Annotated in this window: 47 protein-coding genes; 25 read left to right on the forward strand and 22 right to left on the reverse strand. The window is 67.9% G+C overall.

Annotated features, from left to right (window positions below; genetic code table 11):
* From Q8M88_RS16605 to Q8M88_RS16615, 3 genes are all read left to right on the forward strand, one after another.
* Positions 1–3,086, forward strand: a 3,086-nt coding sequence (locus tag Q8M88_RS16605; RefSeq protein ID WP_305598267.1) for an ATP-binding protein, incomplete at its 5' end; no start/stop codon positions are given.
* Positions 3,083–3,982, forward strand: coding sequence for a response regulator (locus Q8M88_RS16610; RefSeq protein WP_305598268.1), 900 nt, complete (start codon positions 3,083–3,085; stop codon positions 3,980–3,982). The genes Q8M88_RS16605 and Q8M88_RS16610, both read left to right, overlap by 4 nt.
* A 119-nt stretch (positions 3,983–4,101) precedes the next feature.
* Positions 4,102–5,190, forward strand: coding sequence for an AbrB family transcriptional regulator (locus tag Q8M88_RS16615; RefSeq protein ID WP_305598269.1), 1,089 nt, complete (start codon positions 4,102–4,104; stop codon positions 5,188–5,190).
* Between the two features lie 10 nt (positions 5,191–5,200).
* Here Q8M88_RS16615 and Q8M88_RS16620 read toward each other — a convergent pair whose 3' ends face one another.
* Genes Q8M88_RS16620 through Q8M88_RS16630 form a run of 3 tightly spaced genes read right to left on the reverse strand, consistent with a single transcriptional unit; the run spans position 5,201 to position 6,715 of the window.
* Positions 5,201–5,452: a GlsB/YeaQ/YmgE family stress response membrane protein gene (locus tag Q8M88_RS16620; protein ID WP_305598270.1), complete on the reverse strand. Its 252-nt coding sequence runs from the start codon at positions 5,450–5,452 to the stop codon at positions 5,201–5,203.
* A gap of 49 nt (positions 5,453–5,501) precedes the next feature.
* Positions 5,502–6,491, reverse strand: a complete 990-nt coding sequence (locus tag Q8M88_RS16625; RefSeq protein ID WP_305598271.1) for an LLM class flavin-dependent oxidoreductase — start codon at positions 6,489–6,491, stop codon at positions 5,502–5,504.
* Positions 6,492–6,550: 59 nt separating this feature from the next.
* Positions 6,551–6,715: a Flp family type IVb pilin gene (locus Q8M88_RS16630; protein WP_305598272.1), complete on the reverse strand. Its 165-nt coding sequence runs from the start codon at positions 6,713–6,715 to the stop codon at positions 6,551–6,553.
* 219 nt (positions 6,716–6,934) lie between these two features.
* Between Q8M88_RS16630 and Q8M88_RS16635 the strand changes: the two genes are divergently transcribed.
* From Q8M88_RS16635 to Q8M88_RS16645, 3 genes are all read left to right on the forward strand, one after another.
* Entirely contained in the window at positions 6,935–7,303 is a 369-nt protein-coding gene (locus Q8M88_RS16635) for a hypothetical protein (RefSeq protein WP_305598273.1), read from the forward strand.
* 99 nt (positions 7,304–7,402) lie between these two features.
* The gene (locus Q8M88_RS16640; RefSeq protein ID WP_305598274.1) at positions 7,403–8,155 is read left to right on the forward strand and encodes an SDR family NAD(P)-dependent oxidoreductase; all 753 of its coding nucleotides are present in this window, start codon (positions 7,403–7,405) and stop codon (positions 8,153–8,155) included.
* Positions 8,156–8,259: 104 nt separating this feature from the next.
* On the forward strand, positions 8,260–9,897 hold the full coding sequence (locus tag Q8M88_RS16645) for a long-chain fatty acid--CoA ligase (protein ID WP_305598275.1): 1,638 nt from the start codon (positions 8,260–8,262) through the stop codon (positions 9,895–9,897).
* Between the two features lie 16 nt (positions 9,898–9,913).
* On the opposite strand, the gene Q8M88_RS16650 is transcribed toward Q8M88_RS16645, so the two are convergent.
* Positions 9,914–11,203, reverse strand: coding sequence for an MFS transporter (locus tag Q8M88_RS16650; protein ID WP_305598276.1), 1,290 nt, complete (start codon positions 11,201–11,203; stop codon positions 9,914–9,916).
* 89 nt (positions 11,204–11,292) lie between these two features.
* On the opposite strand from Q8M88_RS16650, the gene Q8M88_RS16655 reads away from it, so the two are divergent.
* Positions 11,293–11,511, forward strand: a complete 219-nt coding sequence (locus Q8M88_RS16655) for a hypothetical protein (protein WP_305598277.1) — start codon at positions 11,293–11,295, stop codon at positions 11,509–11,511.
* A gap of 2 nt (positions 11,512–11,513) precedes the next feature.
* Here the strand turns inward: Q8M88_RS16655 and Q8M88_RS16660 are convergent, their stop codons facing one another.
* Both Q8M88_RS16660 and Q8M88_RS16665 read right to left on the reverse strand, forming a co-directional pair.
* Complete coding sequence (locus tag Q8M88_RS16660; protein ID WP_305598278.1) at positions 11,514–12,722, reverse strand: MFS transporter; 1,209 nt, start codon at positions 12,720–12,722, stop codon at positions 11,514–11,516.
* Between the two features lie 84 nt (positions 12,723–12,806).
* Positions 12,807–15,137, reverse strand: coding sequence for a heavy metal translocating P-type ATPase (locus Q8M88_RS16665; RefSeq protein ID WP_305598279.1), 2,331 nt, complete (start codon positions 15,135–15,137; stop codon positions 12,807–12,809).
* Between the two features lie 123 nt (positions 15,138–15,260).
* Between Q8M88_RS16665 and Q8M88_RS16670 the strand changes: the two genes are divergently transcribed.
* Both Q8M88_RS16670 and Q8M88_RS16675 read left to right on the forward strand, forming a co-directional pair.
* Positions 15,261–16,493, forward strand: coding sequence for a CaiB/BaiF CoA-transferase family protein (locus Q8M88_RS16670; RefSeq protein WP_305598280.1), 1,233 nt, complete (start codon positions 15,261–15,263; stop codon positions 16,491–16,493).
* The gene (locus Q8M88_RS16675) at positions 16,490–16,972 is read left to right on the forward strand and encodes a cupin domain-containing protein (protein WP_305598281.1); all 483 of its coding nucleotides are present in this window, start codon (positions 16,490–16,492) and stop codon (positions 16,970–16,972) included. The genes Q8M88_RS16670 and Q8M88_RS16675 overlap by 4 nt, the downstream gene beginning before the upstream one ends.
* Before the next feature lie 3 nt (positions 16,973–16,975).
* On the opposite strand, the gene Q8M88_RS16680 is transcribed toward Q8M88_RS16675, so the two are convergent.
* The 5 genes from Q8M88_RS16680 to Q8M88_RS16700 form a co-directional block, all read right to left on the reverse strand.
* Positions 16,976–17,428, reverse strand: coding sequence for an NUDIX hydrolase (locus Q8M88_RS16680; protein ID WP_305598282.1), 453 nt, complete (start codon positions 17,426–17,428; stop codon positions 16,976–16,978).
* Complete coding sequence (locus Q8M88_RS16685; protein ID WP_305598283.1) at positions 17,428–18,444, reverse strand: inorganic phosphate transporter; 1,017 nt, start codon at positions 18,442–18,444, stop codon at positions 17,428–17,430. Before Q8M88_RS16685 ends, Q8M88_RS16680 begins: the two co-directional genes overlap by 1 nt.
* A 10-nt stretch (positions 18,445–18,454) precedes the next feature.
* Positions 18,455–19,099, reverse strand: coding sequence for a DUF47 domain-containing protein (locus Q8M88_RS16690; protein ID WP_305598284.1), 645 nt, complete (start codon positions 19,097–19,099; stop codon positions 18,455–18,457).
* 87 nt (positions 19,100–19,186) lie between these two features.
* The gene (locus tag Q8M88_RS16695; protein WP_305598285.1) at positions 19,187–20,602 is read right to left on the reverse strand and encodes an FAD-binding oxidoreductase; all 1,416 of its coding nucleotides are present in this window, start codon (positions 20,600–20,602) and stop codon (positions 19,187–19,189) included.
* A gap of 50 nt (positions 20,603–20,652) precedes the next feature.
* On the reverse strand, positions 20,653–21,777 hold the full coding sequence (locus Q8M88_RS16700) for a CaiB/BaiF CoA-transferase family protein (protein ID WP_305598286.1): 1,125 nt from the start codon (positions 21,775–21,777) through the stop codon (positions 20,653–20,655).
* Positions 21,778–21,878: 101 nt separating this feature from the next.
* Here Q8M88_RS16700 and Q8M88_RS16705 point away from each other — a divergent pair, with 101 nt between their 5' ends.
* Both Q8M88_RS16705 and Q8M88_RS16710 read left to right on the forward strand, forming a co-directional pair.
* Positions 21,879–22,802 (forward strand): diacylglycerol kinase family protein, encoded by a 924-nt coding sequence (locus Q8M88_RS16705; RefSeq protein ID WP_305598287.1) that lies wholly within the window; start codon positions 21,879–21,881, stop codon positions 22,800–22,802.
* Positions 22,803–22,988: 186 nt separating this feature from the next.
* Positions 22,989–24,659 carry a PAS domain-containing sensor histidine kinase gene (locus Q8M88_RS16710; RefSeq protein WP_305598288.1) on the forward strand — a complete coding sequence of 557 codons (1,671 nt, stop codon included), beginning with the start codon at positions 22,989–22,991 and terminating at the stop codon, positions 24,657–24,659.
* A gap of 10 nt (positions 24,660–24,669) precedes the next feature.
* Here the strand turns inward: Q8M88_RS16710 and Q8M88_RS16715 are convergent, their stop codons facing one another.
* Positions 24,670–25,545 (reverse strand): LysR family transcriptional regulator, encoded by an 876-nt coding sequence (locus Q8M88_RS16715; protein WP_305598289.1) that lies wholly within the window; start codon positions 25,543–25,545, stop codon positions 24,670–24,672.
* 93 nt (positions 25,546–25,638) lie between these two features.
* Here Q8M88_RS16715 and Q8M88_RS16720 point away from each other — a divergent pair, with 93 nt between their 5' ends.
* The 3 genes from Q8M88_RS16720 to Q8M88_RS16730 all read left to right on the forward strand — a co-directional run bounded on the left by Q8M88_RS16720 (position 25,639) and on the right by Q8M88_RS16730 (position 29,105).
* Complete coding sequence (locus Q8M88_RS16720) at positions 25,639–27,150, forward strand: CoA-acylating methylmalonate-semialdehyde dehydrogenase (protein ID WP_305598290.1); 1,512 nt, start codon at positions 25,639–25,641, stop codon at positions 27,148–27,150.
* 70 nt (positions 27,151–27,220) lie between these two features.
* Entirely contained in the window at positions 27,221–28,207 is a 987-nt protein-coding gene (locus Q8M88_RS16725; RefSeq protein WP_305598291.1) for a zinc-dependent alcohol dehydrogenase family protein, read from the forward strand.
* A gap of 88 nt (positions 28,208–28,295) precedes the next feature.
* On the forward strand, positions 28,296–29,105 hold the full coding sequence (locus Q8M88_RS16730) for an enoyl-CoA hydratase-related protein (protein ID WP_305598292.1): 810 nt from the start codon (positions 28,296–28,298) through the stop codon (positions 29,103–29,105).
* 15 nt (positions 29,106–29,120) lie between these two features.
* Here the strand turns inward: Q8M88_RS16730 and Q8M88_RS16735 are convergent, their stop codons facing one another.
* Positions 29,121–29,888, reverse strand: a complete 768-nt coding sequence (locus tag Q8M88_RS16735; protein WP_305598293.1) for an SDR family NAD(P)-dependent oxidoreductase — start codon at positions 29,886–29,888, stop codon at positions 29,121–29,123.
* A gap of 389 nt (positions 29,889–30,277) precedes the next feature.
* Between Q8M88_RS16735 and Q8M88_RS16740 the strand changes: the two genes are divergently transcribed.
* Positions 30,278–31,861 (forward strand): GNAT family N-acetyltransferase, encoded by a 1,584-nt coding sequence (locus Q8M88_RS16740; RefSeq protein WP_305598294.1) that lies wholly within the window; start codon positions 30,278–30,280, stop codon positions 31,859–31,861.
* Positions 31,862–31,873: 12 nt separating this feature from the next.
* On the opposite strand, the gene Q8M88_RS16745 is transcribed toward Q8M88_RS16740, so the two are convergent.
* Together Q8M88_RS16745 and Q8M88_RS16750 are read right to left on the reverse strand one after the other, a co-directional pair.
* Positions 31,874–33,220 carry a CAP domain-containing protein gene (locus tag Q8M88_RS16745; protein ID WP_305598295.1) on the reverse strand — a complete coding sequence of 449 codons (1,347 nt, stop codon included), beginning with the start codon at positions 33,218–33,220 and terminating at the stop codon, positions 31,874–31,876.
* Between the two features lie 250 nt (positions 33,221–33,470).
* Complete coding sequence (locus Q8M88_RS16750) at positions 33,471–34,559, reverse strand: hypothetical protein (RefSeq protein WP_305598296.1); 1,089 nt, start codon at positions 34,557–34,559, stop codon at positions 33,471–33,473.
* A 267-nt stretch (positions 34,560–34,826) separates the two neighbouring features.
* Here Q8M88_RS16750 and Q8M88_RS16755 point away from each other — a divergent pair, with 267 nt between their 5' ends.
* Positions 34,827–35,576, forward strand: coding sequence for an IclR family transcriptional regulator (locus Q8M88_RS16755; protein WP_305598297.1), 750 nt, complete (start codon positions 34,827–34,829; stop codon positions 35,574–35,576).
* Between the two features lie 70 nt (positions 35,577–35,646).
* On the forward strand, positions 35,647–36,246 hold the full coding sequence (locus Q8M88_RS16760) for a TetR/AcrR family transcriptional regulator (protein WP_305598298.1): 600 nt from the start codon (positions 35,647–35,649) through the stop codon (positions 36,244–36,246).
* On the opposite strand, the gene Q8M88_RS16765 is transcribed toward Q8M88_RS16760, so the two are convergent.
* Entirely contained in the window at positions 36,243–36,617 is a 375-nt protein-coding gene (locus tag Q8M88_RS16765; protein ID WP_305598299.1) for a nuclear transport factor 2 family protein, read from the reverse strand. The genes Q8M88_RS16760 and Q8M88_RS16765 overlap by 4 nt on opposite strands.
* 27 nt (positions 36,618–36,644) lie before the next feature.
* Positions 36,645–37,409 carry a phytanoyl-CoA dioxygenase family protein gene (locus Q8M88_RS16770; protein ID WP_305598300.1) on the reverse strand — a complete coding sequence of 255 codons (765 nt, stop codon included), beginning with the start codon at positions 37,407–37,409 and terminating at the stop codon, positions 36,645–36,647.
* A gap of 94 nt (positions 37,410–37,503) precedes the next feature.
* On the opposite strand from Q8M88_RS16770, the gene Q8M88_RS16775 reads away from it, so the two are divergent.
* Complete coding sequence (locus tag Q8M88_RS16775; protein ID WP_305598301.1) at positions 37,504–38,334, forward strand: phytanoyl-CoA dioxygenase family protein; 831 nt, start codon at positions 37,504–37,506, stop codon at positions 38,332–38,334.
* Between the two features lie 45 nt (positions 38,335–38,379).
* Here Q8M88_RS16775 and Q8M88_RS16780 read toward each other — a convergent pair whose 3' ends face one another.
* The 3 genes from Q8M88_RS16780 to Q8M88_RS16790 all read right to left on the reverse strand — a co-directional run bounded on the left by Q8M88_RS16780 (position 38,380) and on the right by Q8M88_RS16790 (position 41,043).
* Complete coding sequence (locus Q8M88_RS16780) at positions 38,380–39,654, reverse strand: acyl-CoA dehydrogenase family protein (protein WP_305598302.1); 1,275 nt, start codon at positions 39,652–39,654, stop codon at positions 38,380–38,382.
* A 144-nt stretch (positions 39,655–39,798) separates the two neighbouring features.
* The gene (locus Q8M88_RS16785; protein WP_305598303.1) at positions 39,799–40,455 is read right to left on the reverse strand and encodes a GntR family transcriptional regulator; all 657 of its coding nucleotides are present in this window, start codon (positions 40,453–40,455) and stop codon (positions 39,799–39,801) included.
* Positions 40,456–40,728: 273 nt separating this feature from the next.
* Positions 40,729–41,043: a hypothetical protein gene (locus Q8M88_RS16790; protein ID WP_305598304.1), complete on the reverse strand. Its 315-nt coding sequence runs from the start codon at positions 41,041–41,043 to the stop codon at positions 40,729–40,731.
* Positions 41,044–41,285: 242 nt separating this feature from the next.
* On the opposite strand from Q8M88_RS16790, the gene Q8M88_RS16795 reads away from it, so the two are divergent.
* The 5 genes from Q8M88_RS16795 to Q8M88_RS16815 all read left to right on the forward strand — a co-directional run bounded on the left by Q8M88_RS16795 (position 41,286) and on the right by Q8M88_RS16815 (position 47,241).
* On the forward strand, positions 41,286–42,350 hold the full coding sequence (locus Q8M88_RS16795) for a glycosyltransferase family 4 protein (protein ID WP_305598305.1): 1,065 nt from the start codon (positions 41,286–41,288) through the stop codon (positions 42,348–42,350).
* Positions 42,351–42,359: 9 nt separating this feature from the next.
* Positions 42,360–44,507: an amylo-alpha-1,6-glucosidase gene (locus tag Q8M88_RS16800; RefSeq protein WP_305598306.1), complete on the forward strand. Its 2,148-nt coding sequence runs from the start codon at positions 42,360–42,362 to the stop codon at positions 44,505–44,507.
* An 82-nt stretch (positions 44,508–44,589) separates the two neighbouring features.
* Positions 44,590–44,970: a PRC-barrel domain-containing protein gene (locus Q8M88_RS16805; RefSeq protein ID WP_305598307.1), complete on the forward strand. Its 381-nt coding sequence runs from the start codon at positions 44,590–44,592 to the stop codon at positions 44,968–44,970.
* Positions 44,971–45,845: 875 nt separating this feature from the next.
* Entirely contained in the window at positions 45,846–47,072 is a 1,227-nt protein-coding gene (locus Q8M88_RS16810; protein WP_305598308.1) for a CoA transferase, read from the forward strand.
* Between the two features lie 31 nt (positions 47,073–47,103).
* Positions 47,104–47,241, forward strand: coding sequence for a hypothetical protein (locus tag Q8M88_RS16815; RefSeq protein ID WP_305598309.1), 138 nt, complete (start codon positions 47,104–47,106; stop codon positions 47,239–47,241).
* A 6-nt stretch (positions 47,242–47,247) separates the two neighbouring features.
* On the opposite strand, the gene Q8M88_RS16820 is transcribed toward Q8M88_RS16815, so the two are convergent.
* Both Q8M88_RS16820 and Q8M88_RS16825 read right to left on the reverse strand, forming a co-directional pair.
* Positions 47,248–48,414 carry a patatin-like phospholipase family protein gene (locus Q8M88_RS16820; RefSeq protein WP_305598310.1) on the reverse strand — a complete coding sequence of 389 codons (1,167 nt, stop codon included), beginning with the start codon at positions 48,412–48,414 and terminating at the stop codon, positions 47,248–47,250.
* Between the two features lie 154 nt (positions 48,415–48,568).
* Positions 48,569–48,793, reverse strand: a complete 225-nt coding sequence (locus Q8M88_RS16825) for a dodecin family protein (RefSeq protein ID WP_305598311.1) — start codon at positions 48,791–48,793, stop codon at positions 48,569–48,571.
* A gap of 247 nt (positions 48,794–49,040) precedes the next feature.
* Here Q8M88_RS16825 and Q8M88_RS16830 point away from each other — a divergent pair, with 247 nt between their 5' ends.
* Positions 49,041–49,958: a hypothetical protein gene (locus Q8M88_RS16830; protein WP_305598312.1), complete on the forward strand. Its 918-nt coding sequence runs from the start codon at positions 49,041–49,043 to the stop codon at positions 49,956–49,958.
* A gap of 140 nt (positions 49,959–50,098) precedes the next feature.
* A partial coding sequence (locus tag Q8M88_RS16835) for a glycosyltransferase family 2 protein (RefSeq protein ID WP_305598313.1) occupies positions 50,099–50,336 on the forward strand: 238 nt, incomplete at its 3' end.

A 50,336-nucleotide genomic window follows, 5' to 3' on the forward strand; every position in this document is an offset into this window, starting at 1 on the left:
GGCAGTACAACCAGTGGGTCGCCGACCAGACCCTCGAGGACTATGCGCTGCGCTTCACCGCCGAGACCGGCCGGCGTTGGCCGGTGTCGCGCGTCGCCAACACCGCCCTGGGCTCCATCGCCTTCCTGGCTTGCGAGGCGATCGGCGCCGCGGTGGCGCTGAACTACGGCATGACCAACACCGTCTGGGCGTTGGCCGCCGTGGCCGTGGTGGTGGTGTTGACTGGACTGCCGATCTGCTACTACGCCGCCCGCTATGGGGTCGACATGGACCTGCTGACTCGAGGGTCGGGGTTCGGTTACCTGGGCTCGACGATCACCTCGGCGATCTATGCCTCCTTCACCTTCATCCTGTTCGCCATCGAGGCGGCGATCCTGTCGACCGCACTGCAGCTCTGCTTCGGGATTCCGCTGGGGTTGGGCCATGTGATCAGCGCCTTGGTGGTGATCCCGATCGCCGCCTACGGGGTGCGCCGGATCAGCTGGTTGCAGGGCTGGACCCAGCCGATCTGGCTGGTGCTGCAGGCGGCCCCCCTGGTGTTCATCGTGCTGAAGGCCGGCGACGGAACGCCAATCCTGCCGGCGCCGTCGGCGGGGCAGGCCTTCGACCCGGTGCTGATCGGGGCGGCGGCGGCGATAATCCTGTCGCTGCTGCCGCAGATCGGCGAGCAGGTGGACTACCTGCGGTTCATGCCGCCGCGCACCGACGAGAACCGTGGCCGCTGGTGGGCGGCGCTGCTGTTCACCGGGCCTGGCTGGATACTGGTCGGCGGGGTGAAGATCCTGCTGGGCGCGGTGCTGGCGTACATGGCCCTGGACGCAGGACGCAGCCCTGACGAAGCCGCGGCCCCGGCCCAGATGTACGCCATGGTGTTCGGCGACCTGCTGGGTTCGCCGGCGGCGGCGCTGGTGGTGACCGGCCTGTTCGTCGCCGTCTGCCAGGTGAAGATCAACGTCACCAACGGCTACGCAGGCTCGATCGCCGCCTCGAACTTCTTCTCGCGCCTGACCCACCGCCACCCGGGCCGGGTGGTGTGGCTGGTGTTCAACGTCCTGATCGCCTCAATGCTGATGCAGTTCGGCATCCTTGAGGTCGTCGAGCGCATCCTGACGCTCTACTCGAACTTCGCCGTCGCCTGGATCGGCGCGGTCACCGCCGACCTGGTGATCAACAAGCCCCTGGGCCTCAGCCCCAAGGGCATCGAGTTCAAGCGCGCCTACCTCTACGACATCAACCCGGTGGGCGTGGGCGCGATGTTGGTCTCGCTGATCGCCTCCAGCGCCTCGTTCTTCGGCCTGTTCGGCGAGGCGGCGCGGACCTTCTCGCCGATGGTCGGCCTGCTGGCGGCGTTCGTCGCCGCACCGGCGATCGCTTGGGCGACCCGCGGCCGGTACTACCTGGCCAGACCTAAGGAGGTGCTGGAGGAAGCGGTCCTCACCTGCGTGGTCTGCGAGAACCGCTTCGAGCGCCCCGACATGGCGCTGTGCCCGGTCTACCAGGGGCCGATCTGCTCGCTGTGCTGCACCCTTGACGCCCGCTGCCACGACGCCTGCAAGACCGATGGGCGCATCGTCGACCAGACGGCCAGCGTACTGCGCCGCATCCTGCCCGCCGCCCTGCCGCACGACGCCTACCGGCTGGTGGCGCGGTTCCTCGGCGTGATCACCCTGGTCGCCCTGATCCTGGGGACCTTGCTGGGGTCCATATATCTGCGCCAGGCCGACCGGCCGGAATCGCCGGGCGCGCTGGGCGAGACCCTGGGGCTGGTGTTCGCCGGCCTGCTGGCGCTGGGCGCGTTCGCGGCGTGGTTCTTCGTGCTGGCCGGCGCCAGCCAGCGCGCGGCGGAGGAGGAGAGCGACCGCCAGACCGCGATGCTGATGGACGAGATCGAGGCCCACCAGCGCACCGACGCGGAACTGGAACGCGCCAAGGAGGCGGCCGAAAGCGCCAACCTCGCCAAGAGCCGCTACATCGTCGGCGTCAGCCACGAGATCCGCGCGCCGCTGAACGCCATCTCCGGCTACGCCCAGTTGCTGGAACGCAATCCAGGCCTCAACGCCCGCGACGCGGTGCGGGTGATCCGCCGCAGCGCCACCCACCTGGCCGACCTGGTGGATGGGTTGCTGGACATCTCGCGGATCGAGAACGGCACGCTGCGCATCGAGCGCGAGCGGATCAACCTGCACGACCTGCTGAACCAGATCGTCGACATGTTCCGCCTGCAGGCCGCCGCCAAGGGCATCGTGTTCCGCAACGACTGGCCCGACCATCTGCCGGTTTGGGTCTACACCGACCAGAAGCGGTTGCGGCAGATCCTCATCAACCTGCTGTCCAACGCGATCAAATACACCCAGGTGGGCGAGGCGGTGTTCAAGGTGCGCTGGCGCGGGGAGGTGGCCGAGTTCGAAATCTCCGACACCGGCGTAGGCTTCGCCGAGTCCGACTTTGAGCGGATCTTCGAGCCATTCCAGCGGCTGCAGACCGAACAGACGGCCGCCGCGCCGGGCGTGGGCCTGGGCCTGACCATCACCAAGCTGCTGACCACCATCCTGGGCGGCGAGATCTCCGTCGACAGCCGGCCGGGCGTCGGCAGCACGTTCAAAGTGCGGCTGATGCTGTACGAGGCCGCGCGACCCAGCGCCGACAGCGGTCGCGGGCGCAGGATCGCAGGCTTCGCCGGTGAGCGGCGGCGCATCCTGGTCACCGACGACGACCCAACGCACCTGGATCTGATCCGCGAGCTTCTGCAGCCGCTGGGCTTCGACTTGGCGTTCGCCTCCAGCGGTCTCAGCGCGCTGGCCTCAGCGGTGGCGTTCGCCCCCGACCTGGTGATCATGGACGTCTCCATGCCCGGCATCGATGGCTGGGTGACCGCCCAGCGCCTGCGCACCGAGTTGGGCGAGGCCGTCGCGATCCTGATGGTCTCGGCCAACGCCCACGACTTCTCGCGCACCCGGCGCGAGGACGATCCGCACGACGACTTCCTGATCAAGCCCTACGAAGTGGACGACCTGCTGGAGCGTATCCAGGTGCTGCTCAGCCTCCAGTGGCGCTACGCCGGCGCGGACGCGGGGCTTAGCGCATGAGCGATCTGATCCTGCTGGTCGACGACGACCCGGACACCCGCGACTGGCTCGGGCTGGCGCTCGAACAGGCGGGCTATGAGGTCGCGCTGGCCGCCGACGGCGCCGAGGGCGTAGCGGTGGCCGACGCCAGGCGGCCGGGTCTGGTGCTGATGGACGCCGCCATGCCGGGCTTGTCCGGGTTCCAGGCCTGCAGCCAGATCAAGGCCGCGCCGCAGACCGCCCACATCCCGGTGGTGTTCATGACCGGCCTCAGCGCCACCGAACATGTGGTCGAGGGATTCCGGGCCGGCGGCGTCGACTATGTCACCAAACCGGTGGTGCTGGACGAGCTGCTGGCGCGCATCCGCGTCCATCTCGCCAATGCCCAGATGTCGATCAGCGCCCGCGCGGCGCTGGACGTCTCCGGCCGCGCGCTGCTGGCCAGCGACGACGAAGGCAAGGTGCTTTGGCGCACGCCCCAGGCGGTCAAATTGCTCGACGAGCTGACGCCAGGGGCCACGGAGGCCGCTCCGCCTGAGGTGCTGAGCGTGCTGCGCGCCCTGCTGGCCGAGCCGCGTGACGCCAACGCGCCGCCGTTGGTGGTGCAGGTGGGCGCGCGGCGGTTGCAGGTGGCGTTCGCCGGCCGCGCCGCGGGCGAGGCCTATTTCCGCCTGAGCCTACCGCTGGAGGGACGCGAGGAGGCGCTGCTGCGCGACTACCTGAAGCTCACCGCGCGAGAGGCGGACGTGCTGCTGTGGATCTCGCGCGGCAAGTCGAACCGCGACATCAGCGAGATCCTCAACATCAGCGCGCGCACAGTGAACAAGCACCTGGAGCAGGTGTTCACCAAGCTGGGCGTGGAGAACCGCGCCGCGGCCGCAGCCATCGCCACGCGCATCGTGATCGCGCACGGTTGACGTAGCGTCTTCGCAAACCGCGGGCGCGCGCGCTATGAACGCCGCGCCGGCGTGACAGGCCGGCGTTGCGTAGGGCCCAAGCGCCGATCCCGGCCTGAGGCGACGCCTGGAACGCGCGGATGACGAGAGCAGAGCGCCGCTCGCTGGGGGACCGCGCGCCGGCCGTCCAATGGGTGGCTCTGCTCATACTGTCGGTCGTCTTCGTCGTGGTGCTGGAGACGTTGCGTCTGCCCGCGGCTTTGCTGCTTGGGCCGATGCTGGCTGGCCTGGTCCTGGCGCTCGCGGGGGGCACGGTGCGGGCGCCGGCAGCGCCATTCGCGTTCGCCCAGGCGGTGCTCGGTTGCATGATCGCCCGCAGCATTCCGCTCTCCACCCTGCACGAGATCCTGCACGACTGGCCGCTGTTGCTGATCAGCGTATTCGCGGTGATCGGCGCCAGCTATGGCCTGGGGTGGCTGCTGGCGCGATGGGGCGTGCTGCCGGGCGCGACCGCCGTTTGGGGCTCATCGCCGGGCGGGGCCTCGGCGATGATCGTGATGGCCGACGCCTATGGCGCGGACGCCCGCCTCGTGGCGGTGATGCAGTACATGCGTGTGGTCATCGTCGCCAGCGGCGCCTCGCTGGTCGCCCGCATGGTCGCGGGAGACCACGTCGCGGGCGCGAAAGCCGTCGCCTGGATGGCGGAGCCGGCCTGGACGCCGCTGGTCCAGACCCTGGCGCTGGCGATCGGCAGCGCGTTGCTCGGCGCGAAGCTGCGTTTCCCTTCGGCGTCGATGATCGCTCCGCTGGTGCTCGGCGTCGTGCTGCAGGACACCGGACTGATCGTCATCGAGCTGCCGCCGATCTTGCTGGCGGTGAGCTATGCGCTGATCGGCTGGAGCATCGGGCTACGATTCACCCGGCCGATTCTGATCCACGCCGCGCGCGCGCTGCCGAGGATCATCGCCTCGATCGTGGTGTTGATCGCCGCGTGCGGCGGCTTGGCGGCGATGCTGGTCGTGATGGCCGGCGTCGATCCGCTGACCGCCTATCTGGCGACCAGTCCGGGCGGCGCGGATTCCGTGGCCATCATCGCCGCCTCGAGCGACGTCGACCTGCCGTTTGTCATGGCCATGCAGACCGCGCGCCTCATCGCGGTGCTGCTGACCGGCCCGATCATCGCGAAATTCATCGCGGATCGGGTCCAGGCCAACGAACGAATCTTGTGACCGCGGCGCCTTAAGCGCGCCGCTTCACCAGACCCAGTAGGAACAGCAGGACCACGGCGCCGATTGTGGACACGATGATGCTGCCGATCCAGCCGCCGAAATTGATTCCCAGAAGACCGGCGACGAAGGCGCCGAGCAATGCTCCGACCAGGCCGACGACCAGATTGGTCAGCAGCCCGTGGTTCCGTTTCATGATCTTCTCAGCGAGCCACCCGGCCAAAATGCCGATGATGATCGCACCTAAGATTCCAACGCCGCTCATGTTCACCCTCCAGCTTGAGCGCTGTTAACGTCGGCGGAGGCACGTTTGTTCAAAGTCGCGCGCGCATTTCCCCGACCAGTTCATAGGACCGCAGTCGCGCTGTGTGGTCGAACACCTGGCTGGTGATCATCAGCTCCTCGGCGCCCGTGCGTTCGATGAACGCTTTCAGGCCCGCCTCCACCACCGCCGGCGACCCGACGATCGAGCGCGACAGCACCTCGGCGAGCAGACCTTTCTCGGCCGGCCCAATCTTGTCGATATAGCCCTCGACCGGAGGCGGCAGCGGACCCGGCTGGCCGGTGCGCATGCGCACGAAGGCCTGCTGTTGGGAGCTGGCGATCAGCTTCGCCTGATCGTCGGCGTCCGCGGCGACCACGCTGACGCCCAGCATCAGATAGGGTTTGTCCAGCCGATCAGACGGGGTGAACCGCGAGCGATAGATCTGGATCGCCTCCATCATCTGCGCCGGCGCGAAGTGCGAGGCGAAGGCGAAGGGCAGGCCCAGCATGGCGGCCAACTGCGCGCCGAACAGGCTGGACCCGAGGATCCAGATCTCAATATCCGCGCCCTCGCCGGGAAAGGCGCGCACCCGGCGGCCAGGCTCGGCCGGCTGCAGGTAGTGCATCAGCTCGACGACATCGCGCGGGAAGTCGTTGGGGTCGCTGGCGAGCGTGCGACGCAGGGCGTGCGCGGTGACCTGATCGGTGCCCGGCGCGCGGCCCAGCCCCAGGTCGACGCGGCCCGGGAACAGGGCCTCGAGCGTTCCGAACTGCTCGGCGATCTGCAGCGGCGCGTGATTGGGCAGCATGATTCCGCCGGCGCCGACGCGGATCGTCTTGGTGCCGGCGCCCACGTGGCCGATCACCACAGAGGTGGCGGCGCTGGCGATGCCGGGCATGTTGTGATGCTCGGCGACCCAATAGCGATGGAAGCCCCATCGCTCGGCATGCTGGGCGAGATCGAGGGTGTTGCGCAGCGACTGGGCTACGCCGCCGCCTTCTACGATCGGAGAGAGGTCGAGGACCGAAAACGTCGTCATGCCCGCCATATGGGGGCGAACGGCGGCGCTGCGAAGCCCTAAAGTAGCGGGGGGCGCCCCTACGGCATCCTGGAGGCGACTTTGTTGTAGGTGCTGCTCAGTCGTCCGCCGATTGCGTCGACGCCGGCGACCAGGGCCGCTGCGATCAGCACGGCGATCAGTCCGTACTCGATCGAGGTGGCGCCTGACTGGTCCGTCAGGAAGCGGCGTAGGAAGGCGGACATGGGCGACTTAGCTCCGACCCGGCGACAGGTTTGCTCACCGCCGATCTAGCAGCGTATTGCGCACTAAACTTTAAAGAGCTGAGCCTTGGGATGCTCTTCCGCCGCGTTTTGCGTCACTTCGGCGCGAATTATCCCGAATCCGGACGTTTACGCCCGCAGCCTGGAACGGCGGGGTTCGGCGAACATTGGATTGGGCGAACACATCCCCCCGAGGGTCCCATGAACTACCGTTCCACGTGTCTGGCCGTCGCGGTTGTCGCGATGTCCGCCGCAACCGCCGTCCGCGCCCAACACAGCGCACCCACCCCCGCCGCGGAAGCGCCCACTGCGCAGGCGGCGCAAGTCGACACCGCAGCGCTCATCGACAACGCCGCCGCGCCCGACGCCGCCAAGGCCGACATGGTCGACAAGATGGGCGCCGAGACCGCCACCGTCCTGACGAGTTCCGCGCGCGCTGGCCGCTCCGACTGGCTGAGTGACGAGAGCCGGGCCGTGGCGCACCCGAGCACGGCTGCCGACGTGGCGCCGCTACCGCGCGCCATGAGCAAGGCGCAGGTCCGCGACCAGGTGGCGTTCCTCTACCGCTGAGGCGGACGACGCCCGTGATGCTCGCGCCCGGTAGTGGCGCGCGGCGCGGCGATTGGCTAACCCTACGCGCTTGTCACAGCACAGCCGACCGGGACCACCATGACCAAGACCGCTTTCATCACGGGCGCCACCTCCGGAATCGGTGAGGCCGCCGCCCGCCGCTTCGTCCAGGCCGGCTGGCGCGTCGTCGCCACGGGCCGCCGCGCCGAACGGCTTGAGGCGCTGGCCAAGGAACTCGGCCCCAACCTGCACCCCGCCGCCTTCGACGTGCGCGACTCGGCGGCCTTCGAAGCGGCGATCGCCGGCTTGCCTTCAGGCTTCAGCGACATCGATCTGCTGATCAACAACGCCGGCCTCGCGCTGGGCCGCGAGCCTGCGCAGAAGGCGGACCTGGAAGAGTGGCGCACGATGATCGACACCAACATCAACGCCCTGGTGACGATCACCCACCGCCTGCTGCCGTCGCTGATCGAACGCCGTGGCGGCGTCATCAACGTAAGCTCCGTGGCGGCGAACCATCCCTACATGGGCGGCAACGTCTACGGCGGCACCAAGGCGTTCGTGCGCCAGTTCTCGCTGGGGCTGCGCTCAGATCTGCACGGCACCGGCGTGCGCGTCACCTCCATTGAACCGGGGATGGCCGAGACCGAATTCACCCTGGTGCGCACCGGCGGAAACCAGAAGGCGTCGGACGCGGTCTATAGCGGCGCAGACCCGATGACCGGCGCCGACCTCGCCGACACCCTGCTGTGGCTGGCCGAACTGCCTGCGCATCTGAACGTCAATACGATCGAGATCATGCCGGTGACCCAGTCGTTCGCCGGCTTCCAGGTGCATCGCAAGGAAGGTTGAGGCCGGCCACGAGACCGCCACTGGACGGATGACGCCCCGGCGATCACTTTCAGACGGCGACAAGCGACGCCGGTGATCAAACCGGCGCGTACAGGAGGTGACGTATGATCCCGGGTCTCATGCAGCCGGTCCCGCTGCAGATCATCGATATCCTGCGTTACGCCGCCCGTGCGCATGGCTCGCGCGAGGTGGTCTCCCGGCTGATCGACGAGCCGATCTGGCGCTACGACTACGCAGGCCTCGCCGCCCGCGCGGCCCAGGCGGCGCACATGTTGCGCGCCCTGGGCGTCGGCTCGGGCGACCGGGTGACGTCTCTGGGCTGGAACACCCATCGCCACCTGGAACTGTTCTATGCGGCGCCGGGGCTGGGCGCGGTGCTGCACACCGCCAACCCGCGGCTGTTCGACGAGCAGGTGGCCTACACGATCAATCACGCGGAAAGCAGCGTGCTGCTGTTCGACCGCAACCTGCTGGCCCTGGTCGAACGGATCGCGCCGACGCTGGAGACCGTGAAGACCTTCGTGATGATGTCGGACGCCGAGCGGCACGAGGCCGGGAGCGTAAGCGCGCTGTGCTACGAGACGCTGCTGGCCGGCCAGCCCGACGCCATCGACTGGCCGACCTTGAACGAGAACGCCGGCGCGTTCCTCTGCTACACCTCCGGCACCACGGGCGATCCCAAGGGCGTGCTCTACAGTCACCGCGCGGTGGTGCTGCACGCCATGGCCGGGGGGCTGGCCAGCGCCTTCGGCTTCACCGCGTTCGATGTGGTGATGCCTTGCTCCTCGCTATATCACGCCACCGCCTGGGGCCTGCCGTTTGCGGCTCCCTTGTGCGGCGCGAAGATGGTGCTGCCGGGCGACAAGATGGACGGCGCCAGCCTGCACGAACTGATCGAGGCCGAGGGCGTCACCTTCACCGGCGGCGTGCCGACCATCTGGACCATGTACCTGACCTGGCTGGATGCGCAGGGCCGTACGCCCGGCGTTCTGAAGCGGGTGGTGATCGGCGGCTCGGCGGTTCCGCGCGCCATGGCCGAGACCTTCAAGCGCCGCTACGACGTCGACGTCCTGCAACTCTGGGGCATGACCGAGACCTGTCCGATCGGGGTGGTGGCGACGCCGACGCCGGCGCTGGCCGCCCAGGGCGAGGAAGCCCTGCGCGAGGCGATCTGGACCCGCCAGGGCCGCCTGCAGTTCGGAATCGAACTGCGCACCGTCGACGACGACGGCGAGGACGCGCCGCGCGACGGCGAGACTCCCGGCGCGCTGATGGTCCGCGGACCCTGGACGCTGGAGCGCTACTACCGCCATCCGCAGAGCGCGGTGGACGATGACGGCTGGTTCGACACCGGCGATGTGGCGACCCTCGACGAACTCGGCTTCATGCGGATCACCGACCGCAAGAAGGACGTCATCAAGTCCGGCGGCGAATGGATCAGCTCCATCGACCTGGAGAACGCCGCCGCGGCCTGTCCGGGCGTGAAGATCGCCGCGGTGGTCGGCATCGTCCATCCCAAGTGGGAGGAACGCCCGCTGCTGGTGATCGAGGCGCATGACGGCGCCAACGTCACCCGCGAACAGCTGCTGGCGCATCTGACGCCGCTGGTCGCGAAATGGTGGCTGCCTGACGACGTGGTGTTCGCCGCCGTGCCGCTCACCGCCACGGGCAAGATCGACAAGAAGGTGCTGCGCGCATCCTTCGGCGACCACTACACGAAGACGCCGGCCCCGGCTGTCTGATCAGAAAGTCGTCTGATCAGGCTTCGGCGTGGCGTGAAGCGTTCTTCAGCGGAGCCAGCGCCGTCAGGCTGATCAGCGCCGCCACCGCCAGATAGACGCCCACGGGAACCAGACCGCCCCGGTCGGCCAGCGCCTGGGCGATGATCGGCGCAAGGCCGCCGCCCAGGATGCCGCCGACGTTGAACGCCATCGAGGCTCCGGTGTAGCGCACCCGGGCCGGGAACAGCCCCGGCAGGAAGGCGCCCAACGGTCCGTAGACGAAGCCCATCAGGAACAGGGCCAGCGACAGGAAGGCCCAGATCAGCGCCAGCGAGCCTGCGCCCATCATCACCGGCAGCAGGGCGCCGGCGACCACGGTCGCGCCGCAACCGGCCATCAGCACCAGGCGCGGGCTGGACTTGTCGGCCCACCAGCCGGCGGCGACGATGCCCACCGCCATGAACAGGATCGCGCCAAGCTGCACGCCCAGGAAGGTCTCGCGGCTGTAGCCCAGGGTCGTCGTGCCGTAGCCCAGCGCGAAGGCGGTCGCGAGGTAGAAGATCGCGAAGCAGGCCACCACCGCGAAGGTGCCGGCGATGGTCTCGCGCGGATAATGCCGCAGCACTTCGGCCAGCGGCACGTTGGGCGGCGGCGCCTCGGCGAGCGAGGCCTGGAACGCCGGCGTCTCGGTGAGCTTCAGCCGCACCCACAGGCCGACGCCCACCAGGATGGCGCTGGCCAGGAACGGCAGCCGCCAGCCCCAGGCCTGGAATTGCTCGGGCGTCAGGAACAGGCCCAGCAGCAGGAACAGGCCGTTGGCGGCGATGAAACCCACCGGCGCGCCAAGCTGCGGGAACATGCCGAAACGCGCGCGCCATCCGGGCGGCGCGTTCTCCACCGCCAGCAGCGCCGCACCGCCCCACTCGCCGCCCAGCCCGAAGCCCTGGCCGAAGCGCAGGGTGCAGAGCAGGGCGGGCGCGACCCAGCCGACCATGGCGTAGGTGGGCAGGAAGGCGATCAGCAGGGTCGACACCCCCATCACCATCAGCGACGCGACCAGGGTCGACTTGCGCCCGATGCGGTCGCCGTAGTGGCCGAACACGAACGAGCCCAGCGGTCGCGCGAAGAAGGCGATGGCGAAGCTGGCGTAGGCGCCGAGCAGCTGCGCCGAGGGCGACGCCGACGGGAAGAACAGCGGCCCGAACACCAGCGAGGCGGCGGTCGCATAGATGTAGAAGTCATAGAATTCGACCGCGGTGCCGACCAGGCTGGCCAGCAGAATGCGGCGGGTCGAGGCGCCGCCGGCCCCGGCTTTGGTGTTCGACACGCGCGTCCCCCTTGTCGTTGCGTCCGCCTTGGCCTTAGCGCGCGGCGACGTCAAGCCGCGGGACCCGTCGCCGGCCATTGATGGGGCGCGTGGTCGAGATGCACGAACTGTGCAATCTGGCCGTCCTGCTGATGGGTCCGGGGGCCGAGTACATCAACGGCCAGACCATCGCCATCGACGGCGCGGCGTTCCTGGGCGGTGGCCAGATGCGGCCGGAGCTGTTCTCCTGGGACGACGCGGAGTGGGCGCAGGCGCGCCAGTCGATCCGCGCCGTCAACGACAGGGACCGCGCCCAGCGCACCACCTGAGGTCAGGCGGACGGGGGCCGCGGCGCGACAAGGGCGAGCTTCACCGCCCGGCCGGCGTAGAGACCGATCACCGCTTGCACGACCGCCGCGGCGGCGCAGATCCACAACGCGGCGTCCCAGCTTCCCATGGCGTCGTGCAGCGCGCCCATCGACGCCGGGCCGATGGCGGCCAGGGTGTAGCCCACCGACTGCGCCATCCCCGACAGCGCCGCGCCCTGTTCGACGCTGGAGGCGCGCAGGCTGGCGAACGACAGGGCCAACACCAGGCCCGCGCCGCTGGCCGCGCCATAGGCGGAGACCCACAGGATGGCCCATTGCGGCGCGACGGCCAGGCCCAGGAAGCCGATCGCCGCCAGCAGGGAGACGAGGAAGGCCACCATCCGCTGGTCCTTCAACCGGCTCATCAGCCGAAGGGCCAGCAGCGGCGGAATGATGCCGACGGCCTGCATCAGGCCGTGCAGCACGCCGCTGTCGGCCATCGTGTGGCCCTTGGCCTGCAGCATGGCCGGCAGCCAGGTGATCATCACGTAGAAGGCGAAGGAGTTGAGCGCCATGAACCCTGTGACCTGCCAGGCCAGCGGCGTGCGCCAGAGCGAAGGGCCCTTGGCGCGCTCACCGGGCGGAGCGAGCGCGGCGCCGCGGCGGGTGCGGGGCGACCACACGACAATCGCCAGCAGGACGGGCGCAAGGCCCAGTCCCAGCGCTATGCGCCAGCTCCCCAGGGCCTCGAACAGCGGCGCCACCAGAACCGAGAACGCCGCGCCAGACAGCGCCATGGTGATCACATAGAAGGTGGTGGTGGCGGTCACCCGATCCGGGAAGTCGCGCATCACCATGGTCGGCAGCAACACGTTGCCGAGCGCGATGGCGGCGCCCATCATCCCGGTTCCGGCGAACAGCGCCCACAGCGGGCCTGCGGAGCGCAGCGCGATCCCCGCACCCAGCAGGATCATCGCCGCCATCAGCGTGCGCTCCAGACCGAAGCGTCGGACCAGGCCCACGCAGAACGGAGACACCGTTGCGAAAGCTATGATCGGCAGGGCGGTCAGCAGCCCTGCCTGGGCGGCAGACAGGCCGAACGATCCGCGGATGATCTCCAGCAGCGGCCCGACGCCGGTGATCGGCGCACGGAAGTTGGTGGCGCAGAGCAGCATGGAGGCCAGCAGCAGTCCGCGGCCCAGGCCTGGTCGATCGATCGCGTTCTGGGTCACGAAGTTTCCTGGCGAATCCCCCGACGCCGGTGTTCCGGTCGCCTCTCTCAGCATCGCGCGGCGACGTAACCGGTTCAACCGTCGTTACAGCCTGAAGCTTCGCAGGCGTAGCGCATTGGCGACCACGCTGACCGAAGAAGCGGCCATGGCGGCGGCGGCGATCTGCGGCGACAGCAGCAGGCCGAACGTCGGATAGAGCAGGCCCGCGGCGATCGGCACCCCGGCGGCGTTGTAGGCGAAGGCGAAGGCCAGGTTCTGGCGGATGTTGCGCATCACCGCTCGCGACAGAGCGCGAGCACGCACGACGCCCATCAGGTCACCCTGCAGTAGGGTGACGCCGGCCGTCTCTATCGCCACGTCGGAGCCCGCGCCCATGGCCAGACCCACGTCGGCCGCGGCCAGCGCCGGCGCGTCGTTCACCCCGTCGCCGGCCATCGCCACCACGCGGCCCTGGCTGCGCAGGCGCTGGACAACCGCCGCCTTGTCCTGCGGCGACACCTCGGCCTCAATCTCGTCGACGCCGGCTGCGCGGGCCACGGCGTCGGCGGTGACGCGGTTGTCGCCGGTCAGCATGAGGACGCGCACGCCCTCAGCCCTGAGCGCGCGGATCGCGTCTGCGGTGTTCGGCTTGATCGGATCGGAGAGCGCCAGCAGGCCCGCCGCCTGACCATCGACCGCCGCAAAGATCACCGTCGCACCGCCTGCTCGCAGAGCGTCCGTATCGGTCTGGAAGATCTGCGCATCGACGCCCTGCTCGGCGAGAAAGGCGACCGATCCCAACAGAACTCTGCGACCGTCCACCTGGCCCAGCACGCCCTTTCCGACCGGCGAGTCGAAGCCCAGCGGTTCGCTGAGCGTGAGGCCGCGTTCGGTCGCCGCCGCCAGAATGGCGTGGGCCAGCGGGTGCTCGCTGGCGCGCTCGAGACTGGCCGCCAGCCGCAGCAGTTCGTTCTCGCCGAAGCCGCCCACGGCGCGCACCGCGCTCAGCGTCGGGCGCCCCAGGGTCAGGGTGCCAGTCTTGTCGACCACCAGGGTGTCGACTTTCTGCAGGCGCTCCAGAGCTTCCGCGTCGCGGATCAGCACGCCCGCCTGCGCGCCGCGTCCGACCCCCACCATGATCGACAGCGGCGTCGCCAGTCCCAGGGCGCAGGGACAGGCGATGATCAGCACCGAGACCGCGGCCAGCAACGCGAACGACAGGCGCGGTTCAGGGCCCGCAGCCATCCAGGCGGCGAACGCCGCGACGGCGACCGCGATCACCGCCGGCACGAACCAGGCCGCGACCCTGTCCGCGACACGCTGGATCGGCGCGCGACTGCGCTGGGCCTGGGCGACCATCTGGATGATCCGCGCCAGCAAGGTGTCGGCGCCGACCTTTTCCGCCCGCATGATGAAGGAGCCGGTGCGGTTCATCGCGCCGGATACGACGGTGTCGCCGGGCGCCTTGTCCACAGGCATGGGCTCGCCGGTGACCAGCGACTCGTCGACCGCCGCCTGGCCCTCGGTCAACACGCCGTCGACGGGGATGCGCTCGCCGGGACGCAGGCGCAGGCGGTCCCCGACCTTGATGGCGTCCAGCCCGACCTCTTCGTCGGAGCCGTCCGCGGTCAACCGTCGGGCGGTCTTCGGCGCCAGGCCCAGCAGCGCGCGGATCGCGCCGGACGTCCGCTCACGCGCCCTAAGCTCCAGGATCTGGCCGACCAGCACCAGCACGACGATGACCGCGGCGGCCTCGAAATAGACCGACGGCTCACCCGCGTGCCCGCGCACGGCGGCGGGGAACGCGTCCGGGGCCAAAACCGCCACGGCGCTATAGGTCCAGGCGACGCCGACGCCCAGCGCGATCAGGGTGAACATGTTGAGGCTGCGCGCAGCGACCGAGCGCACGCCGCGCTGCAGGAACGGCCAGCCTACCCAGAACACCACCGGCGTCGCGAGCACGAACTGGATCCAGGCCGAAAGCCGCGCGCCCACCGGCCACGCCCCGCCAACCAGGTGGCCGCCCATCTCCAGCAGAACCACGGGCGCCGTCAGCAACAGTCCGATCCACAGTCGCCGGGCGAAATCGACGAGTTCCGGGTTGGGCCCGTCGTCGGCGCTCGCCACCTCCGGCTCCAGCGCCATGCCGCACAGCGGGCACGAACCAGGGCCGACCTGGCGCACTTCGGGGTGCATCGGGCAGGTGTAGACCGCGCCCGGAACGGCCGCCGGTTCGGGCTGCTTCTCGCCAAGGTACTTATCAGGATCGGCGACGAATTTGGTGCGGCAACCCCCGCCGCAGAAGAAGTAGGCGACCCCGCCGTGTTCGGCCGAATGGGGCGTGGTCGTCGGATTGACCTTCATGCCGCAGACGGGATCGGTCGCGGTCTTGCCGTCCGCCGTGGCGTGGTGATGGTGCTCGTGGGCCTCAGTCATGGGGCCTAAGTATAATGCCTGCGGGAAAGCGCCCAACAGGCGGCGTGAAAGCCGTTGCCTATCGGTTCGCCGCCGATAGGCTCGGAAGCAACGCGTAGCTGGCGCAGGGAGGCGCTCAGGACCATGGCTGACGGCAAACAGGCGGGCGCCAGACCCCTGGACGGCGTGCGGATCATCGACCTGACGGCGGTGATCCTGGGGCCGTTCGCCGCGCGCATCCTGGCCGACTTCGGCGCGGAGGTGATCAAGGTCGAGACGCTGGAAGGCGACTCCACGCGCAACTACAAGCCGCTGCGCCATGAGGGCATGTCCGGCATGTTCATGACCCTGAACCGCAACAAGCGCAGCTTGGCGATCGACCTGCGGTCCGAGGACGGCCGCGCGGCGTTGCGCGCGCTGATCGCCACCGGCGACGTGTTCATGCACAACATGCGTCCGGCCGCCATCGCGCGCCTGGGCTTCGACTATGAGGCGGTTCGCGCGCTGAAGCCGGAGATCGTCTACTGCGGCGCCTACGGGTTCGGGGCGGAGGGGCCCTACAGCGACAAGGCGGCCTACGACGACTTGATCCAGGCGGGCTCCGGCATCTCCTCGCTGGTCGCCAAGGTGAAGGGCGCGCCGGACTACCTGCCGACGGTGATCTGCGACAAGCTGGCGGGACAGGCGATGGCCTATTCGATCCTGGCGGCGCTGTTCCAGCGGGCCAACGGCGGCGGCGGCCAGTCCATCGAAGTCCCGATGTTCGAAACCTCGATCGACTTCTTCACCATCGAGCACCTGAGCGGGACGGTGTTCGTACCGCCGATGGGCCAGATGGGCTTCAAGCGGATCATGAGCCCTGACCGCCGCCCATTTCGCACGGCGGACGGATACGCCTGCATCCTGCCGTACTCGGATCGCAACTGGCGCGACTTCTTCATCTTCGCAGGCCGGCCGGAGCTGGCCGACGAGCCGCGCTACCGCAAGCTGTCGCAGCGCGTCGATCATATCGCCGAGCTCTACGGCCTGATCGCCCAGACCGCGGTGCGCCACACCACCGCCGAATGGGTCGCGTTCTGCGACTCGGTCAGCATCCCCTGCATGCCGGTGCTCGACATCGACGCGCTGGACGAGGACGAGCATGTCCGCGCGGTGGAACTGTTCCAGGAGGCGGATCATCCGAGCGAAGGGCGCTATCGCTACGTGCGCAGCCCGATCACGCTCAGCGGCTCTGATTTCGAGATGCGCCGCCACACGCCGCGGCAGGGCGAGCAGTCCCGCGAGATCCTCGCCGAGGCCGGGCTCAGCGCTCCGGAGATCGAACGGTTGATCGAGGCGGGCGTGGTGCTGACGCCGGATGTCGAGGTGAAGGCATGAGCGCGATTCCAGCGGACGGATGGCGTGAGACCGGGATCAAGGTGGTCCCGGCGGGTCAGCTCGACACCAACACGCCGCAGACGCCGGGCATGAAGCGCGCCGCGGCGATCAACTTCGCTCGTGTCGGCGCCCGCAAGCTGTGGGTCGGCACGGTGCACATCCATGCCGACGCCAAGACCGGCGCTCATCACCACGGGGCGCTGGAGAGCGTCATCTATGTGATCAAGGGCCGCGCGCGCATGCGCTGGGGCGAGAAGCTGGAGTTCGTCTGCGAGGCCGGCCCTGGCGATTTCATCTACGTGCCGCCGTATGTCCCGCACCAGGAGATCAACGCCTCGACCGACGAGACGCTGGAGTGCGTGCTGGTGCGCAGCGACAACGATGCGGTGGTGGTGAACCTGGAGATCGAGCCCGTGGAGGCGCCTCAGACCGTGGTCTGGGTCGATCCGATCCACCGCCACCCGACCGACGACGCCTGAGCCTCAGGCCGGCGCGAAACCGTCGATCAGCCAGCGCAGCTCATCCTCACCCACTAGGCTTGCGGCCTCGGCGGGCGGCGACCAGCGCTTCTCGCGCTGCCCCATCTCCGGCCAGGCCTCGGCCTCCTGCTCGACGCGCAGGGCGTAGACCGCGACGCGGACGTGCTGGATGCGGCCTGTGCGCAGGCGTTTGTCGTAGTGGAACACGCCCAGCGACTTGCCGCTGATCTTGCCGATCACGCCGGCCTCCTCGAAGGCTTCGCGCTCGGCCGTCCCCGACGGCTTCATGCCCTTGATCGGCCAGCCTTTGGGGATCACCCAGCGGCGGGTTTCCCGCGAGGTGATCAGCAGCACCTCCAACGCCCCGTCCGCCGCGCGCCGCCAGGGCAGGGCGGCGTACTGGGAGCGCGGCTCACGGTCGGGCTCGGGGCGAGTGCGCGCATCCTTCTTGCCCATCAGCCGAACACCCGGTCGGCGAGACGGGCGAGGAAATAGAACCCCGCGCCCATCAGGGCGGCGATCGGCATGGTGATCACCCAGGCCCAGACGATTCCGGTGGCCAGGCTCCAGCGCACGGCGGAGACCCGGCGCGCCGCGCCGACACCGACGATCGCCCCGGTGATGGTGTGGGTGGTGGACACAGGCACGCCCAGGTGGGTGGCGAGAAAAAGGGTGATCGCGCCGCCGGTCTCGGCGCAGAAGCCCTGCTGCGGCGACAGGCGGGTGATGCGCGATCCCATGGTGTGGACGATGCGCCAACCGCCCATCAATGTCCCAAGTCCCATCGCCGCCTGGCAGCTGATCACCACCCAGAACGGCACGTGGAACTCGCCGTGCAAATGGCCGTGCGCGTAGAGCAACACGGCGATGATCCCCATAGTCTTCTGGGCGTCATTGCCGCCGTGCCCCAGCGAGTAGAGCGAGGCGGAGACAAATTGCAGCTTGCGGAAGGTGTTGTCGGCGATGGTCGGCGTTGCGCGCACGAACAGCCAGGAGACCACCAGCACCAGGATGATCGCGAGCGTGAACCCCATGGCGGGTGAAACGACGATGCCGGCGGCTGTCTTGATCACGCCCGACCAGATCACCGGGTCGAACCCGGCCTTGGCGACGCCGGCGCCGATCAGTCCGCCGATCAGGGCGTGCGAGCTGGACGAGGGTATGCCGGCCAGCCAGGTGATCACGTTCCAGGTGATCGCCCCGCCCAGCGCGCCGAAGATCACCGCATCGCTGACGATGCCCGGCTGGATGATGCCCTTGCCCACCGTCTGGGCCACATGCAGGCCGAAGAACAGGAAGGCGATGAAGTTGAAGAACGCCGCCCACATCACCGCGTAGCGGGCGGGCAGCACGCGGGTCGAGACGATGGTGGCGATCGAGTTCGCCGCGTCATGCAGCCCGTTGAGGAAGTCGAAGGCGAGCGCCACGACGATCAGGAAGACGAGCATCACGCCCGGGCCGCCGAGGTCCATGGGGTGCGCCCTAGAGGTGTTCGATCAGCACGCCGCTGATCCGGTTCGCCACGTCCTCGAAGCGGTCGACGACCTTTTCCAGGTGATCGTAGACCTCGCTGCCGACGATGAACGCCATGGCGTCCTCGCGCGCCGGTCCCTTGAACAGCGCGCTCATGCCGGCGTCGTAGAGCTGATCGGATTGCTCCTCGAGCCGGCGGACCTCTTCGGTGATGGCGGTCAGGCGGGTGGCGTTGGCGCGCAGCGAACGCAGCAGCGGCACGGCCTCGGCGGTGAGCTCGGCGGTGCGCACGATCACCTCGCCCATGGCCACCATGGACGGCTGAAAGGCGCGCTGCTCGAACAGGGTGATGGCCTTGGCGGTCTTGTGCATCTGGTCGATGGCGTCATCCATCGAGGAGATCAGGTCGCGGATGTCGCTGCGGTCGAACGGGGTGATGAAGGTGCGGCGCACGGCCAGCAGCACTTCGCGCGCCACCTCGTCGGCCGCGTCCTCCTGGCGAGCGATCTCGGCGCAAAGTTCCGGCACGCTCGGCCCGCCGTCCAGCAGGCTGCGCAACGCGGTCGCCCCGGCGCAGAGGGTCGCGGCGTGGGCTTCGAACATGTCGAAGAACCGCTCCTCCTTGGGCATCATGGCCTGGAAAAATCTCAGCATAGCGACTCGGTTTCTCAGACCACGGACGGATGTTGGGTAGGCGCACGCCAAGGGCCTGTAAATACGCCTGCGGAGCGACGCAGCGCCTCAGTCCAGGAACACCTTGCCGGGGTTCATGATGCCGGCGGGATCGATGGTCCGCTTCAGGCTGCGCATGAGAGCGACGGCAGCCGCCCCATGCTCGTCGACCAGGTGGTCGCGCTTGCCGGCGCCGATGCCGTGTTCGCCGGTGCAGGTGCCGCCGGCGGCGAGCGCCCGGGCGATCATCGCCTCGTGCACCGCGTCGACCCGGGCCATCTCGTCGGGATCGTCGCGGCGCAGGTGGAACAGGACGTGGAAGTTGCCGTCGCCGACATGGCCGACGATCGGGGCGATCAGCCGGTTGGCGTCGATGTCGCGCCGGGTCTGAGCGACAACCTCGACCAGGGCGGAGACCGGCACGCAAACGTCCGTGGACAGAACTTCGCTCGCCGGACGCAGCGCCAGCGCCGCGAAATAGGCCTGATGGCGGGCCTTCCACAACCTGGCGCGGTCCTCTGGCAAAGTCGCCCAGGCGAACGCCCCGCCGCCATTGGCCTGCGCCAGTTCCGAGGCGGTCGCCGCCTGCTCGGCGACGGACGCGGTGGAGCCGTGGAATTCGAAGAAGATGTGGGGCTTCTCCGGCAGTCCGAGGTTCGAGTGGCGGTTGGATGCGGCGACCTGGACCTCGTCCATGAACTCCGCGCGCGCCACGGGCACGCCGGACTGCACCAGTTGCACGACGGTGGCGACCGCGGCTTCCAGCGTCTCGAACGCGCAGGTCGCCGCCGACATCGCCTCGGGGATCCCGTAGAGGCGCAGCGTCACCTCGGTGATCACGCCCAGGGTGCCTTCGGAGCCGACGAACAGACGGGTCAGGTCATAGCCGGCCGCCGACTTGCGCGCCCGACCGCCGGTGTGGATCACCGAACCGTCGGGCAGCACCACGGTGAGCGCCAGCACGTTGCTCATCATGGTGCCGTAGCGCACCGCGTTGGTGCCCGAGGCGCGCGTCGAGGACATGCCGCCCAGCGTGGCGTTGGCGCCCGGGTCGATGGGGAAGAACAGGCCCTGGTCGCGCAGATGGGCGTTGAGCTGCTCGCGGGTGACGCCGGCCTGGACGGTGCAGTCGAGGTCATCGGGCGACACCCGCAAAACCGTGTCCATGCCTGACAGGTCAATGCTGAGGCCCCCGAACGGCGCGGTGATGTGGCCTTCGAGAGAGGTGCCGGCGCCGTAGGGGATGACCGGGATCTTCCAGCGCGCGCAGATCGACACTGCGCGGGCCACCTGTTCGGTGGAGACCGCCAGCAGCACCGCGTCAGGCGGCAAAACCTGGGCGTAGCCTTCGCCGCGGCCATGCTGTTCGCGGGTGGAGACGTCGGTGCGCAGCGACGGGCCGAAAGCCTCGGCGAGTTCGGCGAGGGCGCCGGCCCAGGCGGCCAGCGGTTGATGGGGCGCCTGCGGCGGCGACAGCAGGGACATGCGCGGTTCTCCTCAGTCGCCGAACACTACGCCGATTGAGCGGCCGTGGCTCAAGTCCCGAACTCGGCGCGCAGGCTCGCATCGTGCGCGCCCAGGGTCGGCACGGATCCTGGGACCAGCTCAGGCTCGCCCTTCCAGCGCACGGCGGGGGCCGGCAGGCTGACCGCGCCGCCCGCCGTCTCGACCTCGATGCGGCGCAGTTGCGGGTGGCGCGACAGGTCGGCGACGCTGTTCAGTTCGCCATAGGCCACCTTGGCGGCGCGCAGCCGCTCCACGAACTGGTCGCGATCCAGGGGCTGCAGCGCCTCGAGGATGATCGCGTCCAGGGCGGGGCGGTTGGCGCAGCGGGCGCTGTTGCCGACGAAGCGCGGGTCGACGGCGACCTCGGGCCGCTGCAGCACGCCCTCGCAGAAGCTGCGCCACTCCCGTTCATTCTGTACGGAGATCACGACCTGGCGCCCATCGCCGGCGGCGTAGGCGCCGTAGGGCGCGATGGCCGGATGGTTGAGGCCGGCTCGGCCCGGCGCACGACCGCCGTAGTCCTGATGCAGTAGCGGCGCGGCCATCCACTCGGCGATGCTGTCGAACAGCGATACCGCCACGCCCTTGCCCAGACCCGTGCGATCGCGCTCGTACAACGCCTGCAGGATCGCGGCGTGGGCGTTCATTCCGCAGCAAATGTCGACCACAGAGACGCCGACCCGCGCCGGCTCCGACGGGCCGCCGGTGATCTCCGCCAGGCCCGCCTCGCACTGGACGAGGAAGTCGTAGGCCTTCATCTGCGCCCAGGGACCGTCCTCTCCGTAGCCGCTGACGTCGCAGGTGATCAGGCGCGGATGGGCGGCGCGCAGCGCGTCCGAGCCGAAGCCGGCGCGGGCCGCCGCGCCCGGCGAGAGGTTCTGGATGAACACGTCGGCGGAGGCGATCATCCGATGCAGCACGGCCGCGTCGGCCGGGTCCTTCACATCCAGACGGATGGATTCCTTGCCGCGGTTGAGCCAGACGAAATAGGTGCTCTGGCCGTGCACCACGTGATCGTACTCGCGCGCGAAGTCGCCTTCGGGGCGCTCGACCTTGATCACCCTTGCGCCCGCGTCCGCCAGCCGCGTGGTGCAGAAGGGAACCGCAACGGCCTGCTCCAGCGCGACGACCAACAGACCATCCAGAGCGCGCATCGCCGACCCTCAATCCTCGCCCGCGGAACAAAGCCGCCCTACGCGTGCTACACCAGCAATGGGCGTCTGGCCCATCCTTCTACAGGCGATCTGGCCAAACAGTGACTTCCACAACGATCACCAAACCTGCCGCTGACGAGCGCTTTGACCTCACGACGGCGCGTATTGGCGTGCTGATCAACACCTCCAGCGGAAGTTGCGACGTCGGGGCTCAGTCCGATCTGCAGGCGCTGCTGGACGACGCCGGGCTGAAGGCCGTGCAGACCTGGTGCGGCGGCGGAGACGAGGTGGATGCGGCGCTCGCCGAGGCGGGCAAGCACAGCCTCGAGGTCCTGATCGTGCTGGGCGGCGACGGGACGATCCGCGCCGCGGCCGAGACCTGCCACAGCGGCGGCACGCGGCTGATCCCGTTGCCCGGCGGGACAATGAACGTGCTGCCCAAGGCGCTGTACGGCGCACGGTCCTGGCGCGAAGCGTTGAAGGACACCCTGGCCGATTGCGTCGTGCAGGCGGTTCACGGCGGCGCAGTGGGCGCACATCGCTTCTACATCGCCGGGATCTTCGGCGGCCCGACCAAGATCGCCGATGCCCGCGAGGCGGTGCGCGAGGGCGACCTTGCCGGGGCGATGGAGAAGGGCGTGGCCGCGATCCGTGAGTCCTTCACCTCCGCCGGCGTTGAATACGCGTTCGCCAACCACTCCGGCACAGCCGAGGCTGTGGCGGTGATCTGCCCGCTGATCTCCCGTGGGCTGGACGACGACGAGGAGACGCTGGAGGCCGCCGCCATCAAGGTCGAGAGCGCCCCCGACGCGCTTCGCCTGGCGATCAACGCCGCGTTCCGCGACTGGCGCGAGGATCCGACCGTGGTGCTGGCCAAGACCCGCGCCATCGAGATGTCTTGCGACCGGTCCATCCCCGCTTTGCTGGACGGCGAGCGCTTTACGCTGGGCCACACCGCGAGCGTTTCGTTCGTGCGCGACGCCTTCGAGGCGCTCAGGCCCCGCGAGACCGAGGGCGACGCTTAGCGGGCGCCGATCGTGCATCCGGCGCCCAGCAGATGGGCGCCTGAGCGGTCTTGCCGCACAGGGGAGCCGCCGTTCACCCTCCAGCAACCGGTAATCCGCGAACGCTTGTTTCGCGTGCAAGCGGCTTGGTGATTTCCGGCCGCAGGCAAGGGATCCTGGCCTGCATGGCCGCACGGGGAGCGCTGCATGAACTGGTTCGGCTGGGCCAAACCATCGACGGATGCGGGTAAGCCGCAGGCGCCTTCGGTCGGGTCGCTCCGCTCGGGCTCCCTGTTTGGGGCCAACGCCGAAGCCGCCTCGCGCGACGCCGAGGTCGCCGAGATCTGCCGTGCGCTCGTGCAGAACAGTCCGGACTGCATCGAGATCCTGACGCCGGAAGGCCGCTGGGAGTTCATGAACGAGCGCGGTCTGGAGTTGCTGGAGTTCGGTTCCTACGCGGAGATCGCGGGCAAGGAATGGGCGACCTCGTTCCCGCCCAGCGCGCAATCGATCGTCAGCGAGGCGCTGGTCTTGGCGCAATGCGGCGGCGTCGCCCGCTTCCAGGCGCCATGCCCCACTGCGCGCGGCCTGTGGAAGTGGTGGGACGTGATGATGACCCCGGTGCGCAGCGCCGACGGTCACGTGGAACGCATCGTCTGCACGTCGCGCGACATCTCAGGCATCAAGCAGGTCGAGGAAAGTCTGAGCGAAGCGCTGAAGGAGGCCGAACAGGCGGCGCGCGCCAAGGACGACTTCCTGGCGAACCTCAGCCACGAACTGCGCACGCCGCTGACCAGCATCCTTGGGTTCGCCGAATTGCTGGGCATGCGGGCCGAGCTCAGCGTCGAGGCCAAGGGGCACGCCGGCCGCATCGAGTTGGCGGGCAAGAGTCTGCTGGCCCTGCTCAATGACATGCTGGATCTGGCGCGGGCGGGCGCCGGAACGCTCAGGGTCGAGCCGGCGCCCTGCGATCTGGCGGATCTGATGACCCACGTGGCCGAGCTCGTCGCTCCGCTCGCGGCGCGCAAGCCGATCGAGGTGTCCGTCGAGATGGACGCCGGCCTGGAAGGCTGGTTCGAGCTCGATCGCGAGCGGGTGCAGCAGGTGGTGCTGAACCTGGTCAACAACGCCATCAAGTTCACCGACTCGGGCCAGGTGGCGGTCGGCGTCTCGCGGACCGGCGATGGCCAGGGCCGGCTGAAATTCACCATCAGCGACACCGGCTCCGGCATCGAGGCCCACGTCCTGCCGACCCTGTTCGACCGCTTCACCCAGGTGGACAACTCGATGGCGCGCAAGCATGGCGGCGCGGGCCTGGGCCTCGCCATCTGCAAGGAGCTGGTCGCGCGCATGGGCGGCGAGATCGGCGCCGAAAGCCGGATCGGCGAAGGCTCCACCTTCTGGTTCAGCCTGCCGCTAGTGGAGCTGGCGGCGGCGAACGTCGACACGCACCTGGAAGTCGATGCGGGCGCGGGCCTGAAGGTCTTGATCGCCGACGACAGCGAGGCCAACCAGCACCTGCTGTCGGCGATCCTGCGCGCCGGCGGCCACGAGCCGCACATCGCCAGCGACGGGATCGAGGCGCTGGAGGCGCTGGCCGCCGAGCCGTTCGACGTGGTGTTGATGGATATCCAGATGCCGCGGATGGACGGGTTGACGGCGATCGGCAAGCTGCGACGCGCAACCCACCTGAACGCCCGTACGCCGGTGATCGCGATCACCGCCAACGTCTTTCCCGAGCAGGTGGCGACCTATCTGGAAGCCGGCGCCAACGACTGCGTGGCCAAGCCGTTCAAGGCGCCGGAGGTGCTGGGCAAGCTCGGCTACTGGGGTTCGCGACCGGTGGACGTCGTCGAGGACGCGCGCATCGCGGTCTGAACCTTTGCGCCTACGCCGCCATCAGCCGCGCCTCCGCGCCCTGCGCCAGGTCGCGCAGCCAGCGGCGCACCGCGCGCATCCGGGCGGTGTCGTGGACGTCGCGGTGGGTGGAGAGCCACAGCCTGCGCTCCAGCATCACCGAGTCCAGCACACGCACCAGATCCTCCGACATGAAGGCCGGCAACACGCCGATACCGCCCCCGGCCAGCACCATGGCGCGCTGGGCCTGGATTGATGAGCTCGCCATGGTCGGCTTCAGGCCGGGCAGGATCTCGTCGAGGTAACGCAGTTCGGGCGCGAAGATCAGGTCCTCGACATAGCCGACGATCTGGAAGTCGGGCAGGGCGGCGATGCTGCGCGGCGCGCCGGCGCGGGCCAGATATTCGCGGCTCGCATACAGGGCTAGCTGATAGGGCGCCAAGGCCTCGACGATCAGGCGCGTGGTGTCGGGCGCGCTGAGGGTGACCGTCATGTCGACTTCTCGGCGGCTGGCGGACAGGAAGCTGGCGTTGGCCGCAAGCTCGACCTTCAACCCAGGATAAAGCTCGACCAGCCTGGGCAGGGCGGGCGCTAGCACGGCCGTGCCGAAACCCTCGGCGGTGCTGATCCTCACGGTGCCGGCGACCACGTCGGGGCGCGCCACATGGGCGGCGGCCAGCATCGCCGTCTCGGCGTCGAGCGCAATCTCCAGCAACTGGGCGCCTGCCGCCGTCAGCTGCAGACCAGCAGGCGAGCGGATCACCAAGGTGGACTTCAGGGCTGATTCCAGCCGCGCTACGCGCCGCCCGACGGTGGCCGCGTCGACCCGCAACCGTTCTCCCGCCCCGGCCAGCGAGCCGGTACGCGCCGCGGCGAGGAACACCCGGAGATCATCCCAATCGAACATGTCATGCAGAAATGCACATAGGAGGCTGCAACAATGCAATACCCCTTGGCCCCGCCGAGTGTTAGCTGGAGGCGCAAACTCCAGGACAAATCCATGCGCGACATCACCCACTTCATCGACGGCGCATCCGTCGCCGGCGTCAGCGGCCGTTACAGCGACGTCTACGATCCCAACACCGGCGAGGTGCAGGCGCGCGTCGCACTGGCGAACCAAGCCGAGATCGACACCGCCGTCGCGGCCGCCGTCAGGGCGCAAGCTCTTTGGGCGACGGTCAATCCGCAGCGCCGCGCGCGGGTGATGTTCGAGTTCAAGCGGCTGGTCGAATCGCGCTTGGACGAGCTGGCGCGGCTGCTGTCGTCGGAGCACGGCAAGGTGCTCGCCGACTCACGCGGCGACCTGCAGCGCGGCCTTGAGGTGATCGAGTTCGCCTGCGGCATCCCGCATGCCCTGAAGGGCGAATACACCGAGGGCGCGGGCCCCGGCATCGACGTCTATTCGATGCGCCAGCCGATCGGCGTCGGCGCCGGCATCACCCCATTCAATTTCCCGGGCATGATCCCGATGTGGATGTTCGGCGTGGCGATCGCCACCGGCAACAGCTTCATCCTGAAGCCGTCGGAGAAGGACCCGAGCGTCCCGGTGCGCCTGGCCGAGCTGTTCATGGAGGCCGGCGGGGCAGCGGGCGTGGAGGTGAAGGGCGTGCTCAACGTCGTTCACGGCGACAAGAGCGCGGTCGACGCGATCCTCACCCATCCGGACATCAAGGGCGTCAGCTTCGTCGGGTCGTCCGACATCGCCCAGTACGTCTACATGACCGGCGCCGAGCACGGTAAGCGGGTGCAGGCTATGGGCGGGGCCAAGAACCACGGCATCGTGCTGCCGGACGCCGATCTCGACCAGGTCGTGAAGGACCTGTCGGGGGCGGCCTTCGGCTCGGCCGGCGAGCGCTGCATGGCCTTGCCGGTGGTGGTGCCGGTGGGCGCCAAGACCGCCGACGAACTGCGTGAGCGCATGGTCGCCGAGATCGCCTCGCTGAAGGTCGGCGTCAGCACCGACGCTGACGCCCACTACGGTCCGGTGGTCAGCGCCGCACACCGCCAGAAGATCGCCGACTACATCAAGCTGGGCGCCGACGAAGGCGCAGAGCTGGTGGTCGACGGCCGCGACTTCGCCCTGCAGGGCTACGAGAAGGGCTTCTTCATCGGCCCGACCCTGTTCGATAACGTCAAGCCGGCCATGCGCACCTACCAGGAGGAGATCTTCGGCCCGGTGCTGCAGATCGTCCGCGCCGAGACCCTCGACGAGGCGATCGCCCTGCCCAGTCAGCACCAGTACGGCAACGGGGTGGCGATCTTCACCCGCAACGGCCGTGCGGCGCGCGAGTTCGCGGCCAAGGTCAACGTCGGCATGGTCGGCATCAATGTGCCGATCCCGGTGCCGGTCGCCTACCACACCTTCGGCGGCTGGAAGCGCTCGGCGTTCGGCGACACCAACCAGCACGGTCTGGAAGGCGTGAAGTTCTGGACGAAGATCAAGACGGTGACCGCCCGCTGGCCAGAAGGCGCGGTCGAGGATTCGGCGTTCGTCATTCCGACGATGCGCTGATCCCGCGGACGAAATAACGCCGGCCGCGCATGACGCGGCCGGCGCAATGATTGAAAACGGGAGAAGACCGATGGCCAGGATCGTCAGGTTTCACGAGCTGGGCGGACCCGACGTGCTGCGGGTCGAAGAGGTCGATCCCGGCGCCCCGGGCGCGGACGAGGTGCTGCTGAACATCGAGGCGATCGGTCTCAATCGCGGCGAGGCGGCGTTCCGCGGCGGTCACTACATCTTCAAGCCCACCCTGCCGTCGTACATCGGCGGCGAAGCGACGGGGCGGGTGGCGCAGTTGGGCTCCAACGTACAAGGCCTCAAGGTCGGCGACGCGGTGGTGTTCATGCCGATCTCGCCTCCTGGCGAACGCAGCATCTATGGCGAGCAGGCGGTGGTGCCGGCGCTGTCGCTGGTCAAGGCGCCCGAGGGCCTGGACGCGATCCAGAATGGTTCGGTCTGGGTGGCCTTCCTGACCGCCTGGGGCGGCCTGGCCAAGGCCGGCCTGGCCAAGGGCCAGACGGTGATCATCCCCGCCGCTTCCAGCGCCGTAGGCTTGGCCGCCGTGCAGATCGCCCACGACATCGGCGCGACGGTGATCGCCACCACGCGCCGCAGCGGCAAGTCCGACGCCATTCTCGCCGCCGGCGCCGACCACGTGGTCGCCACCGAAGAACAGGACATCAAGGCCGAGGTCGCCCGGATCACCGGCGGCAAGGGCGTGGAGCTGATCTTCGATCCGGTCGCCGGACCGTTCGCCGAGACCCTGTTCGAATGCCTGGCCGACGACGGAACGCTGATGATCTACGGCGGCATGGCCAATCAGCCACACATCTTCCCGAGGCAGCTTTCCATCCGCAAGAACCTGACCATGCGCGGCTACAACTTCTTCGAACTGCTGCGCGACCGCCCGAGGTTGGACGCGGCGATGGGCGAGATCGCCGCGCGGATCCGCGACGGGCGCTTCAAGATGCCGGTGGCGAAGATCTTCCCGCTGGACCAGGTGGCCGAGGCGCATCGCTTCCTCGAATCCAACACCCACATCGGTAAGATCGTCATGCAACCCTAGCCCTTGCCGTCGCCTGCGGACCCGTGCCTTGATCGCGCGTCGAGCCGGCTCAACCGGCTGGCGTGCGCCAAGCGACCGGAGGTGACGGATGGACTACGAGGACCTGCTTTATGAGATGTCGGGCCACGTCCTGACGATCACCTTCAACCGGCCCGAGCGGTTGAACGCATTCAGCAACCAGACTGAACTCGAACTGCGCCACGCCCTGGAGCGGGCGGATGGGGATCCGTTGGTGCGCGCCATCATCCTCACCGGCGCAGGCCGCGCATTTTGCGTCGGCGCCCACATGGCGGCGCTGCAGGGGGTGGGTGCAGAACCCACGCGTGCGGCGCGGGTCGTGGAGCCGGTGGGCGAGGGGATGGAGTCCAACTACCAGCGCCGGCTGAGCTACATGTTGCGGATCTCCAAGCCGATGATCGCAGCGATCAACGGCCCGATCGCTGGCGTCGGCGTTAGCCTGGCGGTCTATTGCGATCTGCGGTTCATGCTCGACACCGCCAACCTCTCGACCTCGTTCGCGCGCCGCGGGCTGGTGGCCGAGCATGGCATGTCGTGGATGCTGCCCAGGCTGGTGGGCGTCATGAACGCCCTCGACCTGCTGATGACCGGGCGCAAGCTCTCCGGCCTGGAGGCGGAACGTCTGGGCCTGGTCCGCGCCCTGCCGGCCGACGAGCTCATGCCGGCCGTGCGGGCGTTCGCCGCCGACCTTGCCGACAACACCTCGCCGCGCTCGACCGCGATCATCAAGCGGCAGGTCTATGACGCGTTGATGCAGCACCTGGGTGAATCCCTGGTGGTCACCGAGACCGAGGAGATCGCCTCGTTCGCCTGCGAGGACTTCCGCGAAGGCGTGGCGCATTTCGTCGAGCGCCGACCGCCAGCGTTCACCGGCCGCTGAGGCCTGCACCACGGCTCAGGCCATGGTCTTGCCGCCGTCGACGATCAGCGTCTCGCCGGTCATGAAGGCGCCCGCGCGGGTGGCCAGGAACACGATGGCGCCGGCCACGTCCTCCGGCTCGGCGACGCGCTTGATCGGCGTGCGCGACAGCATCTGCGCCTGGCGGGCGGGGTCCTCCCACGCGCCGCGCGCGAGCTCGGTGCGGGTGAGGCCGGGGGCGACGCAGTTGACGCGGATGTTCTTCGGTCCCAGCTCCACCGCGAGCGTTCGGGCGAGCTGGGTCTCCGCGGCCTTGGCCATCGCATAGGCCCCGGAGAGCGGGCTGCCGCCGCTATGACCGCCGATCGAAGACACGATGATGATCGCGCCGTCCTCCCGCGCCGTCATGTCGCCTACCGCCTTTTGGATCAGGCCGACGTTCGCGAAGAGATTGACCTCCATGCTCTCACGCAGTTGCTCCGGCGTGATCTCGGTCAGCAGCGCGCCCATGAAGCTGGTCGCGGCGTTGCAGACCAGGATGTCGATCGGTCCGAACGCCTCGCGCGCCCGGTCCATCAGGTGCTGCTGGTCCGCAGCCCGGGTGATGTCGCAGGCCACCGCGATCGCGTGGCCGGGGTGAGCGGCGTTGATCGTCTCGGCGGCCGCGTCGCAATCAGTCTGATTGCGTGACGAGACCACGACGCGCGCGCCCTGCTCGGCCATCGACACCGCCGCTGCGCGGCCGATGCCGCGCGATGACCCTGTGATGACGGCGACCTTCCCCGTCAGATCAAACATGCTCATGAATTTCCTCGCCCGAATGTGTCGCTTTTTCTTATTGCCCCAACCCTGCGAGCGGCGGGAGGTGATGGCAAGTCGGCGGAGAACGCTCGTCAAATATTCGCGTGTGGCGGGCATTCGACAGTTTGGAATCTTCGTCAGGTAGAATCCCAGAAAAACGAAATCGACGGATTCTGCGACAGCGCCAAACGAGGCCGAAAGGCGGCGTGTGTGAATCACGCTCAAATGATCGCCGTGAGAGACGACTCGAGAGTTCTTCACGTAGCAAGTTGATGGCCCAAAAGTTGCAGGCTGGAAATCTAAGTCCCTTCATGTATCATCATGGAGCGACGGGGGTCTTTGGCGTGACTTCGCGAATACCTTGGGGGTGCGAAGTCTGAGGGGCGGGCGGGATGCATATCGATGTGGTCGACACGTTCGACGGTCTGAAGGGCCTGCGCGAGAACTGGGATCGGCTGTATGAGGCCGACCCGGAAGCGCACTTCTATTCGTCCTGGATATGGATGTCCGAATGGCTGGAGGCGCTTCCCGGGCCTTGGCTGATCCTTTGCGCCAAGCGCGAGGCCGGCGACCAGGAGTATGTGGGCTTCCTGGGCCTGCGGCTACGTGCGCACTTCCATACGGTCCATGGGTTCAAGAACGAGGTGTACCTGGCCTCCGACGCCTTCTCGGACTACGCGGGCATCCTTTGTCTGCCGCAAGACGAGGCGCGGACCATGGCGGCCTTCGCCGCCCATATCCGCGAGGAGCTTCACTGGGCGCGGCTGACACTCGACAATCTGTTGATGTCGGAGCGACGGCGGGCGCTGTTCCTGCGGGGGTTCGACGCCCATCGGTTCGTGCACCACGAGATCAGCTACGCGGACAAGAACGGACCGGACAACACCGTCGCCCCGGCGATCGATCTGCCGGACGACTGGGAAGCCTATCTGGCCACGTTGAGCGCCAACAACCGCCAGAAGATCCGCCGCTTGCTGCGCCGCCTGGAAGAGGCCGACGAATACCGCATCACCGTCTCGGGCCCGGACGGCGTCAAGGCCGACATCGAGACGCTGCTGCGCCTTTGGACCGTCAAGTGGGCGAAGCAGAAAGGCGAGCGGCTGGAGGGCATCGTCGCGCGCAACCGCGCGATGCTGAACCGCTGCGCGGACGCAGGGCTGCTCTACATGCCGGTGTTCTGGCATGGCGAGCGGCCGGTTGCGGTGCTGGGCACCTACGTCGACCCCGTCAAGAAGCACATGTTGTTCTCGATCACCGGTCGCGACGAGACCTACACCGAAAACCCCGCAGGCTATCTGCTGCACGCCCACAGCATCCGCCACGCCATCGCCGAGGGGTTCAAGACCTACGATTTCCTGCGCGGCGACGAGCCGTACAAATACCTGTTCGCCCCTACGGACAGGTGGTTGCGCGGTTGCTACGTGGAGACCAAGAACGGCCGCAACCTCCACGATCTCCTGGACGGTCGCGCCATGCCGTCGATGCTCTCCCGGGCGCTGAAGCTCGAGGAAGAGAGCAAGCTGGACGACGCAGAGTTCGCCTACCGCCAGATCATCGAGCTCGCGCCCGACGGCTCGCTGGGCCTGTATCGCTTCGGACGTCTTCTGGCGCGCAAGGGAAACCACCTCGAGGCCAAGGTCATGTTGACCCGTTGCGTCGAGGTGCAGCCTGAGGCCGACAATCCCTGGTTCTGGCTGGCTCAGACCCTGCTCGCCCTGGGCGAACGTGACGCCGCCCTGGCCGCCTGCCGCAAGGTGTTGGCGATCGCACCGGACAATCGACGCGCCAAGGACCTGCTGATGAAGCTGAGCCTGGCGGCGCCGGCGAAAGTGCTTCCCGGCCTGCCGAAGATCCCGCCTCGGCCGCAGACGCCGAACAGCGCCGTCCAGCCGGGCCAGATCCTGCAGCAGCTCGCGGTGCAGGCGCGCAGATGGGACCCTGCCGGCGCGACGCTGACCGCCGTCCGCAAGTCCTGATGCTGCCGGCGTCTAGGCCCCGAAGATCCAGTCGCCCGTGAGCGAGGACATCGACACGCCCACCAGGATCATCTGGTCGGCGCCGGCGACGGTGATCACCACGTCTGCGCCGGACTGGGCGACGGCGTAGGTCGTTCCGGCGTCGAGCATCACCCGATCACCTTCGGCCCGGCTGAAGTCCAGCACACGGTCGAGGCCGGCGCCGGGCGAGATGTGGAATGTGTCGGCGCCGCCGCCGCCGCTGATGGTGTCGGAGTCACGGTCGCCGGACAGCCAGTCGTCGCCCGCTCCGCCCCGCAAGATGTCATCGCCCTGGCCGCCGCGCACGATGTCGCCGCCCGCGCCGCCGTCGCAGGTGTCCGCGCCCATGTTGCCGTACACGACGTCCGAGCCGTTCTCACCGTAGAGGGCGTCGTTGTCCTTGCCGCCGGCCACCCAATCGTCGCCGTCGCCGCCGAACGCGGTGTCGTTGCCCATGTTGCCGTTGATGTCGTCGAAGTCGCGGCCGCCCGTCATGCGGTCCGCGCCCTCGCCGCCGCGCAGGTAGCTGACGCCGTCTCCGCCCTCGATGGTGTCGTCGCCCGCGCCGCCGGTGATCGTGTCCGGCCCGGAGCCGCCGCGCATGACGCCCGCGACAGCCGCCTGGCCGGCTTGCGGATCGACGAGGTCGAGCTTCACGTTTCGGCCAGAAACCGTCGCCTGCTGTGAGCTGGCGGCGAAGCCGCCTCCAGAGAAGGTGACCGTGTAGGTCCCGTTGGCCAGCGCCAGCGCGTAGCCGCCGGAGCCGTAGGTCGTCGTCGAATAGGTCGCGCCGCCGGCGCCCACCGCGGTCACCGTCAGCCCGCCAAGGCCCTCGCCGGTGTCATAGAAGCGATCGCCATCCAGGTCGTCGATCGCGACGCCGGTAAGGTAGGTGGCGGTTCCGGTCTTGCCGAAATCCTGAGTGACGAAGGCGCCCTGCCAGCTCTGGTATTCGCCGACCTCGAAGCCGATCCCGACTTCGCGGTAATTGGCGTTGAGGATGTTCTCCCGGTGGCCGGTGGAGGCCATCAGGTTGGCGTGCAGCAGCAACACCTCGTCCTGGTAGCCGGCCGGCGCGCGCAGGCTCGCCCAGGCGATGTTCTCCCCCGTCGCCCATGAGCCCGACAGCGCATAGCCGGAGGCGGTCATCCGCTGGGTGGCGCTCGAGCCGCCCGCACCGGTGTGGGAGAAGGTGTCGGTGGCGATCATCCACTGGCTGTGCAGTTCGGCCGCGTCGTCGAGCTGGAAGTTGAAGACCAGCGGCTGGACGCCCGCCAGCGCCCGCTCGGCGTTGATCAGTTCGAGGTCGTACTGCTCGAAGACATTCGGTTCGGACATGGTGGGGATGCTCCGCCCTCGCGGTTAAAAGTTCGCGTGCGGGGCGAAAAGGGCGGGCAAATGAGTCTGCCATGCGACGCGCGGCTGCGACCCGTTGGCGCACTGGGGTGTCCGTAGCGGATTGAATTATGTCAGTTTTCGCCGAACGCCGGCGGCGTTGGACCCTGAAAAACGCCAAGGGCGCCGCCGGTTGCCCGACGACGCCCCAGTAGTCTTCAAACAGGCCTCGCAATGCGAAGCTGACGTTCGATCAGGCCGTGGCCAGATCCTTCTGGGCGGCGCTGGCGCCGTCGCCGGTCTTCGGCGGAGCGATCGCGAACACCTTGGACGAGTTGAAGATCCAGGTGCCGACGAAGCCGTGCTCGACCGGAGGCTGGTTCAGCTCGCTCATCGCGCCGACCAGGCAGCTCCAGTTGAGGATCTCCTGTTGACCAGCGTCTTCGACCTCTTTGCCGGTCAGGTTGCGCCAGGTGTCCCAGTCACCTTTGACAAGAGCCTCGTACATCTTCCGGTCCGCAGGCACGTCCGGATAGAGGTAGTGGTTCTTCATCGTCAGGAAGGCGTGCGACCAGCCGGACGAGGCGATCAGAGCCACGCGGTAGGGCGACTTCTTGAGGATGCGCGCCGTGGCCGCGCCAAGGTCGAACAGGCGCTTGGGCGTGGGCGCCGGCGGATCCAGTTCGTCGTCGCTGAGCTCGTGGTCGAAGTTCGGGCTGCCGCCGCGCTGCGCAATGACCCGACGACCGTAGCAATTGATCGCGAACGGGATCAGCGGATAGGGGAAGCCCTTTTCCCGACCGTAGTCGAGGTAGTTGACCGCGTTGTAGAACGCATGCCCCAGCGGGTGGTGCAGGGGCTTGTACGAGTAGGCGACGTCGAAGCCTTCCTCGATCAGCGACGTGGTGAGCTCCTTGGCGATTTTGGGCGCGCCGGCGATCCGGATCTTCTTCGTCGGATCCTCGCCCCAGACGTTGTCAGCCGGCGGCGAGAAGTTGAACTCCTCGTGGGCGCTGATCGCGAACGGCGGGATGATGTCTTCGCGGAAGTTCTCGTACTGGTCGTCGCCCCACATCAGCACAAAGTCGGGCTTGAACGCGTCGAGCGCTTCGCGGCTTCTGTCCATCCAGCCCACCAGGTCGGCGCGGTGACGCGCGGCGGCGGCAAGGCCTTCATCATTGGCCCATTGCTGGCGCATCTCTTCCGGCCAGCTCTTGGGATCCTTCAGATGTTCCGGAAGGCGCGGCATGGTGAGCATGCGTCGAAGCAACCCCGCCATCTGCTCGTCTCGGCCGCTGAGCGGCGGGTAGTGAGTCAGTCCGAGGGCCAGGATGTCGCCCATGTGAAGTTCCTCCACGTGTTGGCTCGCCTCGAACCTTGGGGCCACTTGAGACGCGGCGACTGGGCCGGCTTGCGAGCGCGGTTTGCGCCTGAGGGGGTCTCCGCTTTGCAGCGCGGCCAGGATTTCCTGGGCGGCTTCGGCGGGCGCCTCATCAGCGCGATTGAGCTTTTTGTATCAGGTCTCACGTGTTTCGATCATAGAATCAGCCTCCGAGCGCCCACATTCACATGCTTGAATGCGGCAAGTGGGGCCGGGGAGGGAGAAAGCGTGACCGCTGCGACAGTCAAATCGACGGAACGCGGCTTCGCCATCCTGGAGATGTTCGATCGTGAACGTCGCCCGCTTTCGCTGAGGGATATCTGCGCTGAACTGGGTTATGCGCCGTCCAGTGGATTGAGTATCCTGAAGAGCCTCGTCACTCTTGGATATTTAGATTTCGACTCCAAGACCCATACTTATCTGCCCACTATGAGAATTTCTTATCTTGGTCGTTGGGTTGAAGATGTTCTTTTTGGCGATGGGCAGCTTATCCGGATGATGGAGCGGCTTCATTCCTCGACTGGCCGGATCATCATACTCGGCACTCAGAGCGGCCTGTATGCACAATGGGTGCATGTGGTGGCGGGTCAGTCATCGCTGAACTTCATCGCGCCGCCCGGGACCTTGCGGCCGCTGACGTCCTCGGGCGTGGGCCTGATGTTGCTGAGCGGCTACACGGACGTCGAGATCGAAAAGATCTGCAGGCAGATCAACTATTTCAACAGCGAGGAACGGGTCGAATACGAGACCGTGCTGAGGACCATCGAGGATGTTCGCCGCAACGGCTACGCGCTGACCATCGATACCCCGCTGCCAGGGGGAAGTCTGTTGTCGGTGGCGGTGCCGGGGGTCTGGAATCATCGCCGACTCGCGATCGGCATGCCGTTGGCGACCAGCAGCGTGCACGAGCAGCTTGAGCCTGCGCTGGGCATGTTGCGCATGGAAATCGCCAGCCTGGGCGCCCAGGCTGCGCCCTGAAGACCATGATCTTGCGCCGGCTGCGCACGGAGTTTTGCATTTGCCGTCTGACCGGGGCAGTTCTGTCGAGATGGACGACGCCGATATCAGAGCCGGAGGATCCAAACCGGGCGCGCGCGGTCGCGACCGGCGACTGGGCCGCGCCGACTGGATGGCGGCCGGCCAGGCGCTGCTGATCGAAGGCGGCGTCAGGGCGCTTCGGCTGGCGGCGCTGACCGCGCGGCTGAAGGTTTCGTCGGGCAGCTTCTACCATCATTTCCGCGACATGGACGAGTTCCTGGGCGCGCTCGCCGACGACTACAGCGCCGAGCAGATCGAGCGGCTGATCGATGAGATCAGTCGTGAGACGCAGGACCCCCTGGATCGCCTGCGCCTGCTCGCCCGCCGAACCTGGCGCAGCGAGCTCATGCGACTGGACGGGGCCATGCGTGTCTGGGCCGCCTCCGACCCGCGAGCGGCTCAGGCGCTCAAGCGCTCGGAGGGCGTGGTGCTGGCGTTCATGAGTGAAGCGTTCCGGGTCGCTGGCTTCGATGACGCCGCGGCGACGATGCGCGCGCGGCTGTTCACCTCGCTCCAGGTCGCCCACCTGCTGTCCCTGTCGGACGCCGAGTCTTGGCAGATGCGCCGCGAGGTGTTCGTCCTGCTGACGGCGCTGCCCGCCAAGCGTTAGGCGGGCTTGGGAGGTCGCGGGAACATCGCCTTGGGGTCGATGTATTCCTCGATGCGCACGATGTGCTCGCCGCGGGTGGTGACGATCAGGCAGACCGGGAGACGCTCGAAGCCGCCGCCGGCGGCGAAGCTGCCTGACAGCAGGTGCTGCTGCACGAATCCGTCGGCGGTCTGCAGGCGTCGGACGTCGCCGCACTTGAGCGCGCTCAGCGACCCGAAGAACTGGCGCACGCCCTTCATCGCCCCGGCGCGGTCGGTCTCAAGCTGGTCGAAGCTGTGCCAGACCGTAGCGTCCTGGGCGTAAAGCGTGTCGAACGCGTCCGCGTCGAGGGTGTCGAAGGCGCGCGTCAGGCGCTCGGCGATTTCGGTCATCGGCGGTTTCCCAGAAAGCAGAGCGCCTCAGCGCGAGCGCAGGTCGGTGGTTGCGCGAGGGCGTTCGAAGCCGAGCAGTTCGGCGACCCTCGGCGTCAGTTCGTCCCGCTTCGCGCGCGGGATCAAGGCCGGCCAGGGCCGCTGGGTGACGATGAACGGGCGGACGTAGTAGGCGAACAAGCCGGTGCGGGTCTCGGCGTCGGTGACGTTGGCCCCGGTCTGGTGCCAGACGCGGCCATCCATGGCGAACAGCGAGCCGGCACGGCAGACGATGGGCTGTGCCTCGTCGTAGTCGCCGTTCCACTTCGGACCGTGATCACGCTTGTGGCTGCCTGGGATGTAGCGCGTGCCGCCGTTCTGCGGCGTGAAGTCGTCCAGCGCCCAGCCGATGTTGAACGCCATGGCGTAGGGCGGCCAGGGGCTGGGCAGGAAGCCCTGATCGGCGTGCATCCCCATCCGTCCCGACCCCGGAGCGGTGCGGTTGCCGCTGAAGTTGGACAGGCGGAAGTCCGCGCCAAGCGCGTGCTCCACCAACGCCAGGGCCAGTGGATGCTCCACCAAGCTGCGCATCACCTCGCTGCGCGGCGCCAGGTCGACGATGCGGATATTGCGGTCGTCCGGATCGTAGTGGAACCCGGTGAGCTGGGCGCCCGTGGCGCGATCGGCGGCGATCAGCTGATCCACAGCGTCGCGCGCCGCTGCCAGCTCTGCGGCCGACAGAACGTCAGGCGCGACGACCACGCCATGCTCGTCCAATTCGGCCAGCATCGCCGCGAGTGTTCCCGTCGGCATCGGGCGATCCTCCCTGTTGGTTCGCTTGAGCATAGGATAAGTTATGTTATCGTTCCGGGTAAAGCCGTCGCGAGCGGCACGCGGGAGGAATGTAATGACACTGGTCGAAGCCGCGCCGGCGCGCCTGCCTGCCGCGACGCGCGATCCCCAACAAGCCGAACGCGACCTGAAGCAGCACGGCGTGTGCATTGTCGAAGGCCTGCTGCAGGGCGCGGATCTGCAGCGTGCGCGCGACGCGCTGTACCATGCGGCCGAGACCGATCCCGGCCGCGGCAAGGGGCCCCGCATCCGGCTCGACTATGGGCCCGAGAGCAACCAGCGCGTCTGGAACCTGCTGAACCGGGACCGAGTGTTCGGCGATCTCGCCCAACACCCGCTGGCTATGCGCCTGCTGCGCTCGGTGATCGGGTGGCCGGCGCTGCTATCGAACATCTCGGCCAACATCACCGAGCCTGGCGGTGGCGACAGTTACGTGCACTGCGACCAGCAATACATGCCGGAACCCTGGAGTGGGCCGCAGGGGATTAACTTCGTCTGGTGCCTGGACGATTTCACGCCGGACAACGGCGCGACGATGATGGCGCCCGGCAGCCATCTGGAAAACCGGGCTCCACGCCCTGACGACGCCGCCACGGCGCATGCGCCGCTGGTCGCGCCTGCCGGTTCTCTCTGCGCGTTCGAGGGGCGGGTCTGGCACAAGACCGGCGTCAACATCACCGCCGACGAGCGCCGCGCCGGGATCTTCGCCTGGTACACCCTGCCGATCTATCGCCAGCAGGAGAACTGGTACCTGTCGCTGAACCCGACGGTGCTGCAGTTCGCCTCGCCGACCCTGCTGGAACTGCTGGGCTATCAGACCAAGGGGTTTGGCCTGGTCAACGGCCTGCCGCCGCTCTGGCGCGAAGAGCACGCCACGCCGAACTAGGACGAGACGGGCGGCTGCTCGCACCGCCCGCATCCGCTGAGAGGCTCAGGCGTCCTGCAGCTCGTCGTAGAGCTCGTGGGCCTCGGCTTCCAGTTCGTGACGGATGTAGCTCGGGAACATGTCGTTGATCGGCGCGTAGTCCTTCAGCACTTCACGCGCGACGGTGACCTTGTGGACTTCGGTCGGGCCGTCGGCGAGGCCGACGTGGAACGAGTTGATCACCAGCTCGGCGAACGGCATCTCGTGGCTGATGCCCAGCGAGCCGTGGATTTGCAGGGCGCGCGCGGCGATATCGTGCAGCAGCTTGGGCATGGCGGCCTTGACCGCTGCGACGTTCTTGCGGATCGCCTTCCAGTCGTTCCCCTGGTCAGCCAGCCATGCGGTCTCCAGGATCAACAGGCGGAACTGACGAAGCTCTGTCCAGGAGTCGGCGATCTTCTCCTGCACCATCTGCTTCTTGGAGAGCTGCTCGCCCTTGGTGAAGCGGGAGACGGCGCGTTCGCACATCATCTCGAAAGCGCGTGTGGCCTGCGCCAGGGTCCGCATGGCGTGGTGCATGCGCCCGCCGCCCAAACGCACCTGGGCGACGACGAAGGCGTCGCCTCGGCCGCCCAGCATATTCTCGGCCGGCACGCGCACATTGGTCCAGCGGACGTGGCCGTGCGTGTCTTCCGGTTCGCCGTAGAAGCCGTAGTTGCGGACGATCTCGATGCCGGGGGTGTCGGCCGGGACGATGAACATCGACATCCGCCGGTAGGGGGCCGCGTCAGGGTCGGTGACAACCATGACGATGTAGAAGCTGGCGAAGCGGGCGTTGGAGGCGAACCACTTGTCGCCGTTGATCACCCATTCGTCGCCGTCGCGCACGGCGCTTGCGGCGAGCACCAGCGGATCGGCGCCGCCCTGTGGCTCGGTCATCGAGAAGCACGAAACGATATCGTTGTTGAGCAGGGGCTCGAGGAACGTCTTCTTCTGCTCGGGCGTGCCGTAATGGGCGAGGATCTCGGAGTTGCCGGTGTCGGGCGCCTGCGAACCGAACACGATCGGCCCGAAGCGCGAGCGGCCGAACTTTTCGTTCATCAAGGCGAGCTTGAGCTGGCCGTAGCCCTTGCCGCCCAGCTCGGGGCCGAGGTGGCAGGCCCACAGGCCGCGGTCCTTGACCTTCTGCTGCAGCGGCCTGACCAGGCGCTTGAACTCAGGCGCGTGGATGTCCCACTGGCTGCCCAGAAGCACGTCGAGCGGTTCGACCTCCTCGCGCACGAAGGTGTCGATCCAGTCGAGCTCGGGCTGGAACTCGGGATCGTTCGAGAAACTCCACATGGTCTGGCTCCGGGCGGCTGAGGAATGATGCGGCGTTGAAGACCCGCGTCGCGAGTAAGTCAAGATTGTGAATGATATTGTCCGACAATCTGGCACGCCCATGACGCCGCGGTCTGCGCCGGTGGTCAGGCCTGCGCGACCGGGTCAGTCCTCCGGCGCGAACGCATCGTCGGGCAGCCCATCCAGGTCGCCCAACAGACGCCGCGTCCGGGCCCGTCCGATCGCCTCGGCGGCCTGGGCGTCGCCGCGCAGCACGGCGTCGTGCAGGTCGCGATAGAGGTCGAAGCGCTCGCGCTCGTATTCAAAGTCGTACTGCCGAAACTGGGTGCGCGTCAGGTGCAGGTCGGTGTTGGGCAGCACGCGGGCGAGTTCGCGATTTCCGCCGATGTCGATCAGCACCCGGTAATAGGCGTTGCGCGCCTGCACCCGGTCGCGCAGGCCGGCCAGATCGCGGGAGGCCTGCAGAAGCTCATAGGCGTTGCGCAGCGCCGCCCGGGCGCCCGGCTGATCGATGTTCTCCGCCGCCAGCCGCGCCATCAGCCCGTTCAGCACCTCCGACACGACGATGATGTTGCGCGCGGCCCTGCGCGACAGCATCCGGATCGAGGCGCCCTTGTTGCGGGTGATCTGCACGACGCCGGCGGCTTCCAGCCGGCTCAGCGCCTCGCGCACCGCGCCGCGGCTGGCCTGGTAGCGCTCCATCAAGTCGGCCTCGATCAGGCGTTGGCCGGGGGAGAAGCGACCTTCGTACAGCCCGTCCATGATGTGACGGGCGAGGATGTCGTGGGGACTGACGCTCATGCGGTAATCTGCGGTTCCAGGCACATCGCGGGCAATAGCGCCGATCGACGTCCGCGTCATGCGCGTGCAGGTTGGCGCGCGGCGCCAGAGTTCGGGGGCGCGGTGTTCAGGGGCGGCGCCGATGTGGATGGTGTTTGGCCGCGACGCGCCGCGGCCCAGGTTGGCGGCGGCCGTCGCCATCGGCATCCTGCACAACTTGCTGGCCTTCACCTTCAACACCGTGGTGTCGCCCTGACGATCAACATGGTGGCCGGGCTGTTCTGAACGACCGACCTAGTCGAGCCGGGCGATCAGCGCCTTGAGTTCCGCAGAGACAGGACAGGTGCGCAGCATTTCGCGCAGACGCTCCTCAACGGCAGCCTGGCGCTGTCCGGCCAGGCCGTCGTGCTGATCGATCTTCGGGGACGAGATCTGCGACTCACGTAAATGCGGCGAGTAGAAGCGATCATAGGTCTTGGGTTCGACCTCCGTCATCAAGATGTCGAGCATATGACTTATGTCCACGCCGGGCTCTGGCGGTGGATCGGAGCAGACGCGCCGCCATAATTCAGCAAGCTCTGCATAGATGATCTCATCGCGGCCCGTCATGCGCCTGTCCTTCGCAACCTCAGGGCCAGACCAACCGCAGGGCGCAACCAAGAGTTCCATCGTCGTGGACTTTCTGCGCTTCTAATTGATCTTGGGCCGTCGAATCAGACTGCGGCGGCGCAGCACAAATGAATGCTGCAGTGCAGGGAACCTGCTCGCGCGTTCGGAATTCGGATTAGTGGGGAGGCGCGGGCGCGACTCCACCCGCCTTCCGGATCACCCTGCATTGAAGGAGCGCCGCCATGAGAATCGCCCAGGTGTCACCGCTGTACGAGGCGGTCCCTCCGAAGCTCTACGGCGGCACCGAGCGCGTCGTCGCCTATCTCACCGACGCGCTGGTCGATCTCGGTCACGATGTGACCCTGTTCGCCAGCGCCGACGCGCAGACCTCAGCGAAGCTTGCCGCCGTGCGTGATCAGGCGATCCGACTGGACCCCGCGCCGCTGAAATCCGATCTCGCCGCGCACATGTCGATGCTGGACGCGGTGCGCCGCCGGGCGGATGAGTTCGACATCATCCACTTCCACACCGACATCCTCCATTTCCCGTTCTTCGAGGCGCTGGCGGGCAAGACCCTGACCACCCTGCACGGCCGCCTTGACCTCAAGGACCTGCCGCCCGTTTACGCGCGATGGAGCCGGTATCCGCTGGTCTCGATCAGCGACGACCAGCGCCGACCGCTGCCGGACGCAAGCTGGATGGGCACGGTGCATCACGGCGTGCCGGGGCAGGGGTATGACCTGCAGCCCGATAGCGACGGCTACCTGGCGTTTCTCGGCCGCATCTCGCCCGAGAAGCGCCCCGACCGCGCCATCGCCATCGCCACCCAGCTCGGCCGACGGCTGAAGATGGCCGCCAAGATCGACGCCGCCGACGCCGCCTACTATCGCGAGGAGATCGAGCCGCTGATCCGCGACAACCCGCTTGTCGAGTTCGTGGGTGAGATCTCAGACCAGCAGAAGTCCGCCTTCCTGGGCGGCGCAGACGCGCTGTTGTTCCCCATCGACTGGCCCGAACCGTTCGGCCTGGTGATGATCGAGTCCATGGCCTGCGGCACGCCGGTGATCGCCTTTAAATGCGGCTCGGTGCCGGAGATCGTCGAGGACGGCGTGACCGGCTTCGTCGTGGACTCGCTGGAGGCGGCGCTTGACGCCGTGCGTCGGCTGCCGACGCTGAACCGGCGCGAAATCCGCCGGCGTTTCGAACTGCGGTTCTCGTCCATGGCGATGGCGCGCCGCTATACGGCTCTGTATGAGGAACTTGCCGCCTCCCCTCGACTGGAAGCCCCCAGGGCGCTCGTGATGTGAGTTGAACGCGTGGACGATCTCGCACCCGCCCCAAACACGGCGGTAGAGCATGGCGAGACCGGCGAACCGCGGGTCCCGCACCGGCTTTTTGCGCTGAAGGACAAGGACACCTTCGTGGTGTCGGACGCGTTCGGGGACATCCTGGGCGCGGGCGACGGCCTCTTCCGGGACGACACCCGCATCCTGTCGCGGTTCCGGCTGCTGCTTGGCGGCCATTCGCCGTCGCTGCTCAGTTCGGCCTTGGCGCAGGACAATGTGTTCTTCACGTCCAACTGCACTAACAGCGCCCTGCCGTTCCCTGGCGCCTCGATGGGTCCCCCTGGCGTGCTGCACGTGGAGCGCAAGCGCTTCCTGTGGGAGGAGCGGCTCTACGAGCGCATCGCCATCGTCAATTACAGCCGTGATCCCGTCATCATGCCGTTGACCATCGAGTTCGACGCGGATTTCCACGACATGTTCGAGGTGCGCGGGATGAAGCGCACGCGGCGTGGGACGCTGGCGCCGCCGGAGATCGACGGCCGCCAGGTGCGGCTGGCCTACGAGGGGTTGGACGGCGTGCGCCGCACCAGCGTCATCGCCTTCTCCGATGCGCCAGGACGCCTGAGCGCACGGCGGGCGGAGTTCATGGTTTCGATCCATCCGGAGGGCCGCCACCAGCTTTACCTTGAGATCGGCGCCGAGGGCGAGCTGACGCCCACCCGCGAACGGTTCCGAGGCGCCGCTGCGCGCGCGCGCTGGGAAATGCGGGCCCGCAACCGCCTCGGCGCGCGGGTGCACAGCTCGGGACGACTGTTCAACGAGTGGCTGAACAAGTCCCGCGCCGACATCGCCCTGCTGACCACGCCGATGGAGACTGGCCCGTACCCTTACGCGGGCATCCCCTGGTTCTCGACGGCGTTCGGGCGCGACGCGATCATCACCGCCTGGCAGATCCTGTGGATCGACCCGTCGCTGGCCAGAGGCGTGCTGGCGTATCTCGCCGCTCACCAGGCCCACGAGATCTCGGCCTTTCGGGATTCCGCGCCGGGCAAGATCATGCACGAGACCCGCAAGGGCGAGATGCCGGCGCTGGGGGAGGTGCCGTTCGGCCGCTACTACGGCGGCGTCGACACCACGCCGCTGTTCGTGGCCCTGGCTGGGGCCTACGCGGAGCGCACCGGCGACATGGCCCTGATCGACCAGATCTGGCCCGCGCTGAAGCGCGCCGCCGACTGGATGGAGGTGTTCGGGGACACCGACGGCGACGGCCTGATCGACTACAAGCGCGGATCGGATTCCGGTCTCGCCAACCAGGGCTGGAAGGACAGCGAGGACTCCGTCTTCCACGTCAACGGCCGCTTTCCCGACGGTCCCATCGCGCTCGTCGAGGTGCAGGGCTACGCGTTCGCCGCCTATCGCGCCCTGGCCAGGTTCGCGCGCCTTCGCGGCGCCGAGGGCGCGGAGGACTGGGAGGCTCGCGCCGAGCGCCTTCGCCGGACCGTAGAGGACCGCTTCTGGATGGAGGCGCAGGGCTTCTACGGCATGGCCATCGATGGAGACGGCGTGCTTTGCGAGGTGCTGGGCTCGAACCCCGGCCACCTGCTGTTCTCCGGTCTGCCCGCCCCCGACCGTGCACGGCGGGTGGTCAAGCGACTGAGCTCGAACGCCTTCGCTTCGGGTTGGGGCGTGCGCACGCTGGCGGTCGGCGAGGCGCGCTTCAATCCGATGTCCTATCATAACGGCTCGGTGTGGCCGCACGACACCGCGGTCTGCGCTATGGGCATGTCGCGCTACGGCGAGCGCGAGGACGTGGTCCGCCTCACCGCGGCGATGTTTGAAACCGCGGCGCATTTCGAGATGCGGCTGCCGGAACTGTTCTGCGGCTTTCCACGGTTTCCCGGCGAGCCGCCGGTCGCCTACCCGGTCGCCTGCCTGCCGCAGGCCTGGGCGGCGGGCTCGGTGTTCATGATGCTGCAGGCCTGCCTTGGCCTGCAGGTCGACGCCTTGGAGCGCCGCATCGAGATCGTCGACCCGCACCTTCCGGTCGGCATCAGTCGTCTGAACATCGAAGGCCTGGCCGTAGGCGATGTGAGGGTCGACCTGCTGTTCGAACTGGTCGGTGAGGCCGTGCTGGTGCGCGTGACCGGCGCCAATGGGGTCGAGGTGGCGATCAAATAAATCGGAACCGCCGATCCCCGCACCCGTTTGCGTCAAGCGGAGCCGTAAGGATGTTTGCGGCGCTTCAACGGGAGACGCCCCCATGCCGGAAATCAAACCGGACCACAGCCTCATCACGTCCAGCCGGGTGACAGACACCCCGGTGTTCAACCGAGAAGGCGACCGGATCGGCCGGATCGAGGATCTGTCGATCGACAAGCTCTCAGGGCAGGTGCGCTACGCGCTGCTGTCGTTTGGCGGATTCCTAGGCATTGGTGAACGCTACCATCCGCTGCCCTGGGCGGTGCTCGACTATGACACGACCCAGGACGGCTACGTCCTGCCGTTGACCAAGGACGAGCTCGAGAAAGCGCCCTCCTACGGCAAGGACGAACTCGAAGGCTTCGGCGGCGGCGATCAGAGCTACCGCGACTTGCTTTACGCCTACTACCAACCGTATGGCGCGGTGCCCTACTGGCCTTAGGCGGAACGTTACGCGCCGCACTATGTGTTGTCGTGACGTAGGCTTGCTTAGCGCTGCGTCGAACTAGGGCGCCGTCTTCCGGCGATGGTGGGGAGACTCTGCACGCCGATCGGCTAGCGGCGCTGGCTGGGTATCGCGTGCTCGACACCGGGCCTGAAGAACCCTTCGATCCCGACGCCCCGTCGCTCAACCGGCGGAGCAATGGCGAATACACGCAGCTGGCGAACATCTACGCCTAGTAGCATTCCTGCAACATTGAAATTTTTATCACGACCGTCACATTCACGCCCTTGACCGGCGGCGCAAAGGCTTCATGTTTTTGTTCGCACGAGCGTGTCGTTTTCGGCCCAATGCAAGGGCGCCCGTTGCGGCGTCGCTCTGCGAATTTGCTGCGGGTTCTCCCCGAACGTTCAGCACGCCTGGACCCGGCCGGCGCATGCCGGCCGGGTTCTTTTCGTGGGCGTCTGCGCCTTTCCCTCCGAACCCGCGGAAGGCTGCGGCGCCAAATTGATGCGATGAATGAAGCGTGCGCTTTATTCGCCATGTGAGTCAGTTCTCTTGGTGAGCTGGCGCGGGTGCGAGCGATCGCTGCGGGTTCATCCCCGAACTCTGCAGCAAACTTGACCCGTTGGACCCACGGCCGCTCGGGTTTCTTTTCATTTCCGGGCGCCGAAGGCGGCAGGCGGGCGATCCGCGCCGGTGCGGCTAGATCGCGGCGCGCGGGAATGCCAAACCGAGCGGCCGGCGCGGCGCCGGCGCCCGGGGACAGGCTGGCCCAGGTGGCGCGGCGCGAGGCGGCGATCAGGGCCTTGCCGGCCAGAGGGGCGCGGGGCCACAAGGACGGGCGATCGGCGAACCCGCGAAAGGCCACCCCCATGTACGACCTGCTCAAGGGATTGAGGATCGTCGAGGCTTCATCGTTCGTCGCGGCGCCGTCCAGCTGCCTGTACCTGTCACAGATGGGGGCCGAGGTGATCCGCCTGGACAACGTCGGCGGCGGCCTGGACTTCAAGCGCTGGCCGCTCTCGCCGGGCGGCGACAGCTTCTATTGGGAGGGGCTGAACAAGGGCAAGAAGTCGGTGGCCATCGATCTCTCCGGCCCCGCCGGTCGTGAACTGGCGGTCGCCATCGCCGCGGCGCCGGGAAAGAACGCGGGCCTGTTGGTGACCAACTATCCAGCCGAGGGATTCCTCGCCTACGACCGGCTGAAAGCGGCGCGCGGCGACCTGATCTGCGTGCGCGTGATGGGCTGGCCGGATGGCGGTACGGCGGTGGACTACACGGTGAACAGCGCGGTGGGCTATCCGCTGATGACCGGCCCGCTCGGCTCCGACGTTCCGGTCAACCACGTCCTGCCGGCCTGGGATCTGCTGACCGGGGCCTACGCCGCCTTCGCCATAACCGCCGCTGAACGCGCCCGATCCGCGGACGGCCAGGGGCGCGAAGTGCGGGTGTCGCTGTCGGACATGGCCGCTGCGACGCTCGCCAACCTCGGTCAGGTGGGCGAGGTGCTGTCGGCCGGCGCGGATCGACCGCGGATGGGCAACGACCTCTACGGCGCGTTCGGCCGCGACTTCGCCACCCGCGACGGCCGCAGGGTGATGGTGGTGGCGCTCACCGCACGGCAGTGGAGCGGCCTGCTCGAGGTGCTGGGGATCGGCGAGGCGGTTGCGGCGCTCCAGCAAAGCCTGGGCGTGTCCTTGAAAGACGAGGAGGCGCGCTTCACACACCGCGAGGCGCTGTTTCCGCTGTTCGAGGCGGCGATCGGCGGCCGCGACTACGCGGACCTGGCGGCGGGCTTCGACGCCAACGGCGTATGCTGGGGGCCGTACCAGAGCGTGCACGAGGCGGTCACCCGGGACGCGCGCCTGTTCGGCGCCAACCCGATGTTCTCCACGATCGCCCATCCCAGCGGCCTGAGCTATCCGGCGCCGGGCGCGCCGGCGATCATTCCTGACGCGGTGCGCGCGCCGCCGCGGGCTGCACCCAGGCTCGGCGAGCACACTGACGAGGTGCTGTCTCAGGTGCTGGGACTGCCTGCGGTGGAGATCGCCCGACTGCACGATGCGGGCGTGGTGGCCGGTCCTGCGCGCACGCCTTAGGCCGCAATGACGCCTGTTCGTCGAAGTGCCGGTGGTGATCTACGGCCGCCGCCTCGACGGTGCGCCGCTGCATCTGAGCGGTAAGGCGACCCTGCGCCGGGTCAACGATGTGCCGGGGTCCAGTGAGGCGCAGCGCCGGTGGCGGATCGTCGAGGCGCCAACCGAGTAGGTCGGCCTATTCGGCCGCGCGCCTGGGCGCGGGCGCCACGTGCGGCGTCGCCAGCTTCTCGCGGCGAGCCGGATCGAGGTTGGTCGGGTCGAAGATGTTGATCACGCCCGCCTGCAGCTCCTCCCATTGGGGATGGCCCAGCGCGCGAGCCGCATCGTGCGCGCCGGCCTGCCAGTGCTGGTTCACCGAGGCGCGGGAGAACTCGTAGTCGCCGCCGAACGCCTCATGGCCCGCCTGCCGGTAGATCAGGTGCACGATGTTCAGGGCGCGCAGCGAAGCGTGGGCGGACAGCAGCCGCAGGTCGGGCTCGTCGCAGAATCCGTCCGGTAACCGCGCCAGCAGCCGTCCCAACGCCAGCTTGACCTCCTGTTCGCGCTTGGCCACGTCGGTGTTCAACCGGGTGCGGCTGGAGAAGCGGATGGCCTTGGCGCGCGCGTCGGCCTGCAGCAGGTCGCGCGGCATCTCGCCGGTGGCGCTGAACAGGTCGAGTTGGAAGACCAGCAGGTCACGCGCCTCCTCGGTCTCGATCACATAGTTGAGCGGGGTGTTGGAGACTAGGCCGCCGTCCCAATAGTCCTCGCCCTCGATGTCGATCGGCGGCAGGCCCGGCGGCAGCGCGCCGCTGGCCAGGATGTGTTCAGGGCCGATCCGCGTGGTCGCGGTGTCGAAATAGGCGAAGTTGCCGGTGCGGATGTTGACGGCGCCGACGCTGAGGCGTGTCCGGCCCTGGTTCAGGCGGTCGAAGTCCACCAGCCGATTCAGCGTCTCGACCAGCGGCCCGGTGTCGTACAGGCTGAGCGCGTCCCGCGCGCCGACGCCGTTCGGCCAGGGCCAGGGCAGGCGGGGGGTGAAGAAGCCCGGCGCGCCGAACATCATCGCCGCCGCGGCGCGGGCCAGTTGTGGTTCTTCTGCGCCCAGATACACCGGCGCGAGGGACGCGGCCCCACTGGACACCGTCGACCAGAAATCCTCCAGGTGCTTCACCCGATCCGCGGCCGGCGCGCCGGCGATGATCGCCGCGTTGATCGAGCCGATCGAGATACCGGCCAGCCAGTCGAAGTCGGCGATCTTGCGCGACAGCACCGAATAGGCGCCGGCCTGGTAGGCGCCCAGCGCACCCCCGCCCTGCAGGACAAGCACGGTGGCCGGTGTGCGCAGCGCGTCGGCAGGCATGCGTGAACTCCGTTAGGCGGGCGCCCGCGAATGCGCCAAGGTGCGTCGCACATAGTGATTGCTGCACTGCAGCGCAGCGCTTGTAACGACCCAACCGTCACCAAGGCGACTACTGGCGTTCAAAAAATCGCCCGAGTTGGACGGATGCCGTGCTCTAGGCAGGCGCTGACCAGGGGATCTCGTACTTGAAGCTGAGGCGCAGCTTGATCCTGAAGGCGGTGATCTGGCCGTCGGTCCCGATGGCGAGGTCCTGCTCGACGACCTCGGCGATCCTCAGGTCGCGCAAGGTGCGCGAGGCGGTGGCCAGCGCCTCCTTGGCGGCGTCTTCCCAGCTTGCTTCGCTGGTGCCGATGATTTCCGTCACGCGATAGACGCTCATGGCTGCTCCCGATCCTGAAAGCCCCCGAGCGGCAGTAGCCGCCGCATTTTCGTTGCGTGCAAGCGTCGTGGCCGCGTCGGTTGTGCATACGCGTACACGCCGATATGACATCGCTGCACGGCGGGCGATCGCGGCGCGCGGGTTGGCTGGAAGGTTCGGCGTAGCCCTTGCAGTTGAGGATGCGCCAGCACATTTCCACTGCGGGATGGAGCGCCTAGCGTTCGAGTCATAAGAAGAATGCGTTGATATGAATAAAGAAAGTGGCGTTCGAGCGGTTGCTGCCTCGGGCCTTTCCGAGGACGAACCGATCGAGCGCGACGGCGTCTATGTGACCCAGACGCTGACCAGGGGGGAATTGACCGATCGGGTTGCGGAGATCCTGCGCAAGGATATCCGCGTCCATGGGACCCGCGAGCCGAGGGTGATCATCGCGAGCGGCCGCTGCCGCGTCGGATCAACGGCTCTGGCCAATGTCTTTGGCCTGGCGGGGGCGGCGTCGTTCTACCAGCCCGTAAAGACCATCATGCGCCACGTCATCCAGGCCAAACCGTTCGAGCAGCCGCTGCAGTTCGATGCGGCCTGCGACATCGTGTTCTTCAAGGAGACATTCGGCCCCTATGTGGAGATTGAGACCACCTTCGATCCGCTGGAGGCGATGCTGCGCTCAGGCTACCCCGCCGACCGCATCTCGGTGATCGGATTGGAGCGCCATCCGGTGCAGTCCTACGACTCCTGGCTGAAGAACTGGGGCGGCGTGGTCGAGCGCGGCAAGCTCCTGCGGAACTTCATTTCCGCCTCGCGCCAGAACGCCCAGGTTGAACGGACCGCGCGCGCCAACGGCATTCGCTACGCGCCCTTCCACTACGAGTGGATCGCCGATCGCCTAGGCGCGTTCGCCCACCTTGAGCGCGAACTCCAGCTTGGCGCCGGCTTCTTTGAACCGGCCAACGCGTCATGGGGAGCAAGAGGAGAGCTTGGGTCCGCACACTCGGCGATCCGCCATTTCGACGAGGCCGAAGTGTTCCTGACCAAGGACGCCCACCTGAATCTGGATGGCTACATCTACCAGAGGCGCCTGGTGCGTCACGTCCTGCCGCATGAGATCGCGATCATCGAGGCCGCGGGCCTGCCGGCCGTCCAGCCGGCCCCGCCGAACCTGCCCTAGCGTCTGACCGGGACCTCGCGGATCAAGCTGCGCATCCCGGCCACCATCGGCCCTCCGCGATCAGACACGACTGGCGCAATCCATTTCCTGCACCAGTCTTGCATAGTACAGCCGGGCCTCGCGGATCGGAAGGGGCGACCATGACTGCAGACGCGCCGACGGTCTCGATCCTGATGGCCTCGTACAATGGCGCGCGCTTCCTGCGGGCGGCTATCGACTCGGTTCTGGCCCAGACCCACGCGGCTTGGGAGCTGCTGATCGTCGACGACGCCTCCAGCGACGACAGCGCCACGCTCGCCGACCACGCCGCGCTGTTGGATCCTCGCATCCAGGTGTTCCGGCAGCCGACCCGCGGCGGACCGGGCGCCGCGCGCAACC

It is taken from the genome of Phenylobacterium sp. (assembly GCF_030693805.1).
Classification (GTDB): domain Bacteria; phylum Pseudomonadota; class Alphaproteobacteria; order Caulobacterales; family Caulobacteraceae; genus Phenylobacterium.

Coding starts and splice junctions, on each gene's coding strand:
- Q8M88_RS16610 (WP_305598268.1), top strand. CDS start 3,083: ATGAGCGATCTGATCCTGCTGGTCGACGACGACCCGGACACCCGCGAC.
- Q8M88_RS16615 (WP_305598269.1), top strand. CDS start 4,102: ATGACGAGAGCAGAGCGCCGCTCGCTGGGGGACCGCGCGCCGGCCGTC.
- Q8M88_RS16620 (WP_305598270.1), bottom strand. CDS start 5,452: ATGAGCGGCGTTGGAATCTTAGGTGCGATCATCATCGGCATTTTGGCC.
- Q8M88_RS16625 (WP_305598271.1), bottom strand. CDS start 6,491: ATGACGACGTTTTCGGTCCTCGACCTCTCTCCGATCGTAGAAGGCGGC.
- Q8M88_RS16630 (WP_305598272.1), bottom strand. CDS start 6,715: ATGTCCGCCTTCCTACGCCGCTTCCTGACGGACCAGTCAGGCGCCACC.
- Q8M88_RS16635 (WP_305598273.1), top strand. CDS start 6,935: ATGAACTACCGTTCCACGTGTCTGGCCGTCGCGGTTGTCGCGATGTCC.
- Q8M88_RS16640 (WP_305598274.1), top strand. CDS start 7,403: ATGACCAAGACCGCTTTCATCACGGGCGCCACCTCCGGAATCGGTGAG.
- Q8M88_RS16645 (WP_305598275.1), top strand. CDS start 8,260: ATGATCCCGGGTCTCATGCAGCCGGTCCCGCTGCAGATCATCGATATC.
- Q8M88_RS16665 (WP_305598279.1), bottom strand. CDS start 15,137: ATGACTGAGGCCCACGAGCACCATCACCACGCCACGGCGGACGGCAAG.
- Q8M88_RS16670 (WP_305598280.1), top strand. CDS start 15,261: ATGGCTGACGGCAAACAGGCGGGCGCCAGACCCCTGGACGGCGTGCGG.
- Q8M88_RS16675 (WP_305598281.1), top strand. CDS start 16,490: ATGAGCGCGATTCCAGCGGACGGATGGCGTGAGACCGGGATCAAGGTG.
- Q8M88_RS16680 (WP_305598282.1), bottom strand. CDS start 17,428: ATGGGCAAGAAGGATGCGCGCACTCGCCCCGAGCCCGACCGTGAGCCG.
- Q8M88_RS16685 (WP_305598283.1), bottom strand. CDS start 18,444: ATGGACCTCGGCGGCCCGGGCGTGATGCTCGTCTTCCTGATCGTCGTG.
- Q8M88_RS16690 (WP_305598284.1), bottom strand. CDS start 19,099: ATGCTGAGATTTTTCCAGGCCATGATGCCCAAGGAGGAGCGGTTCTTC.
- Q8M88_RS16695 (WP_305598285.1), bottom strand. CDS start 20,602: ATGTCCCTGCTGTCGCCGCCGCAGGCGCCCCATCAACCGCTGGCCGCC.
- Q8M88_RS16700 (WP_305598286.1), bottom strand. CDS start 21,777: ATGCGCGCTCTGGATGGTCTGTTGGTCGTCGCGCTGGAGCAGGCCGTT.
- Q8M88_RS16710 (WP_305598288.1), top strand. CDS start 22,989: ATGAACTGGTTCGGCTGGGCCAAACCATCGACGGATGCGGGTAAGCCG.
- Q8M88_RS16715 (WP_305598289.1), bottom strand. CDS start 25,545: ATGTTCGATTGGGATGATCTCCGGGTGTTCCTCGCCGCGGCGCGTACC.
- Q8M88_RS16720 (WP_305598290.1), top strand. CDS start 25,639: ATGCGCGACATCACCCACTTCATCGACGGCGCATCCGTCGCCGGCGTC.
- Q8M88_RS16725 (WP_305598291.1), top strand. CDS start 27,221: ATGGCCAGGATCGTCAGGTTTCACGAGCTGGGCGGACCCGACGTGCTG.
- Q8M88_RS16730 (WP_305598292.1), top strand. CDS start 28,296: ATGGACTACGAGGACCTGCTTTATGAGATGTCGGGCCACGTCCTGACG.
- Q8M88_RS16735 (WP_305598293.1), bottom strand. CDS start 29,888: ATGAGCATGTTTGATCTGACGGGGAAGGTCGCCGTCATCACAGGGTCA.
- Q8M88_RS16740 (WP_305598294.1), top strand. CDS start 30,278: ATGCATATCGATGTGGTCGACACGTTCGACGGTCTGAAGGGCCTGCGC.
- Q8M88_RS16745 (WP_305598295.1), bottom strand. CDS start 33,220: ATGTCCGAACCGAATGTCTTCGAGCAGTACGACCTCGAACTGATCAAC.
- Q8M88_RS16750 (WP_305598296.1), bottom strand. CDS start 34,559: ATGGGCGACATCCTGGCCCTCGGACTGACTCACTACCCGCCGCTCAGC.
- Q8M88_RS16760 (WP_305598298.1), top strand. CDS start 35,647: ATGGACGACGCCGATATCAGAGCCGGAGGATCCAAACCGGGCGCGCGC.
- Q8M88_RS16765 (WP_305598299.1), bottom strand. CDS start 36,617: ATGACCGAAATCGCCGAGCGCCTGACGCGCGCCTTCGACACCCTCGAC.
- Q8M88_RS16770 (WP_305598300.1), bottom strand. CDS start 37,409: ATGCCGACGGGAACACTCGCGGCGATGCTGGCCGAATTGGACGAGCAT.
- Q8M88_RS16775 (WP_305598301.1), top strand. CDS start 37,504: ATGACACTGGTCGAAGCCGCGCCGGCGCGCCTGCCTGCCGCGACGCGC.
- Q8M88_RS16780 (WP_305598302.1), bottom strand. CDS start 39,654: ATGTGGAGTTTCTCGAACGATCCCGAGTTCCAGCCCGAGCTCGACTGG.
- Q8M88_RS16785 (WP_305598303.1), bottom strand. CDS start 40,455: ATGAGCGTCAGTCCCCACGACATCCTCGCCCGTCACATCATGGACGGG.
- Q8M88_RS16790 (WP_305598304.1), bottom strand. CDS start 41,043: ATGACGGGCCGCGATGAGATCATCTATGCAGAGCTTGCTGAATTATGG.
- Q8M88_RS16795 (WP_305598305.1), top strand. CDS start 41,286: ATGAGAATCGCCCAGGTGTCACCGCTGTACGAGGCGGTCCCTCCGAAG.
- Q8M88_RS16805 (WP_305598307.1), top strand. CDS start 44,590: ATGCCGGAAATCAAACCGGACCACAGCCTCATCACGTCCAGCCGGGTG.
- Q8M88_RS16810 (WP_305598308.1), top strand. CDS start 45,846: ATGTACGACCTGCTCAAGGGATTGAGGATCGTCGAGGCTTCATCGTTC.
- Q8M88_RS16820 (WP_305598310.1), bottom strand. CDS start 48,414: ATGCCTGCCGACGCGCTGCGCACACCGGCCACCGTGCTTGTCCTGCAG.
- Q8M88_RS16825 (WP_305598311.1), bottom strand. CDS start 48,793: ATGAGCGTCTATCGCGTGACGGAAATCATCGGCACCAGCGAAGCAAGC.
- Q8M88_RS16830 (WP_305598312.1), top strand. CDS start 49,041: ATGAATAAAGAAAGTGGCGTTCGAGCGGTTGCTGCCTCGGGCCTTTCC.